A 57,671-nucleotide genomic window follows, 5' to 3' on the forward strand; every position below is an offset into this window, starting at 1 on the left:
ACCATTAACATCAGTAGTGCGTGTTAGTGACACCGCGCGACCAAACTTGTCTTTACCTGTCAGCGTAATTGTGATGTTTTCAAGCGCTTTATCTAGTTCAACTGCTTCTAGTTCACCATCTTGTAACGTGTCTAGGAATACGCGACCGGAAATACTGCGCGATTCAGGCTCTAACTGCTCTGTAAAGTCCACTGTTGCTGAGCGTGTATTAGCAGTTAAATCAACTACAACCGTATTGCTTGCCGTTTGCGATTCAGTGCGACTTGCACCTACAACCAAGTAGTCTTTACCGTCTAGGTGATTTGTCAGACCTGACTGTGTCGCTGTCACGCTGTAACCATCTTTGTTTGCTTCGGTTAAATCAGCAAACGTGTACTGACCATTGATATCTGTGATGCGTGTTAGTGACACCGCGCGACCGAACTTGTCTTTACCAGTTAAAGTTACTGTGATGTTTTCAAGTGCTTTATCTAACTCGGCAGCTTCAAGTTCACCATCTTGTAAGGTATCTAGAAATACGCGACCTGAAATCGAATAAGGAATTGTGCCTAGCTGCTCTGTGAAGTCCACCGTTGCTAAACGTGTATTCGCTGTTAAATCAACTACAACCGTATTGCTTGCAGTTTGCGATCCAGTGCGATTTGCACCAACAACCAAGTACTCTTTACCGTCTAGGTGATTTGTCAGACCTGACTGTGTCGCTGTCACGCTGTAACCATCAGCATTCGCTTCTGTTAAGTCTGCAAAAGTGTACTGACCATTGATATCTGTGGTGCGTGTTAGTGACACCGCTCGGCCGAACTTGTCTTTACCAGTTAGGGTTACTGAAATGTTTTCTAACGCTTTATCTAGCTCGGCAGCTTCAAGTTCACCATCTTGTAACGTGTCTAGGAAAACGCGACCGGATACCTGTCTATCACCAATTTTCGGTTTTTCAGTAAATAATACAGTCGGTGTTGAATTTAGTGTCGTGATCACAACTTTATCAACGCTATGATCAGCTACTTCGATGCTATTTAAATAATCTTTACCATCCGCATACTCAGCAACAACAGCTTGCGTTAGCGTGTATTGCGCAGCAACTTTTGCAGGGTGTAACTCAGTAAATTCAACAACACCATTTTGATCTGTTGCTCGGGTAATATTTAACTGCTGACCGAACACGTTTGTGCCAGTAAGCGTTACATTAACACCTTGTAGCCATGTATCTTCGACATTGAAAGTACCATCTTGATTAATATCAAGCAGCACTTTCGCCACGATCTTTTTATTGGTCGGTGGGATCAATTCAGCAAAATACAGATCTTCACGATTTTGTTTACGTGTTAATGTAATTTTCGTGATTTCATCTGTGCTGCGAGACCCTGCCACTTCTGTGCGATTAAAACGCTCAAGGCCATCTACATAGTGTTGCGGTGGTGTTTGTGTCACCTTGTAACCTTCTGAGTTACTAGGTTCAAGACCCGTGAATTCAAATCGACCTGAGGCATTACTCACAACCTGAACATTACTGATTGCTTTACCGCTGATGGTTATACCAGAAAGCGTAAACTGTACGTTTTCTAGTGCCTGCTCTTTGCTTGCTTTTATACCATCATCATTACTGTCGATATAAACGTAACCCGCGATAATGCCTTCTTTAGAAAGCGTTAATTCGGCAAAGTTATATTCAGATAGCGTCTGTCCTGAAGCAAGGTTAACACTCAAGCTGTCACCCGCACTTGGTTGCGCAACAACAGATGAAGCGATACTTTCTGCGCCATCTTCATAATTAGCGACCAAAATATCTTGTGATAGCTGCGTTAATGTATAACCACTGGCATTACTAGGCTGAATATCGCTAAATCTATAAGTGCCATCTGCGTCGGTTGTTTCACGCTTATCAACCGTGGCACCAGTATGATCAGTACCTGTTAATTGGATAACAATATTCTGAATGCCAGCTTCTGCTCCATCAAACATATTGTTTTCATTAGCATCTACAAATACACGACCCGATAAACTCGCAGGCTGCACTTTTAATAATTCAGCAAAATTTCGATTTTCTAACTTAGCTTTATTTGTAACCGTTCCTAACTGGATAACATCTGTGCCGCGCGTATTCTCGATAACAGCACCAGCCTCACTTTCTAAACCATCATTGTATTCGCTTGGTTGAGTTTGTGTCAGACGGTAATTACCGCCAGTAAAGCCATCAATAAGGTAAAAGCCTTGCGCATTGGTTTGAGTAGTTAAAGTCACACTTTTACTGTGTATGTCTGTACCAGTTAAAGTCAGGGTGACATTTTCGATACCGCTGGTTTCTGCAGCCTCTTTAAAGCCATTATCATTTTCATCAACCCAAACATAACCACTTACTGATGCAGCGCCACGCTCTGCAAATGTATGATTTAATGATGAGCTACCTGCTGTAAGGCGAATATTTGAGATTAGATCGCTATTCTCACTGTTCGCTAAAATTTCACCGCTACGGCTATCTTTACCATCTAGGTATTGATTTAAGGCTGATTGGGTAGGTTGCGTCAGTGTATAAGTGCCTGGAGCAAGATCAGTAAAAGAAAACTCACCAGATCCGTTCGTCATTACACTTTTTTGCGTGATACTGCCACCAGCATCTAGGTTACCATTCAATAAGATTTGAATATTTGCTAACCCATTGTCTGTTGTACTCGAAAATACGCCATCATTTTGTAAGTCGAAAAACACCTTACCTGAGATAATGCCTTTGACTACAGGCGTAGTCGCAGAGTTTCGATTATTCGTCTTATTGGTATCAAAGCCTTTTGTTTCAATCCATGCTTCATTCACGACTTGTTCACTACTCGGCATACTATTGAGCTTAACGGGAACACGAATTTCAATTGGCGTTTCATTCATCGCAATCAGATCAATATCACAACGAATAAAGTCAGTTACTTGGCTGCTGCTAGGTGCGGTAGCTCGACTTGCAGTACATACGCCTTTAGAAGTACTGACTGCACCATTTAAGCTCAAGTAAGTTGGCAGATAATCATAAACAACGTTGCCTGCGCTATCACCCGGGCCTGCATTACTTACTTTGATGATATATTCAAACTCACTCCCCACTGCAACTTGAGGCACAGATGCTTCTTTAGTGAGGGATAAGTCTACAGCCACTCGAATAGAGGTTTTCTCAGCTTCGCTATTATTAGCAGATACATTGTCTTTTTCATTTGAGAAAATAGTGGCCAACGTTTCTGCTACTTCACCGGTAGTCGAAGGGCGAGAGATCACTTCAAAAAACATATAGCGGGTATAAATTGCATTATTGCCAGCTGTATTTTCTCGAAGCTCATACTCTTCTAAGCTGCTATCACTGCTATTTTCTGGCCCTTTACAGTTAAACGTTGTTTGCCCTGTGAAACTTTGCCCAGTATTACTACAGCGTGCTTGAGAGACTGAGCAAGTATTATTGGCACCGCTATCACATAAAAATTTAAGGGTTTGATTGACACCCTTAGGGGTCACTTGAAAGTCATACCCTACGCCACTAGCAACAGATGTATTACCATCGTTATCAGTTAAGTATTCTAGGTCAACTTTATAGACCACAATGTTATCAAGAGAGCCTGGAAATCCTCTTGGGCTTGGGTACCAACCTAGCGGATCCTCAATATCATTATTTTCAATTTTTAGGTTTGCTGTACGTGTTTTTACCAGCAACGCCTGAGATTTGCTGTTGTTACTCGATAAATTATCAAACTGCATATTGTCAGCACTGATCACTGATGTCCCATCGAGTCGCCAATCCATTCGATTAGAAGCACTTTTTGGTAAAACTGTCACAACCACTGTTTGCGCCTCATTACTTGCCAACTCTCCGATATTACAAGTCAGCTTATTTACCGCCGAATTAAAACTACACGCATTGCTTTGTCCGCTTCTTGAAAAACGACTACTAACAAAAGTAAATGTATTCGCAGCCGGTTTGGTAAATGTATGAACTAGCTCAACACCTGACGCTTTGCTCGCCCCAAGGTTAGCCAACTCAATGGTCATGATGGCGTTATCACCTGTGCTAACAGGGTTTTGCGCATAGCTCACTTGAGTGACTGCAACATCAAATTTAGCTGCAACATTACTTGCAACTTGGGCCGTATTATTTGCCGTTTCAAGATCTAAATGAGTATTTGATGATACTGAGGCTTCATTGATAACCTGCCCATTAGTCAATACAAATGGACGCGCCACAGTAATTGGGACTTGAACTTGATCATCAACAGCAAACACTTCATTTTTGACTAGATGACATAAGATTTGTGTCTTGGTATTTTCAAAGCTACCAGTCTCCTTGCTTTGACAGCTAAATTGACTACCGCGTGAACTGGTTACTGTGCTAGGAAAGCGAATAGCGGTTGCTTGACTGTCGTATTTCGATTTAAACGTTGCGGTAAAGTCATCCGTTATCAAAACGGCTGCTTTGCCTGTATTGGAACTAATTTTTATATCGTTTCCAGTGATATTTGAACCTGAAAGATTACTCACTGTTAACGTATAATTCAGCTCACTCTCAGCTGCTGACAGTGATGTTTTATCTACTGTTTTTGATATTGCAAGGTCTGCAGTTTGCGAACTTGTTATTGATTTGGTTTTTTGTGCACTAACCTCTGAACCGCCCACATCTTTGGCTGTCGCAATGTTAGTTAATGTGCCTTCAGCCACAGCCCGAGTGGTAATGGTCACCTTGTTGGTTTGAGTACCTGCCTGTAATTTATTACTAAACACACAAGAAACAATGCCACCAGTCCCGTTCGCTAATGGATCTCGATGTGTACACGACCAATTACTACCACTGGCACTGACATACTGTTCCCCGTCTTTAAGCGCATCTTCGAGTGTTAATGAACCTTGTGTTGCACCTTCGCCGTTATTTTTTACTTTAATAATGCTCTCTATCAAAGCGCCTTTAGCGACTAACTTAGTATTCTTAGTATCTTTCGCACGCTTTGTTTTAGAAACACTTAATTTAACAGGGTTTATTGGTTGAAAGCCCCAACCCGTGTATGAAGTTTGGAAGTTATTACCGCCATACCCAACGGAAAAAGTATTTCGAGGAAGCTGATTGTTATAAGGCGCTCTTACCGTTAACACGACACGCGTCTTGGTATAAGCCGCAATAGAACTTGCAGTACAATTCAATGTTGGCGAAGCGATTGAACATAACCAATCACTGGATGTTTGCCATGTACCATTCACATTGCGTTGAGATATAAAGCTAACCGGGATATAACCGTCGCTTAGCGTATCTTGAAGCGCAACATTCGACGCTGCGCCAGCCCCCGTATTCTCAACTTGCAGATAATAGTTGAATGTTTGGCCCATGTAATTCTTATTATTCCAAGCCAAATTAGAGGTCTTTTGTAACACAAGTTTCGCTGCGCTTGAGGCGACATTAAAAGAAACACTGCCTGTTGCAGCATCTCCTGTCTTTGGTGTCACAGTAGCTGTATTAGTAATACTATTCCCAACTGAAACAGCCCTAACCGTTAATTGAACTTGTTTAGTTTGGTCTTTCGCTATTGATGCGACTTTTGGCAAACAAGTTACTTTTTGGCCAGACACAGAACAGTTAAAGTCATCAGAAGTAACGGCTGAACTTAGTGGAGAAATTAAAGCTACTTGGTTTGGTAACGTATCTTCTAAACTGACTAACTCTTTCGTATCTCCACTATTAGTCACAGCAATCTTAAAGGTAAATTGCTCACCACTTACAAAAGAGCTTCTACCCCCATCAATTGTTTTGCTGACACTGAGAGTCTGGGGAATAACAACATTAATCGTGCCATTCGCTGAATTATTACGGCTATTTAGGTCTACAGAGCCGCCATTGCTGTCAGTAGCAACCTTAGCAGTAGAGACATACTGACCTTTAACTTGAGAAGATAATGCACGCACAACCATGACATCGCTGTCATTTATATCTAAAGAAGTTGCACTACAAGAAACTTGTTGCCCACTCCGACTACAACTCCAACCTGTTGCAGGTGTGACACTTTGAAAGGTAACGCCATCTTTCAAAGTAAACGTCAAGATAGGCTTTAATGCTCTGCTTGGTCCTAAATTTCGAACTGTGATTTCATAACTATGAGCCGTATTTGGATCTATGCCCCAATAGCCAGGGATCTTTGTCGCCACAGATACAGCAAGATCTGCATGCTCTTTTAGCCTTGTATTCACTGTTTTACTGTTATTACTGCTATCAAGTTCGGCTGTATCACTTGAAATCGCGGAACTCGCCGTTACTACTCCACTCCCCAGTTGTGTCACACTTGATGCGAAGCTTAGTGAAGCACTCTGCCCAGATGACAAGGCACCTCTAGTACATGTGATCACTTGGTTAGCTCCACTACAGCTCCACCCTGAAGTCTGACTGCTTCCTGAGCTCCACTGTGCAAAGCTCGGTAAAGTATGCTTTAACACCACGTTAGCAGCGTCATTTGGCCCATTATTTTTAACTTGAACACGATATTGGTAAGTTTGATTGAGATATACATCCGATGGATCTGATGTCAATGTTGTGACAGCCAAATCAACACCTGCAACGATTGACGTATTTTGCGTTTCTTCGTTGTTTAGTAATTTAGAGGGATCTTCATTATCTGCAGAAATACGTACGCTAGGTTCAATAGTTAAGCCTGTTGCAGCTGTTGTAATTATGGTTATTTGCAAAGAGCCTGATGTTCGCCCTCGTATGCTTCCCATTTCACACCGTAATTTATTTCGTGATTTTCCCGCGTCAAGGTAGGCTTGCACTTGGCAGCTACTGGTACTCGAGACAAAATTGGTTGTTTCTGGAATGAAGAATTCGACCACAACATTTTCTGCTGTATCTTCTTCGCTGTTAGTAAACTCGATGTTATATCTAACTTCTCCGCCACGAGGTACTGTGGTATCTATGTCTTCAAACGTAGATATTTGAATATCTACTGCCCAAACCGAACTCGCAAAAAGCAAAAGCGGCAATAACATTAACTTTAATAGCTTACTGAACATCCCTAGAACCAAATTTACCTAAATTAAACACAACGAAATTCGAGCGGGAAAGTCTAATGATAAAGGAGGGTGTAATCCAGTGTAATATGCACAAAATTAAAACAATTTCAGTTAATTGTGGAAATAATATGTAGGAGTCGATTTTTATGTAATATTTAGAGGTGAGGAGTTAACTTTAAAAGCAATACTTTTAGGTAAATATGTAATACGCTGTAATATATGTAATTTAGCTATTATTTAACCGAAAAAAGCAGTGGACACTGCTCTATATACTTTCTAAAAAACAGGATATAGCAAAGTTTCTAACCTTAAAAGCCGACTTAATTCCCGATACCTGAAACAAACTTCTGTTGATAATTTTGCAATGCAAGCGCATTTTGTTTTGCGTAATGATGTAAAGCGCGCCAATCAATTACTTGCTTCGCCTTTACGGCCTGATTGGTTTCCTCAAGCGCTTGAGCGAGGGCTTTTAAACCCAACTCAACACATTCTTTTATTAAGGTCTGTAATTTTATTTCAAGCTGATCGATAGCTTGAATATCTGCTAAACCTTGCAGCTGAGCAAACTCGTAATCAAAAGTATCCGCTAAATACATTAATTTCGTATTTAAAAAGTTACTATCAAATTGCTGATTCAAGCGGTGTATTAATGCTTCGTCTAATAACTGCAAAGGGTTTATTTGTGTTGTATGTGCAGTACCTACATGCTCTAACACAGATAACAGCGTCGAGCCTGATACCGGCTTTTCTAAGCAGTAAGCAATACCTTGTTGTAAATATCTTTGTTGTGCTTGCTCATCAGCATCACCTGTCAGTGCTATCACAGTCGGAGCTTGCGCTGGTTCAAGCTGGCTTTGTAAACTTTGCCACCACTCAAGGCCGTGACCATCCGGTAAATGCATATCGAGTAAAATAACATCAAACTGATTATCACCCATGCTCTCACCCGCAGCTTTGAGCGTTCTCACGTACTCACACTGCATCTTGGTATCTTGTAAGTAGTGCTTAAGCACCTCTTGATTCAATAGATTATCTTCAACAATCAGAATGCGGTTGGATGCGAGCTGTGCAGGCGACTTTACGCTACTTTGCTCTACTCTTCGCTCTGGCTCCTCACAACAAGACAGAACTAAATCAAAAGTAAAAACAGTGCCTTTGCTTAGCTCACTTTTCACCGTTAATTCTCCACCTAAGTTCTCTACCAGCTGCTTACTTAAACTCAAGCCAAAGCCCGCACTATTACTAATATTTTGCTCCAATTGGCTACTCGCAAAAGGCTCGAAAATATAATCCAGTGCACTTTTACTTAAGCCTACGCCCGTATCTGAAACTGAGAATCTCACGACTTGCTGAGTGTCGCCCGCTTGCACTTTTTGCTCATGCATACTGACCGATAAAACGACCTCACCATAGTCTGTGTACTTAATCGCATTAGACACAAGATTCTTTAAGATCAGCGGAAGAGATTCTTTGTCTGTTAGAAAGTAAAGCTCACTCAAGCGTTCATCAACACGGAGTTTAAAGTTCAAGTCTTTGTTTTTAGCAAGTGGCAAAAGTAATTCATGCACAGTGTGTGCTTGCTCAGCTAGACTTGTGGGCTTTAATAAAGCTGTGACTTGCTCGCCTTTGGCTTGAAGTAACACTTGATTTGCCAGATCTGAGAGCGAAAGTGCAGCTTCGCTGATCACATCACACAATTGCGCATGCTTTTGCGGTTCACGCGGTATGCGTTTTAACATATCAGCGTGACCCACTATGGCATTCAAAGGCGTTCTGAGTTCATGGCTGAGCATAGTCAAGAAGCGCCCTTTTAATAAACTGGCTTGTTTATTCTTTTGCGCTAAAACAGCCATTTTCTCAAGTTGCTGTGCACCACATAAAAGGCTAAATGCCACACATAAAATAATCGGCAAACATACCGTTGCGGCAATCACTAACACCTGACTGGTATTTAAAGTCATTAATGCTGCTGTCGCAGGCTGCGCATCTAATGTTAATAAATGAATAGATAAAACGGCAAACACACACAAGCATGAAACCAAAAACCCCCAACGCGACAAATTAGTGCGCTGATGTTGGCTAGGCGAGCAAATCATCAATGAACGAATAGACAAGCCCATGGCTATTGATACCAGAGAATAGGAGGCGATATAACGCATTGCTCTGTTTGAATCTATAAAGCTAAACCAGATTGTTAATCCAAAATACACTAAGCCAATCGCAAGCCATAACTTTGGAGAGTGCGCCACTTTAAAGAATTTTTCGGTACCGGAAACAAAAAAGTAGAAGGTCGCAAAGAGACAAATAAGAGCTACAAAAGTAATCGTTTCTGGCTGGTAGCTAATTCCAATTAACAGCAAACAGGTCAGTGCCATCAACTGCATAGAGTACATCCATTGTTTAACGCCATCGGCACTCTGATACATGAACCAATTAAGGGTCATCACACCAGCAGAAATAATCGCCGTTAACGACATTATTGGCATCGCGAAATGTAGCTCTTGCATAATCCACTTATTTTAAACTAGGAAATTAGGATGAGTTTAATATTTAAAAATATGATTTTAAAGCAAATTAATAGAGTAAGTATATTACTCTACATTACAAACATTCAGTCTTTTGCAACAGTCTACATGGCAGGTTAAATTACAGCCAGCCTTTTTGTTTAGCTATTCGGGCCGCATCAACTCGATTTGTTGCGTTTAGTTTCGCAATCGATTCTGACAAATAATTTCTAATTGTGCCTTCACTCAAAAACAATTTCTGTGCAATTTCAGCAGTTTTTAACCCTTCACTCGCAAAACGTAACGCTCTACGCTCTTTTTCAGTGAGAGGATCATTGTCTTCTAACGCACTCATTGCCAGCTCAGGATCAATGACTTTTTGTCCTACCATGACTTTTTTCAGGGTATTGACTAAATACTCACTGGGCGCTTCTTTAAGTACAAACCCTTTCACCCCCATGGCCATGGCACGACGAATATATCCCGCCCTAGAAAAAGTCGTCATAATGACCACTTTACTATTCGGGTACTTTTCTATGACTTGCTCAGCAAGTTCAAGCCCTGTCATATTTGGCATTTCAATATCAGTGAGCACAATGTCGATATCATGCGCTTGAAGCGCATTTAACCCTTCTAATCCATCTTGAGCTTGTGCAATTACTTCTATTTGCACATCTAATCCTAACAAGGCGCTAATGGCCCCTCGTACTAACCCTTGATCTTCGACGACTAATACTTTGATCATGCAACGCGCTCCTTAAACTGAATGTTGATGACCATACCTGAATCTGTACTAATATCACATTGGCCTTGCAGTGTCGCTACTCTGTCTTTGATCCCTTCAACGCCATTACCACACTGATACTTTTTAACGATACCATCGTCTTTAATAAGCACCTCAACAACCCCATTTTGGGAACTTAATTGTAATTTAACATACTTTCCTTTGCTGTGGCGGATTATGTTGGTCACCGCTTCTTTAAAGATAAAACACAAATTAGATTCTTGTTCTGCACTTAACACGACCCGATCAATTGATTGCTCGACAATAAAGCCTGCATCTTGCAAACGTGCGACTAATACATCAATCTGCGCATATAGCCCCACTTGTTTTAAACCAGAAACGGCTTGTCGAACCTCGCTTAATAAGTCTCGGGCTAATTGCGCAACTTGCTCCGATTCTTGTGAAGCTTGTTCATTTGCTCCAGCCGCTGTGAGCTTACTCGCCAACTCTGCTTTTAGCGCAATTGACGATAAAGAATGACCAAGTAAATCATGTAAATCTCGAGCAATACGTTCTCGCTCAGCAATTGCTCCCAACTGCTCAATTTGTTGCTGGTCTTTTGCTTGTTGATCACGATAGAGTCGCTCTCTTTGCTCCATCATGCCAAAAATAAACAACCCAATACTGACAATCGCTGCAGGAGAAACAAAGTACAGTGATTTCACTGGCACAAATAAAAATGCACTAATAAAAATAACCACCAGCAATGCAGCCATCATCATAAAGCTTTGCTTTCTGCGATAATTAAAACCACAGAAAAAGCCAATAAAGCCAAATAAAGAGTGAGTGCCATAGGTCACATAAGTACCCAAACAACAGAGTAACGCCATGGCAGCTAGACTAGGAGTTACTGACTCACCTTTTTTATAAAGAGCAATACCATATAGAAAAACAAAAAATGCATAGATAGCCAGCTGCGCCGTAATATCACCCACTGATAACGACTGCCAATTAGTCAGTAAAGGAAAAAAGAAAAAGCTTGAGAAAAATAGTGGCCCCCAATTCCAAAACTTTTTATTGGGGTGGGCTAATGCCATATTGTGGGATTTGTTCAGCATGTTCATTCCAGTTCCGGTCAGTCTGTTATTGGAGTAGTCTCGAAAACATAATAGGTACTTATACTTACATAGACTAACTGCTATTCATAATTTGTTTAGTGACAAGTGTCATCAATGATAGACTCAAAAAAAAGACAACATCCAACGACCATGCGCTCAGAACAATCTGCACTTATTCAGCTCCATACCGCCGTCCTGCTGTTCGGTGGTACTGCACTATTTTCTAAACTCATTGCCTTATCCGCGCTTGATATTACGGTGTACCGTACAGCCATCGCCTTTATTGCCCTCGTTTGCTTACTCAAGTTTCAAGGCAAAGCCATCGCCCTTAATCACAAAAAAGATTACGGCATCGCCATAATTCTAGGCATTGTGGTTGGCTTACACTGGGTGACTTACTTTGCAGGTATGCAACTAGCAGGCATTGCGACTGGCATTATTGCTTTCTTTACTTACCCGGTGATCACCGTATTCTTAGAACCTTTTTTCAGTAAACAAAAGCTTAAAAGCAAAGATATCATCAGTGCAGTGACGGTTTTATTCGGAATTTACTTGCTCGTACCTGAGGCAAACTTGGGTAATGACGTTACATTAGGAATAGTCACAGGAATTTTCTCTGGGTTGTTATTTGCATTAAGAAACCTGCTGCAAAAGCAATGTTTTTCAAGTTATGGCGGCCCACAGACTATGCTTTATCAAACTATTGTGGCTAGTTTAATGCTGTGTGCTTTCGTTGATGTTGGGCCGACAGACTTACCAGAACAAGATTTTTGGTTGTTACTCTTGGCTGGTATTATTTTTACCGCAGCGCCGCATGCACTATTTGCCAGCAGTTTAAGGTTCTTATCTGCGACAACAGCCGGATTAATTTCTTGTTTACAGCCCTTGTACGGCACAGTATTGGCTTTTATGCTATTGTCAGAGCAGCCCAATATGATGACCTTAATCGGCGGTTTATTGGTTGTTAGTGCTGCTTGTTTTGAAACTTGGTCAATCACAAGGAAAAAAGCCTAATGCAGATTTTTGCGCACCGAGGTGCCAGTGGTAATTATCCAGAGAATACAACTTCAGCCATTACAGCGGCTTTGCAAGCCCAAGTTGATGGCATAGAGCTCGACGTACAAAGTTGCGCCGATGACTTTGTGATCATTCACGATTCTTGGTTAGACCGCACAACGAATGGTCAAGGGCGAGTCGTTGATACGCCATTTTCAGAAATCAGTAAACTTGATGCTGGAGATGGTCAGCAAGTCCTTAATTTGCAACAGGTACTCGAGCTAGTTGGCACACAAACTCAAATCAACCTAGAGCTTAAACACACCTTTGGCCTAGATAAACTGGTTCAAACCCTCGAACTAAATGTGGCTGAGGGCATTATTGAGCGTGAACAGTTGTTGATTTCGTCGTTCGATCACCATCAGCTAAAATGGCTTAAGCAAAATCTACCTTGGGTAAAAATTGGCGCTTTAACCGCCTCTATCCCGCTTAACTACGCTTACTTTGCTGAAAACCTACATGCCTACAGTGTGCATTTAGATAAGAACTTCATTAACCATGAGTTTGTTGCAGATGCCAAGCAAAGAGGTCTAAAGGTGATGGCCTACACGGTCGATAAACAACAAGAAATAGAAGAAATGCAGAACTTAGGCATAGATGGTATTTTTAGTAATTACCCCTGCTACGCAAAAATGATTTTGTCGCGATAATGCAAGAAATCTCGAGTATGTTCTAAAATTAAAAGAAATTGGCAAATCAAGAGCCAAAATATGAGTCTATACATGAGTTTATATAATAAAATTGAACAGAGTTTCTTTTTTACTCTGTCGAGAAAAATTTTCGGCAACTTGAGCTTTTTATTTGCTTTCCAGCTCATCACTTTATTTTGGCTGTATGCTGAATTAACTGAAGATAAACAAGGCACAGGACTATTTTGGTTAATGGCACTTGGCGCTATCGGTGGATTTATCTTCACACTATTTTACATGCGTTTTCTTATCGTGCGTCCAATCAAAGCCATGCGTGATACGTTAGAACAAATAAATAGAGATGATGGCAATCTAGAGGCTAAATTACCGCAGTTTACCTACGATGAATTTCGTGAAGTCAGTGAGCAATATAATCACTTTACCAGTCGCTTAAGTGAACTGCTCAACACCACCTATCATAGTGCTGAAGTCGCAGCTAACTCTAACCAAGAAGTCACTCGTTCTATGCAACAGACTTCTGAATTGGGTGCACAACAAATTTCGAGCAGTGACTCTATCATTGCCGCCAGCGACCAAGTGACCCATAGCTTACAAAGTATTGTGGGTAATACCGATCATGTATATCAAGCCAATACCGAAAGCCTGCACTTTGTGCGAGGCTCATCGCAGTCTTTGTCTACCTTAGTGGGTGAAATTCAGCACATCACGCAATTGCTTGGCAATTTTGCCAATACTGTCGCAGGGCTAAAAGAAAACAGCGACAATATACGCAGCATCCTCAAGATGGTTGAAGAGTTTTCAGACCAAACTAATTTGCTGGCGTTGAATGCTGCTATTGAAGCTGCACGTGCTGGTGAAGCTGGTCGAGGTTTTGCGGTGGTTGCCGATGAGGTTAGAAACCTATCAGTGAAAGTAAACGATGCGACGCGTCAGATCAGCGACTTCATCAACCAAATGGATGTGTTAGTCGGTGAGACACATCAAGAGTCACAACAGTTGATTAGTCATTCAAGCTCGGCTGAGAAAGCCATCAGTGAGACGTCGGGTGGGTTTGCTAGCATGTGTAGTGACTTTGAGCATAACCAAACACAGCTCGAAGCCATCGTCGGTGAAGTGCATCAACTTGAAACGACGCAAAACCACACCCATCAAACGGTACTAAATATTGTTGAACTTGCGCAACAAGCAAAACAGCAAATTGATGCGGCTTCGGAGCAGTGCCAGCAAGCTCAAAAACTCACACAAACGACGCAAGACGAATTACGCCGCTTTGTGAGATAATTAAAGTCAGATGTCACATGTGTTAGGCACGTGTGACATCGAAGGCTATCACCTCTTTAATTGACGACTTATCCGTCGCTAGCATCACTAACCTGTCAATGCCAAGCGCTACACCCGAACATTGTGGCAAACCATGTGCGAGCGCCGCTAAGAAGCGCTCATCTACCGCCACTTCTGACAAGCCCATTTGCACTCTGAACTGGTTATCTTGAGCAAAACGCGCTGCTTGCTCTTTGCTATCCGTGAGTTCATTAAAGCCATTGGCCAATTCCATGCCTTTAAAATACAACTCAAAGCGCCCTGCTACGCGAGTGTCATCAGGATTTAATTGCGCCAATGCCGCTTGCGAGGCAGGAAAGTGATACACAAAACAAGGTGCTTCAATGCCGATTTTAGGCTCGACTTCCATGCAAAATAGCAATTGTAAAAGCGTGTCTTTGTGAGTTTCGTTTGCGGCAATATCGCCATAGCCTTTTTCTGTGGCAAGTTGCTGCAGCTCTCTCACTGTTGCTTCAAGTGGGTCTAAACCTAATACATCAATAAAGACTTGTTGATAACTCACAGAGGTGGCTTTTTTACAGTTCAATATAAGCTGCATCAGCGCATCAATCTCGTTCATTAAATCAAATTCGTCAAACCCTGGGCGATACCATTCCAACATAGTAAATTCAGGGTTGTGATGACGACCCGATTCTTCGTTACGAAATGCTTTAGCTAATTGATAAATGGCGCCACTGCCCGCGGCAAGCAAGCGTTTCATAGCAAACTCAGGAGAGGTTTGCATGTACAAAGGCAGCCCTTCGGCATTGCCAGGGCCCACAAACTCAGTCGCAAAAGTCGCTAAATGAACATCTGTCACACTGGCAGCCGATAAGCTTGGTGTTTCTACTTCCATCACATCACGCTCGGCAAAAAACTGACGGATCTTCGCGATAATTACCGCACGCTGTTTGAGTGTTTGAATATCCGCACTCGGTGCCCAGTTAATTTCAGACATACTATCTAACTCTTTCAAAAATTTATTTTAACCATAAAAAATCCCAGCCTTAGCTGGGATTTTTTGGTCTCAGAAATAACTGAATGTTACTTCACACGACCTACGTATTCACCGCTACGCGTATCTACTTTCACTACTTCGCCGATTTGAACGAATAGTGGCACACGTACTACAGCACCTGTAGTGAGTGTTGCAGGCTTACCACCAGTTCCCGCTGTGTCACCTTTAAGACCTGGGTCAGTATCAGTGATCTCTAGCTCTACGAAGTTTGGTGGTGTTACCGCGATTGGGTTACCGTTCCAAAGTGTAATTGTACATACGTCGTTTTCAACTAACCATTTTACGTTGTCGCCCATTGCTTTTTCGTCAGCAGCGATCTGCTCAAATGTGTCGTTGTTCATGAAATGCCAGAACTCACCGTCTGTGTATAGGTAAGCTAGCTCAGTTTCCATTACGTCAGCACCTTCTACTGAATCACCAGACTTGAAAGTCTTCTCAAGTACTTTACCTGAGATCAATTTACGGATCTTAACGCGGTTGAACGCTTGGCCTTTACCCGGCTTAACCATTTCATTTTCTAAGATGGTGCACGGCTCGCCATCGATCATAATTTTTAGGCCGCCCTTGAACTCGTTGGTGCTATAATTCGCCATCGGTATCCTCTAATCTTCTTTTATCGAGTAATAAACCTGCTAATGATACAAACAAATGAAGTAAATTTGCATAGTAACTGGCAAAAAGAATTGGCAAATGTGGTCACTTGCCCAAAAACGTTAGTAAAAATGCTTGGCATCAACAGTCATTTCAGTGAAAAAGACCTAGAAGCGCGTCGTTTATTCCCGATGCGTGTGCCACTGCCGTTTATAAAGAAGATGCGTTTTGGCGATCCCAATGACCCATTATTACTTCAGGTGCTACCTCAGCACCAAGAATTTATTACTCAAATCGGCTACAACAAAGATCCTTTAGAAGAACAACAAAGTGCCATACCGGGCTTATTGCATAAATATCGCTCTCGCGTGCTAGTGATGTTTAAAACCGGCTGCGCGGTGAACTGTCGATACTGCTTTAGGCGTCACTTCCCGTATCAAGATAACCAGGTAAATAAGCAAGCTTTGCTCGAAGTGGTTGAGTACTTAAAAAATCACACGAATGTGAATGAGGTTATTTTAAGTGGCGGCGATCCTTTAATGGCCAAAGACAATGCCATTAGTTGGTTTTTAGAACAATTAGAGCAACTACCACAAATTAAACGCCTGCGTATTCATAGCCGTTTACCTGTGGTGATCCCTGCACGTATTACGTCTGAGTTATGCGAGCGCTTTAAAGCGAGCCCACTAAAAATCATCTTTGTGAATCATATTAATCACGCCAATGAAATTGACGATGACTTTGAAAGTGCCATGCAAATGCTAAAACAAGCGAATGTCACGTTACTTAATCAAGCGGTTTTATTAAAAGGGATTAACGACACAGTAGAAGCTCAGGTTGCGCTAAGTGAAAAGCTATTTGAAGTGGATATCTTACCCTACTACCTACACTTACTAGACAAAGTGGAAGGTGCCAGTCATTTTGATATGTCTGAAGAAGCAGCGCTTACTTTGATGGCGGGTATGCTAGCTGAACTACCTGGCTTTTTAGTACCCAAGTTAGTAAGAGAAATCGGCGGCAAAACAAGTAAGACACCGATTGATTTACAACTTGGCTAACATTACACGTAAATATTGACGTGATTACCTAATGTCGCAGTCGTTGTTGATTGTGCCGGACTCTGTGCTGCGGAGCCTGTGCTTGCAGCGTCAATCAGAGCAAGTGCTGCTTTACCTTCAACCTGTTGCTGTTTTTTGGCTAAAGCAGCACTAACTACTTGCCCACCTTCTCCAGCATCAGACATTACAGGTAAAGAACCTCCTGAAATATTCATAAGCATATACCTGACTTTTTAGTTGAATCCTCGTACACTATCGGCCGATTTACCGACAACTTTAGGAAAAACATGCAAGCTGTTATTGAAAAACTCAATGAAAATCTAAAAGTCGTTTACCGTCAGGCACTTGATGCAGATAAAAAATTAGATGAATTACAGCAACAAGGGCATGGAAAATTCACCGCACTATTCGATAAAAATTCGGGCTTTGATTTTGAAGCAAAACGCTTCAAGCCTTATGTGCTAGATACAGCCGCTGACGTTGAAGCGCTAAGCAAAATGGAAAATTTAGACGAAGAGAAATTAAAAGCCGTGGTGTTTAAAATCCAAAACTTACTGCAATTGCTGGCTACATTTAAATAAGTCGTGCTAATCTTTTCTCATAGTTACAAAAAAGCTGTCTTACGACAGCTTTTTTGATTATACCTGCTATTTAGGCTTGTTGGCTCTTTGCTTATTCGCTCCAACTTTCGGTTTGGTATTGGCCTTTTTAAACTGACTAAACCCAGTATGACGTGTCAGTGCAGGTTTGCCGCCCTTACGAACTTGTTGCCCATGACCTGTGCCTTTTTTGCCACGCTGTGCTTTTTCTTGTCTGGTTTCGTCTGGCACCAAACAATTTGGTCCACCACCAATCAGATTCGCTTTACCCATTTTACGTAAGGCTTCGCGGATCATCGGCCAACCAGCAGGATCGTGATAACGTAAAATGGCTTTGTGTAAGCGACGTTGTCTAGCCCCTTTCGGCACACTCACCACTTCTTTGTTGTTCTTTATATTACGCAGCGAGTTCATCTCTGTATGGTAAATCGTCGTCGCATTTGCCATTGGAGATGGATAGAAGTTTTGCACTTGGTCAAGCTTAAAGTCGTGGGCTTTTAGCCATAGCGCCATGTTCACCATATCTTCGTCGGTCGTGCCTGGGTGAGCCGAGATAAAGTACGGGATCAAATACTGCTTTTTACCCGCTTCTTTGGAGTACTTATCAAATAGTTCTTTGAACTTGTCGTATGCCCCCATCCCCGGCTTCATCATTTTTGAAAGCGGGCCCGATTCGGTATGTTCAGGCGCAATTTTCAAATAGCCGCCAACATGGTGTGATACCAACTCTTTTACATAGCGAGGATCTTCAATCGCTAAGTCGTAACGCACACCAGATGCAATGAGGATTTTCTTAATGCCCTTCACATCACGCGCTTTACGATACAAGTTAATCGTTGGTGTGTGATCGGTATCCATATGCTTACAAATATCAGGGAACACACACGATAAACGTCGACAGGTACTCTCAGCCTTTTTGCTCTTACAACGCAGCTTATACATGTTAGCTGTTGGGCCACCTAAGTCTGAGATAACGCCAGTAAAGCCCGGCACTTTGTCACGAATTTGTTCAATTTCATCTAAGATTGACTCTTCTGAACGACTTTGAATGATTCGCCCTTCATGCTCTGTGATAGAGCAGAAACTACAACCCCCAAAACACCCCCGCATGATGTTTACTGAAGTTTTGATCATGTCGTAAGCTGGGATCTTTTCATTGCCATATTTAGGGTGAGGCACACGTTGGTATGGCAAACCAAAGACCATGTCCATTTCTTCCGTTTCTAAAGGAAACGCAGGTGGGTTCACCCACACATAACGGTCGCCATGACGCTGATATAACGCACGAGCACAGCCTGGGTTGGTTTCTTGGTGCAAAATACGTGAAGCGTGGGCATAAAGCGGCTTATTCACACTTACTTGCTCAAAAGCAGGCAACTTTACGTAGGCTTTTTCCCATGGCTTTAATTTAGGTGGTTGAACCACGATAGGTTTGGCTTCTTCTGCTTTTAAGTCTATGCCTGCTTTGGCAAACTCAGATTTACTACAGCCAACATCATCGGCACCATATGGATTTGGAATTGGATCTATTTTACCCACTTTATCAATGGCTGTTGAATCACTACCGCGCCATCCATCTAACGGCTCTTTACGGATAACCGCAGTACCGCGAATATTCTGGATCTGACTAATGTCATCACCAGCTGCAATACGATGTGCCACTTCGACTAACGGGCGCTCAGCATTACCATAAATAAGAATGTCAGCCTTAGCATCAAAGATGATGCTGCGACGCACTTTTTCTTGCCAATAATCGTAGTGGGCAATACGACGTAAGCTGGCTTCAATACCGCCAATTACCAGAGGTACATCTTTATAAGCTTCGCGACAACGTTGGCTATATACTACAACCGCTCTGTCTGGACGTTTACCACCGACATTGCCCGGCGTGTAAGCATCATCGTGACGCATGCGTTTTTCAGCCGTATAACGGTTGATCATCGAGTCCATGTTGCCAGCGGTTACACCAAAGAATAAATTTGGTTTGCCCAGTGACATAAAGGCATCTTTATTTGACCAATCGGGCTGCGCAATAATGCCAACCCTAAAGCCTTGTGCTTCTAAAACACGGCCAATAACGGCCATGCCGAAGCTTGGGTGATCTACATACGCATCACCGGTTACTAACACAATGTCACAGCTATCCCAGCCTAGTTCGTCCATCTCTTGTCGAGTTGTCGGAAGAAAAGGTGCATTGCCATAACATTCCGCCCAATATTTGGGATAGGAAAACAGTGCTCGTTCCGCTTTTAACGCGTTCATGTAAATTGCCCCAATAGAAAAAAGGCGCCGATTATACCGCATATCGAACCATGCTGGAATCTGAAACAGTCGCAGTGAGCTCGCTACGTTTGTTAGTAACGGCTAGGGTGTTGAAAGTAGGAAAGATATTGAGAACAAATTTTAGACAAAAAAATGCCACCTTGCGGTGGCATTACACACGGGATTATTTCTACTTTTAGATAGAAATGCTTTACTTCCAACTTCTCATTTTATGACCCTTCAGGGCATAGAAGAGGATAAATAGGTAACATGGTAATAATACCAGGTATGCTGTCTGGCTAGATGCAACTGTTGCTTCAGAACCTTTTGCTAAACCTAGGAAAAGTGGACCAAAAGCACCACCAGCAATACCCATAACTAATAAACCAGAAGCTACACTAGTTAGCTTGCCAAGTCCAGACAAAGCTAGAGGCCAAATTGCTGGCCACATGATCGCATTGGCTAAACCACATAGTGCTAAAAAGAACACAGCAACTGGCATTTCACCGAACGTCGGGACGTTTAATGTTGCAGCACTATCTACAAATGCAATACCAAGCGTTAGAGCTAAGCCCAAAATGCCTGAAATTGTTAAAGCTGTTTGTTGCGAAATGACACGTGGGATTAAAATAATACCTAGCACGTAGCCTGTTACCATAAATGCCATAGTATATGAGGTCATCACACTATAGTTAGCAACACCCATTGACAGGGCAAATGAACCAACCGTATCACCTGCGATTACTTCAGCCGCTACGTATAAAAATAAAGCAACAACACCTAGCGCTAAGTTAGGGTGTGCTAAGGCTTCTTTCACTGTACCAGTCGACTTATCATTGTCATCTTCCTCTTCAATTTCAGGAAGTGGTGCAAATTTGATACCTACGGCGAATAAACCAATAAATACAGCAAGACCTAAGTATGGCATGACTAAGTTACCAGCCATGGCATCTTTTTCTACTTGTGTAAGTGGGCCAGTTGCTGCCGCTTCATTGAAGCCACCTAATACAAGCGCAGTGAACGCTAGAGGTGCAATAACACCTGCAAATTTATTAAGAATACCCATGATGCTTACACGCGCCGCTGCCGACTCTTCAGGGCCTAAACGGACTACGTAAGGGTTAACTGCGGTTTGTAGAATGGTTTGCGCGATACCCATAGTAAACTGCGCCACTAGGAACAACGCAAATACCTGAGTTTTAGCTGCAGGGATATATAACAAAGCCGTTACCATCATCATACCGATACTGATGGCCATACCGTTTTTGTATCCCACTTTCTTAACAAACTTCGCCGATGGGATAGCAGTAAATGTCACTGCAATATAAAAAGAGAATAAGATAAGAGACGCCTGAATAGGGCTCAAATCAAAAAGTTGCTGCAGATACGGCATTAATGAACCATTTAACCAGGTAACAAAACCCAGAATAAAGAACATCGCCGCAACGATAGCCAAAGGAATGGCATTGCTTTTAGTCGTCGTTGAATTTGACACAGTTGCTTCCATAAACTTCTACTCGTTGTGTGATTTTAATTATGTCAGATTGGCACAATGCCATAAAATCTTTTCAGCTTTTAACATCATGTAAACAAAAATGACAGCGCTGACATTTTACTTTACGTTAAAATTTGTTCTATTACTAGCCTTACCAGATATTAAAAAAGGGCCATTCGGCCCTTTGTTTGATGGGTAGACTCTTTACTAAAGTGTTAACTGCGTAACACGGCTAAACTTTTTGCCGTTTAACGTTGTGCGTAATTGCACCGCATTTTTACCACTTACAGAAACAGGCGAGGTGTACTCAGACCAAGATTGGCCGCCATCTGTACTATATTGAATCACTAAGTGTGGGAACGCAGAGTTAGCCACTAACTGACCATTTTCTACTTTTGCACCTGGTATAGGTAAATTGACATTCACACCATCACGCTCAAGTTTAGCGAGCTCTTTCACACTCAATGCAGCAGCATAAGTGTGCCAGTCTTTTGCAAATGCCTTTGCTTCAATCTTACTGCCTTCCCAGCTTGCTTTGTGCCAAGCGCGCTCAGCAACGGCAAGGATACGCGGGAATACCATGCGTAGAACTTGATCTTCAGTGCGAATTGTTTCACTCCACACCTGACCTTGAATGCCCAGAATGTTCTCAGGCTTTTCAAGTTTCGGTAGCTCACGACCGACTAATGCTTCTAAATTAACAATTGGCTCACGGCTGCGGGTATAGTCGGCATTAGCATAGACATCATCTGGCATATAGCTAAATGTTTTCTTGGTGTCTGTATAACGCGTCGCCCAGTAGTAGCCGCGTTCTTCAGGGTGCGCTTCATAAGGGTGGTCAAAGTATAAGTGCGTACCATGAGATAAAATAACCTGATAGCCATTGTTTGCTAGACGATGTGCTCTATCTGCTACCCCCCACTCCCAGATGTTATCCCATACGTTGGCAGTAAATACCTCATTAGGGAATTCATCACGCTTAAACGGGTTAATTTTGTCGTACATTAACCCATCTTCCCACGCACCTGGTGCAATGCCACGTTTAGCAAACATAGTCGCAACGCGCTGAGTGAAGTAAGGTTTTAAATCATTTGGACCCGCTACACCGTTATTCGGTTCAGCGAACATCGCCTGACATGCCGGAGAACCAACCCAAGAGCCTGCACCAACTTCGTCACCACCAAAGTGAAGATTAGTTAAACGCGTACCCGCTTCGCGATACATGTTTTGCAGCTCGTAGGTTACTTTTTCAATAAACGCGTAAGTCGAATCCATACACGCATTCATTGAGTTGTCGGTGTAGTTTTGAACCGTTAAGTACTGAGACGTGTCTTTAGGATCAGATAATAGATACGCTTTAGCCTCTTCAGGTTTACCTTCTGCCATTAAACGATCATAGCGTGCTTCCATCGCGATAATTGAGGCGCGAGCGTGACCAGGACCTTCAATTTCAGGAATGATGTCAATATGGCGCGCTTTAGCAAACTTCAGTAACTCAACGAAGTCCTCACGGCTTAAATAACCATTACCAGTGCCCGACTTAAATGGCCCAGTACCTAACTGAGTTAACAAGCAGCTACGCTCTTCTAAATCGAAACAACGATAACCACCTATGTCTGTTAGCTCTGGCAACCCTGGGATCTCTAAGCGCCAACCCTCATCTTCAGAGAAGTGCCAGTGAAACTTATTCATTTTGTAACGACCCATCTGTTCAACCATTTTGAACAGCGCATCTTTACCATGATAGTTTCGGCCATTGTCGTAATGCATACCACGCCAAGCAAAACGTGGCGTATCTTCTATCTCTACGTTTGGCACTGATACTGTATTTTTTGCATCTGCAGGGATTAGCGCTAAGAAGCTTTGAATACCGTAAAATACACCCGCATTGTCGCTACCTGTGATAACCACTTTGTCATCATCAATTTCTAGGTGATAACTCTCAGAAGCCACTTTACCATCGACTTTTAGTGCATCATTCACTTTCAAGAAAATAGTCGGCGTTTTGCCTGCTGAAATATGATCGGCTTCTGCCTTGAGTGTTAAACCATAGTCAGCAAGATCTTCTTGGAAAACGGCCACTTCTGACTTTAATCGTCCTGCGAAACGAATCTGCCACTTGCTATCAAGCTCTGCAGTCCCGCGGTTGAAATCAACCGAGTGAGGCTTTGGAATAATACGTTTTAGTGCGTCTTCTTTGCTTACTTCAATATTGCTTTGATTACGCTCAAAACGTAGCGCTGGAGTGGCAAGCTTTGTCTGATCTTTTGGCTCGTTGTAACGATATAGCTGATTATCACGTTCAAATGGCGCAATAAATGTAGTTAGGTCTTCGGTGTCAGTATTAGCAAAAATTGCTGGTTTTTGTTTGTTACTGACTAAGAAAGCACGTGGCATAAAGTCTGAATATGAGGCCACCCAAGCCCCCGCTTCAAACTCGACATTTAAACTTTCACCAGCCTTTAGGCCTTTAAACTCGTTTGTTGGTACAAAACGGTGTAAGTCACCATTGATGTGTTCAATAGCAATACCTTGGGTATTTACCTTTGAAATTTTACGCACTGAATGCACATAAATTTGCCAATCACTTTTGCCATTAGGCAAAGCAACCGACGAATTATTTTGCAAACGCATAGAGCCGATAAAGCTGGCTGCACCGTTATGAAAGTTGTCTTCAACTGCAAAAGTCAGTTCTGTACCTTTTGCGAAATTATCTACTTGTTGTTGAGATAAACCAGCTTGAGCAAATAATGGCATTGCAGCCATGATACCCGCTAGAGCAAATTTCTTGTTTATCATTTTAGCTCCTTAGTAAACGTAAAATACGGTCGACTCGCCACTACAGTTAGCTTAGGACGACATAGTGAGAACTGCACGCCCATGTTTAATGCGAGTGCGATTTTCAGTTCAATAATTTCATCATAGTAAATGCAAAATGACAGCGCTATCAAATATTTTCCATGAACAGCTCATAAAATAAAAAAACCCGTAATTTCGCGGGTTTAGATAAATTAAATTTTATTAAATTACGGTTATATCTGACTTTTTAGCTCTCATAGGCAGTATTATTTCATCACTTTTTATAAAAGCGCTTTCTTGCTACTGTCAATTCAAAACGCTGAAGACATCACTCTTTTATTAACTAGTTGCTGTTTTTTGTAACGCATCAATAATGGCAACATTTGCAGCAGGAAACGCCCAGTTGTTCAGCGCATTGATTGCAACCCACTGTGATGCCTGCCCTTCAAGTCCTGTTGCTTCGCCAGAGAAGTCTTCAACAATATGAATAAACAACTTCACACACTTGTCACCATAGTCATGTTCAATATCAAGCAAACTTTGTGAGCTATGCACGTCGATATTCACTTCTTCTTTTAATTCTCTCGCCAGCGCCTCTGTAACTGATTCGCCTGCTTCAATTTTACCGCCCGGGAATTCCCAAAGACCACCTTGATGTTGAGACTCATCACGTTTAGTAATAAATATGTGCTCATCACGCTTAATTACGCCAACCGCGACTTCGACTACTTTTTTTGCCATTTTCTTCTCCGATAAAAAAAGCGACTATAAAGTCGCTTTTTAATAATTTACGCGTGTGTGATTATTTTAACTTGCCACAACACTGCTTAAACTTTTTACCTGATCCACAAGGACAAGGCTCATTACGGCCAACTTTTGGCTCTGTGCGTGAAGCCACAACTGCACCTTCAGGTACGTCACCACCAACATGCTCAGCTTCAGCATGCTGATATTCACGCGGAGCTTGCTCTGCACGACGGTGTTGCTCTTCTACTTTCTCAACATCTTCTTCTGCACGAACTTGTACTTTCGCAAGAATTCCCACTACGTCAGTTTTAAGGTTTTCAAGCATTGCAGAGAATAGTTCGAAAGATTCACGCTTATATTCTTGCTTCGGATTCTTCTGAGCATAGCCACGTAAGTGGATACCTTGACGAAGATGGTCCATTGCAGCTAGGTGATCTTTCCAATGTTGATCTAGGCTTTGTAACATCACGGCTTTTTCGAAATGACGCAGTACATCTGGGCCTACCATCAATTCTTTTTGCTTGTATGCGCTGTCGATCTCTTCAGTGATACGCTCACGTAATGTCTCTTCATAAAGCTTGTCATCATCAGCTAGCCACTGAGAAATTGGCAGTTCAATTAAGAAGTCAGCTTTAATACGCTCTTCAAGTGCAGGAATATCCCACATTTCAGCTAGGCTTTGCGGCGGGATGTACTGATCAATCATGCCATTCACAACATCGCTGCGGATAGCTGTAATTGTTTCTGAAATATCGCCTTCTTCAAGAAGCTCGTTGCGCTGCTCGTACACAACACGACGCTGGTCGTTTGCAACATCATCATACTCAAGTAACTGCTTACGAATGTCGAAGTTACGTGCTTCTACTTTACGTTGTGCGTTTTCAATTGCACGGTTAACCCAAGGGTGCTCAATTGCTTCACCACGTTGCATACCTAGCTTACGCATCATGTTTGTCATGCGCTCACCTGCGAAGATACGCATTAGCGCGTCGTCCATCGATAGGTAGAAACGGCTTGAACCTGCATCACCTTGACGACCAGAACGACCACGTAGCTGGTTATCGATACGACGAGATTCGTGACGCTCAGTACCAATGATGTGAAGACCACCTGCCGCAATAACAGCATCATGAGTTTCTTGCCACTTCGCTTTAATTTCAGCGATTTGTTCTTCAGAAGGGTTTTCTAGCTTAGCCACTTCGCTCTGCCAGTTACCACCTAATACGATATCCGTACCACGACCAGCCATGTTAGTTGCAATGGTTACTTTACCCGGTAAACCTGCATCAGCAACGATGTCTGCTTCTTGGGCGTGGAATTTCGCATTCAGTACGTTGTGTTCAATTTTTTCTTTACGTAAGAACTGAGATAAATACTCTGAACTTTCGATTGAAATCGTACCCACTAGCACTGGCTGACCGCGTTCTTGACAGTCTTTGATATCTGCAAGAATGGCTTCAAACTTTTCATCTTGAGTTAGATAAACTAAATCAGCACGATCATCACGGATCATCGGGCGGTTAGTTGGAATAACAACAGTGTCTAGGCCATAAATTGACTGGAATTCGAACGCTTCAGTATCCGCAGTACCTGTCATACCAGATAATTTTTCGTAGATACGGAAGTAGTTCTGGAAAGTGATAGACGCAAGTGTTTGGTTTTCGTTTTGAATGCGCACACCTTCTTTCGCTTCAACAGCTTGGTGTAGACCTTCTGACCAACGACGACCTTCCATTGTACGGCCTGTGTGCTCGTCAACGATGATAATTTCGTTGTCTTTTACAACGTAGTCTACGTCTTTTTGATATAGTTTATGTGCACGAAGTGCTGCATACACATGGCTTAACAGCGAAATGTTACCTGCCGAATACAGTGAGTCACCTTCTTCAATCAGGCCATTTTCAGTAAGAAGCTCTTCAACTTTTAACTGGCCACGTTCTGTAAGGTGTACTTGCTTTGATTTTTCATCAAGGGTGTAATCACCGTCACCTTCAACGCCCTCTTCATCTTCTTTCTCTTGCAGAGTCAGTGATGGCACTATGGTGTTAATACGAGCGTAAAGTTCAGAACTATCTTCAGCAGGACCAGAGATGATAAGTGGCGTACGTGCTTCATCGATTAGGATTGAGTCAACCTCATCCACAACGGCAAAGTGCAGTGGACGTTGTACACGCTCTTCAATGCTAAATGCCATGTTGTCACGCAGGTAGTCGAAACCAAATTCGTTGTTCGTACCATATGTAATATCTGCAGCGTAAGCTTGCTTCTTAGCATCAGGCATCATACCAGGCACATTACAGCCAACAGTTAGACCTAGGAATTCAAATAGCGGGCGGTTTGTTTCGGCATCACGTTTTGCTAGGTAATCATTCACCGTAATAACGTGAACGCCTTTACCTGTTAAACCATTTAAGTAGGCAGGTAGAGTCGCTGTAAGGGTTTTACCTTCACCGGTACGCATTTCTGAAATGCGACCTTGGTGCAATACCATACCACCAATCATCTGTACATCGAAGTGACGCATGCCGTAGACACGTTTTGAAGCTTCACGTACCGTCGCAAAAGCTTCAGGTAATAAATCGTCAAGGCTAGTGCCTTGCTCATAACGCGCTCTGAAATCTGCTGTTTTTGCTTTTAGTTCTTCATCAGAAAGTGCGCTTAGTTGTTCTTCTAATGCATTAATTAATGCGACCGTCTTTCTTAGTTTTTTAATCGTTCGGTCGTTACGACTACCAAAAATTTTGGTAAAAATGTTCGCTATCATGTTTAAACCATTTCACTCTAGTGATGGCTGACCGCATATCCACTTTTAGCATTGGATATCAATGGCCACCCTGCGTCCTGTTGGCAGTAAAAGCAATCAAGCCCTACTGAATGCCGAATATAAAATTGCCCCTATCATACCAGACTCACGCTGTCTGCAAACCTTTGAAATGCAATCAGGCAAAAAAGCCTTGGCAATTCATTTGTTCCGCAAGATGGTCCAACTGGTAATTCTCTTTATATGGTGACGATAGGCATAAATTTCAAGCGTTTTCACTGACAAGAATCACTTCTAGTCTGTCGTTATGCTGGTATACTTGGGTAAGTTAATTTTGAAGTGGTATCTGCTGTATGGCTAAAAATCGCTATGATCCAAAATCCATAGATGAATTGATGGGCAAGTGGTCAAACAAGATCACCCAATTCGGTGCAAAAACCGATAGTCTGCAAGTTTTACAAACCGAGCTTGATAAAGCGCTGGGTCCTGTCTTGAGTAAAAAGTGTCGCGTGGCAAATTATCGAGAGGGTACTTTAGTGATTGAAGCCGTTTCTGCCACCTTGGCAACACGACTTAACTATCTGAAGCTAGATATTTTGTCTCATCTTAGACAAAATGGGTTTGCTGAATGCGGACAAGTGAAAGTCACTTCTAACCCCGACGCACAGTTAAGATTAAGTGAGCCCAAACCTAGTATCACACCACAAAAAAGTAGTCGAACCATGAGCGAAAGCACTGCTGAACAATTAACAGAACTTGCAGCGCATGCACCACCGAGTTTGCAAGCAAAGCTACTCAAGCTCGCTACCCACGCGGCAAAAAACAAGCAAAAAAAATGACGCTAAAAAGCGTCATTTTTTATAATTAATCTATATTAAGCTTTCGCAAGCTCCATACCTGGTGCAGGCATATGAATTGGCTCTTCAAATGTCGCCCATTCCCACGCTGATTCAGTCGCCATAATTTGACGTAACAGTTTGTTATTTAAACCGTGGCCTGACTTGTAACAGGTGATTTTACCTAGAATGTTATGGCCAGCCATAAACATATCACCCACACAATCTAAGATCTTGTGTTTTACAAACTCATCATCGTATCGTAAGCCGTTCGGGTTAAGTACTTTGTACTCATCTAAAACAACCGCGTTATCCATGCTACCACCTAGTGCTAGGTTGTTGGCATGCATATACTCGATGTCTTTCATAAAACCAAACGTACGTGCGCGACTGATTTCTTCAGTAAAGCTTTGTGCCGTAATATCAAGACCAATGCGCTGACGGCTGTCATTGATTGCAGGGTGATCAAAGTCAATCTCAAAATCAATGTGGAAACCATCATAAGGGGTAATTTCAGCCCACTTATCACCGTCTTCGACACGCACAGTTTCTTTAATACGAATAAAACGTTTAGCAACTTGTTGTTCTTTGATACCGCCTTTTTGTAATAAATAAATGAACGGTAATGCACTGCCGTCCATAATCGGTACTTCAGCACTATCTAATTCAACAACAAGGTTATCAATACCCAGTGCAGCAACAGCGGCAATTAGATGCTCAGTGGTCGATAAACGCACACCATCTTTGTTAGTCAAACATGTACATAACTGTGTGTCGCCAACAGCTTCTGGTGTGGTTTCAAAGTCAACAACAGGATCAAGGTCGACACGACGGAATACAACACCGGTATTCTCGCTCGCTGGTCGGAGAGTAATGGTAACCTTTTCACCTTTATGTAGACCGACACCTGTCGCTTTAACAACTTCAGCAATTGTACGTTGTCTAATCATAACTTCGCCTATTCATGTCACTTGGACCGCGGATTGTATCACAGATACGACCAGCTGCCAATCGTTTAATATGTAACCAGTTTATTAGTCAGACTGTTTACGTAAAAAGGCAGGAATATCAAAGTAATCGCCTTTTTCAGTCTCACCAGACGCTGCTGGTTTGCTTTCTGGAGCCGGAGTCTTAGGAGCTTGAGTACTTTGGCTCTGTGTTTGCTCCGGTGCACTTGTCGGCTGCTCAGTGCTAGTTTGCGTAAAGCTTGGTACAAACATACCGGGCTGGCTTGACGCCGGCGCAGCTGTTTGTGCATCACTACCCGAAACCTGCTGCATACCGTTATCAATAATGCCAAACTGCGGACGGCGATCGCCACCTAGACCAGTTGCAACAACGGTTACACGGAGTTCATCACTCATTTCTGGGTCGATCACCGCACCAACTACCACAGTCGCGTTTTCAGACGCTAAGGCCTTCACATGATTACCAACCACTTCAAACTCTTCGATGGTGATATCCATACCTGCTGTGATATTAACCAAAATACCTTTTGCACCGGTTAAATCGACGTCTTCTAATAGTGGGCTTGAGATAGCCGCTTCTGCAGCTTCTTGCGCACGATCTGGACCAGACGCTGACGCTGTACCCATCATTGCCGTGCCCATTGCCGACATAACTGTACGTACGTCTGCAAAGTCAACGTTGATAAGACCTGAACGGGTAATAAGTTCAGCGATACCTTGTACCGCACCGTATAGTACGTCGTTCGCTTTCGCGAATGCGTCTAACAGTGTAGTGCCTTTACCTAAAACCTTAAGTAATTTGTTGTTAGGAATTGTAATAAGTGAATCTACAATTTCTGACAACTCACCGATACCTTGATCAGCCGCAGCCATGCGCTTTTTACCTTCAAGGTCAAATGGGCGTGTTACCACTGCTACAGTCAAAATACCTAAATCTTTTGCTACGCGCGCAACAACAGGCGCTGCACCCGTGCCAGTACCACCGCCCATACCGGCTGCGATAAAGACCATGTCTGCGCCATCTAACGCTTCTTTGATCGTTTCAATATCTTCTTCAGCAGACTTACGGCCTACCTCAGGGTTTGCACCCGCACCTAAACCAGATGTAATTTGCGTACCTAATTGTACCGTTACATCTGCAGATGATTTACGTAGCGCTTGCGCATCTGTGTTAGCAGCAATAAATCGCACACCTTCGATTTCTTGTTTTACCATGTGCTCAACAGCGTTACCGCCGCCGCCACCAACACCAATCACTTTGATCACAGCTTCTTCGCTGTGTTGTTCCATAATATCAAACATCATTCACTCTCCGACTCGAGTTTAAAACTCACCTTGGAACCACTTTGAAACACGGCTCCACCAACTCACGTCCGCATCTACTCTCGACTTTTGTGCATTAACCGAATGTAGAGAACGACCGTATTGTAACAAACCTACGGCTGTTGCATATGCAGGATCGTCAACATAATCTGTTAAACCTGTGATATTTACAGGTTTACCTATTCTAACTGGCATTTGGCAGATATCTTCAGCCACTTCTAATGCGCCAGCCATTTTTGCAGTCCCGCCTGTTACGACTAAACCTGCAGCAATTTGATCTTCAAAACCAGAACGGCGAATTTCTTCTAACGCCAGTTCAAATAATTCTCTGAATCTTGGTTCAACCACTTCAGATAATGTATGTCGCGACATTAATCGCGCTGGACGCCCACCAACGCTTGGCACCTCAATGGTGTCTTCACTGCTGGCCATTTGGCTGCTTGCGCAAGCATATTGCACTTTTAGCGACTCAGCATGAGAAATGGGCGTTCTGAAAATCTTGGCTATGTCGCCCGTGACTTGGTTACCTGCCACTGGGATCACTGCGGTATGGCGCAATGCACCATTGACATAAATGGCCAAGTCCATGGTACCGCCTCCAATATCAAGTACTGCGACGCCCAACTCTTTTTCATCATCGGTTAAGACCGCATAGCTTGATGCCAGTGCGCCAAAGGTTAATTGGTCCACCTGAAGACCACAACGTTCAACACACTTCTCAATATTTTTAGCCATATCATTTGAGCAGGTGATGATATGGGCCTTCGCTTCCATACGCACACCACTCATGCCAAGTGGGTTTTTAATCCCCTCTTGCATATCAATACTATATTCTTGCGCCAATGAATGAAGCATTTTGCGCTCTGCAGAAATAGGCACTGAACGGGCAATATGCATTACATTGTCCATATCGTCTTCAGTTACTTCTGCGTTATTAATCGCAACAACACCACTCTCGTTTTGACACTGAATGTGCTTACCTGAAATACCAAGGTAAACTGAACCTATTCGGCAATCAGCCATTAATTCGGCTTCGTCGACTGCGCGGCGAATGGAATCAGAAACTAGGTTGAGATCGTTCACTCCCCCTTTATCCATTCCATGAGATTCCTGACACCCCACGCCAACGATACTGAGCTGATTGTCTGCTGTTATCTCACCTACTGTTGCTACCACTTTTGAAGTACCAACATCGAGGCCGATTACTAAGTTTCTTTCTACTGACTTAGTCATGCTTCACTCTTATTTTGTTGTTCTGTTTGTGCTGGAAACTTCCAGCTCACCGCAAGGCCGGTGTCATACCTTAAATCTACTGTATCAAGTACACCGCCCTCTGGGATTTGCATACTCGGATACACGTCTATAAATCTTTGTACTCGCTTGGCTTTTTCTTCACGCCCGAGGTTAAGTCGCACCCCATCTTCAAGCCATAATTGCCAAGCAAAACGCTCAGATAGCGCTAAACTCACCAAATCAAAATCGTTTACTGCCAGCATATCTTTAAACTGTAAGAATGCTTGCCAAGCCTCTAGCTCACTGCCTTCAGGCCCGTATAGTTGGGGCAAGTAAGCCTGTAAGGCTTCGTTGTCTGCCTGAAACACTTGGCCTTTGGCATTTAACAGCAAGTCGCTATTCCAAATGGCCACAGGTTTGTGCTCAACAATGTAAACCTGCAATTCGTCAGGCCATTGTTTTCTCACCGATACCGTTGCGACCCAAGGTAAATCCTGCACCGAACGCTGTACTGCTTTCACATTCAGTTGAAAGTAACTACTTAAATCAACCTGTTTAATAGCAGCGACGACCTCTTTGTCAGTGGTGTATTTTGGTTTGCCTAATACCACTATTTTCTTTATTTGTGCATCTTGGTTTTCAACCAACCAATCAGATACCCAGTAGCCACCGCGAACCAGTAAGCCTGCCACCAAGACGAAAAAGCCCACACTCAATATTTTTTGCCAATTGAGTTGTGAATTAACTACCTGAGCTTTCTCAAAAAGAGCACGCATATTAAAGCGTTTGCTCCAAAATGCGAACAACTAATTGCTCAAAAGTTACGCCAACTGCTTTGGCCGCCATAGGCACCAAAGATTTCTCTGTCATGCCTGGCACAGTATTCACTTCTAATAAGTAAAATTGACCATTTTCATCTTGCATTGCATCAACGCGACCCCAACCTTGCGCACCAACTAAAGCAAAAGCATGCGTTGCCATAATTTGTAATTGCTGCGTATGCGCGTCGCTCAAAGCCGCTGGGCAGTGGTATTCAGTACTATTTACTTTGTATTTGGCTTCATAGTCATAAAAACCACGCGGGGTTACCATTTCAATAACAGGCAATGCTTCGTTACCTAACATGGCAACAGTAAACTCACGGCCGGTGATCCATTGCTCAACTAACACTTGGTCGTCATACTTAAAGGCATTATTTAAGGCGTCGGTTAATTGCTCTGCAGTTTCGGCTTGAGCCATACCAATGCTTGAGCCTTCATGGCTTGGCTTCACCATGACCTTGCCAAACTCATTGATAATGTTGGCTGCATCAAAGCCCGCTTTCGCATCAACAACCGCAAATGCCGCAGTACTTAATTGTGCTGACTGGAACAACTGCTTACAGCGAATTTTATCCATAGCCAACGCACTGCCTAACACACCACTGCCAGTGTATGGGATACCCATAAATTCAAGCGCACCTTGAATGGTGCCGTCTTCGCCACCACGACCATGCAAAGCGATAAATACACGATCAACGTCTGCGTTTTGTAACTCTGAAAGCGCACGTTCTGCCGGGTCAAACGCAAACGCATCAACACCAGCTGCGATCAGTGCATTCAACACGGCATTGCCTGAGTTTAATGACACTTCACGTTCAGCAGACGTTCCGCCTAGTAATACTGCTACTTTACCAAACTGTTTCATGATTCACCTTTTAACGCAGCGAGTGACATTTCAGTTGCTGCCAACTTCTTAACGATTTGACCAATGTTGCCGGCACCTTGTGTGATCACAAGGTCGCTGTCTTGTAAAACATTCGAAAGGACTTTGCCCAACTCTTCATTGTCTGAAACATGAATTGGCTCTACACCTCTTTGACGTAAGCTTCTGCATAAGCTCTTGCTGTCAGCACCTACAATAGGTGCTTCGCCAGCACTGTATACATCTAACAAAATAAGTTGATCAACTTTAGAGAGTACTTTGACAAAATCTTCATATAAGTCACGAGTACGTGTAAAACGATGCGGCTGATAAATCATCACCAATCGACGCTCAGGCCAGCCTGCTTTTGCAGCCTCAATAGTGACATCAACTTCTGATGGGTGGTGACCATAATCATCAACCAGCATCACATTACCTTGTTCATTATCAAATGTGCCGTAATGTTGGAAACGACGACCAATACCTTCAAATTCTGTGAGTGCAGCTAAAATCGCAGCATTGCTGATATTGTGATCTTTCGCCACGGCAATTGCCGCAGTCGCATTCAGCGCATTGTGTTTGCCCGGCATGTTTAAATGCATCGCGATCTCTTCACCAGATTTGGTCACAACTTTAAATTCACTGCTGTTTACGGTTTGCTTGAAATCCACTAAACGATAATCTGCTGTTTCATGCTCACCATAAGTAATAGTCGGACGCGCAAAGCGAGGAATGAGTTCAGCGGCAACATCCGAATCGATACACACCACAGCCAAGCCATAAAACGGTAAGTTATGGATGAATTCTACATAGGTGTCTTTCATCTTTTCGAAGTCACCTTCGTAGGTATCCATATGATCTGCTTCGATATTGGTAACAACCGATACCATTGGCTGTAGATGCAAGAAAGAAGCATCACTTTCATCGGCTTCAGCAATTAGAAAATCACTACTCCCTAACTTAGCATTGGTACCCGCGCTATTGAGCAGGCCGCCGATGACAAACGTGGGGTCAAGTTCTGCTTTAGCAAAAATGCTAGCGATCAAACTGGTTGTCGTTGTTTTACCATGCGTTCCAGCAATGGCAATACCATGACGATAACGCATGAGCTCAGCCAACATTTCAGCACGACGAACAATTGGAATGCGTGCCGCTTTCGCTGCTTTTATCTCAGGGTTATTGACATCAATCGCTGTCGACACCACAACCACATTGGCATCTTTAATATTATTTTCGTGATGACCAATGAATACTTCTGCGCCCGCTTTAATCAAACGCTCTGTCATCGCATTTTGAGCAATGTCTGAGCCTGTAATACGATAACCTTCATAGGCTAGTACCTCGGCAATACCGCCCATACCAGCACCACCAATACCGATAAAATGTATGGTATTGATACGTCTCATTGCTCTTCGATTATTCGCTTCGTTCACTTGCGTCTCTTTCTCTAAATTCATCTACTTTGCCAACTCACCACACACCTTCGCGACGCGTTCGGTGGCATCAAATTTCGCCAACTGCTTTGCTTTATCTGCAATCTCAGACAATAAGCTTGGCTGTTCAAAATACGGTGTTAATAACTCAACTAATCGCTCAGTCGTAAAATCATGTTGCGGCATCAGTAATCCGCCTTGTTGATCCACCAAATAACGGGCATTCGCCGTTTGATGGTCGTCAACCGCATGTGGAAATGGTACAAACAAAGCTGCTTTTCCTGCTGCTGCTACTTCACTCACAGTTAGAGCTCCTGCGCGGCAGATCACTAAATCAGCCCATGTATAGGCAGCATCCATATCGTGAATAAACTCATCAACTTGTGCATCAAATTCGCGACCAACATAAGCTGTTTTGAGTTTATCTTGGTTATTTCGCCCACTTTGATGGCGTACACTCAACGAAAAGTCTTTTGCCAATGTCGAAAATACCTCAGGCAAACGTTCATTTAATACTTGCGCGCCTAACGAGCCGCCAACAACAAGCACATTCAATTGTTCTGTCTGTGGTTTTTTAGCAATCGAACTGACACTGGTTCGAACTGGATTGCCAACCACTTCAGCGTTATTTTCAAAGGTATTAGGAAAAGCTGCCAACACTTGATTAGCGACTTTTGCCAAAAGCTTATTGCTAAATCCAGCCACAGCATTTTGCTCGTGAATGATCAAAGGTACGCCAGATAATTTTGCTGCAATACCAACAGGGCCCGTGACGTATCCGCCCATGGCTAAGATCACCGCAGGTTTACGCTGTTTGATAATTTTCTTTGCCGCTAAAATTGCTTTTAGCACCATAAATGGCGCTTTGAGTAAACGAGTAATTCCGTTACCGCGCACGCCTTGGACTTCGACAAAATCAATCTCAAAATCGTGCTTCGGTACTAATTGCGCTTCCATTCTGTCGGCAGTGCCCACCCAAGACACTGTCCAACCTTGTTGCTGCATATGCTCTGCAACCGCAATGCCCGGAAAAATATGACCGCCCGTACCACCGGCGACCACCATTAAATGCTTACTTGTTGTCATCGTCGCCCACTCCTCGCCGTTGCTTGTCGGCTCGATAACTTGGTTTCAAAATCAATACGCTGCAGCACACCCGCCGCAATTACCATAATTAAGAAGCTCGAGCCACCGTAGGATATAAACGGCAAAGTTAAGCCCTTAGTCGGTAAAATACCTGCGCTGGCACCAATATTGACCATGGTTTGGAACGCAAACCAAATACCAATGGCCAGAGCAAAATAGCCTTCATATTCTTTACCATGCTTTAATGCTTTCTGGCCGATTAATAAGGCTCTAAATACCAAAACACCAAGCAAAAACAAAATACTGGTCACACCAACAAAACCTAGTTCTTCTGCGATAACCGCAAAAATAAAATCGTTATGCGCCTCAGGTAAATACTGTAGCTTCTGCACACTGTTACCTAGGCCTTGGCCAAACCAACCCCCTTGGCTGTATGCCATCAAAGACTGGACTAATTGATAACCAGCACCGAAGGGGTCATCCCAAGGATCTAAAAAGCCTGTAACACGTCGCCAGCGGTAGGGTTCAAAGACTATTAGCACCACTATCAAACCAATCCCCGTTAAGATCAGCATAAAAAACTGCCATAACTTTGCGCCAGCTAAAAACAACAACCCCACGGTCGTTACAAACATGACCACTACGGTGCCTAAATCTGGCTGCTTTAAAATCAGTAATGCATACACGGCAAATACCGCAATGGGCTTAGCAAAGCCTTTTAAGTTTTCTTGAACTTCTTCACGCTTACGAACCAAATAACCTGCGATATAACTAAAGAAAAACAGTTTGGCTGCCTCAGCAACCTGAAAACCAATCGGGCCGATGGGGATCCAACGTTTTGAACCGTTCACCTCTCGGCCAATGACTAATACCAAACACAATAAAAATAAGCCGAAGAATAGTAGATACGGATTACATTTCTTCCACCAATCCATGGGCACGCTGGTGCTAAACCAAAAACAAATAAAACCTAATGCTAAGAACACCCCATGGCGCATCGCTATGCCGTAAGGGTTGTTATAAAGTCGCTCAGCCACTGGCATAGAAGCACTGGTCACCATCACAAAACCAATGCCGATTAAACACAGCATGGCGTACAGCAAAGGCACATCAAAAAGTGCATTTGACTGTTTTGGCGTAAGTTGCATTCTTAGCTCAGCGAAGGTCATCATGGTGCAAGCTCCGCTACGGCTTTACAAAACGCTTCGCCGCGCACCATATAATTCGGGAACATATCTATGCTGGCACAGGCCGGCGCTAATAACACTGCATCGCCGTTTTGTGCCAGTGACTGCGCCTTTACAATGGCTTGTTGTAAATCTGTAACGAGGTGGCTTTGTTCGTGTAATGGTAAAAACTTGGCTCCATCTTGACCAAAACAAATCACGGCTCGACAAGCTGCTTGCAATGGCTCTCGTAAAGGCGATAAATCAGCCCCTTTGGCATCACCACCTGCGATAAGCACGATTTTGTTTACATCATCTTTTAAGCTTTCTAGTGCAGCGACCGTCGCACCGACATTAGTCGCTTTAGAATCATTGAAGTATTTAACTCCCGCTACATCAGCCACTAATTGGCAACGATGTGCCAGGCCTATGAAGTTTTTAAATGCTGCTGCAAATGCCGCTTTATCAATGTTAAAAGGCTCAAGTAACGCCATCACAGCCAACGCATTAAACTGGTTGTGTTTACCCACCATAGTCAAACTTGAGACAGGCAAAACAGGTTGTTGATTTGCAGCAAAATACAAATCACCATCGTGTGTCTGTAGGCAATAATCGGCTTGCGCTAATGCCACACTCACACCAACACCGGCATTGGCCAGTGTATTGTTATCTATGGCGTTAAAAACTACATGCTTGGCATGTTGATAAATACGCTGTTTCGCCTGGCAATAGGCGGCGAAATCGGGGTAACGATCCATATGATCTTCAGTGACATTTAAGATCATGGCACTGGTACACACTAGACTTTGCGTGGTTTCAAGCTGGAAGCTCGATAACTCTAAGACAAACACATCAAAATCTTGCTCAAGAAGATCGAGTGCTGCAGTGCCAATATTACCGCCCAGCCCTACTTTATAACCGGCTTCTTTAAGCACTGCAGTGGCAAGACTCACCACCGTCGATTTACCATTTGAACCAGTTACCGCGATGACAGGTTTTGTGTTCAAGCGAGCAAACAGCTCAATGTCACCAATCACTTCAACGCCTTGTGCTATCGCTTCAGCAACACTTTGCTCAAATAACGCAATACCAGGGCTGATAATGATTAAATCCGCACTCGGTAAACTCGCCTGTGCCAACGAGCCAAAAACCGCTTCGCAGTCAGGCGCATTATCAGCAAGCCACTGCGAGCCCGGCGGTACAGCACGGCTGTCGACTACACGTGGCGTAATACCGTGAGACAGTAAAAAACGCACAATGCCCAGACCGGTAATTCCCAGCCCGAGCACAGTGATGTTTTTATTTTTTAACTCGTTTAAATACTGCATTTATCTGATCTTCAGCGTTGCCAATCCAGCGAGTACTAATACAATCGAAATGATCCAAAAGCGCACGATCACGCGCGGCTCAGGCCAACCTTTTAATTCATAATGATGGTGGATCGGTGCCATTCTAAAAATACGCTGGCCGCGCAACTTGTATGAGCCCACTTGTAAGATTACTGACAAGGCCTCCATCACAAACACACCACCCATAATCAACAGCACAAGCTCTTGACGTACTAAAATCGCGATAATACCCAACGCACCACCTAGCGCTAATGAACCTACATCACCCATAAAGACTTGTGCAGGATAGGTGTTAAACCATAAGAACCCTAGACCCGCACCAACAATGGCGGTACACACTACGACCAGCTCACTGGCCAGTGGTAAATGCGGTAAATGTAAGTACTCCGAGAAATTTGCGTTACCAGTTAAATAGGCAATAATCGCAAGGGCTGATGCCACTAAAATAGTCGGAACAATCGCCAAGCCATCAAGGCCATCGGTCAGGTTTACCGCATTAGATGTACCGACAATCACAAAATAGCTCATGACCAAATAGAAAATACCAAGCTGCGGCATCACTTCTTTTAAGAAAGGCACAACTAGCACAGTTTCATTTGGATTTAGTGAAGTAAAATATAAGAAGCTCCCCACACTCATGGCGATCACCGACTGCCAGAAATATTTCCAACGAGCGATTAGGCCTTTTGAATCTTTTCGGATCACTTTGCGATAGTCATCGACAAAACCGACAACGCCCAAGCTACCTAAAACAAAGAGTGTCACCCACACATATTTATTGCTTAAGTCGCCCCACATTAATGTACTGGTAAAAATGGCACCTAAGATCAACACACCACCCATGGTCGGCGTACCAGACTTAGATAAATGTGACTCTGGACCGTCATCACGCACCGTTTGACCAATTTGCATACGCTGTAGTGCGCGGATCAAAATAGGACCGAAATAAAGCGATAACAATAATGCCGTTAAAATACCTAAAATCGCACGCAGCGTTAGGTAAGAAAAGACGTTAAAGCCACTGTAATACTGGGTTAAATATTCAGCCAACCACACTAACATGCTGATACTCCATTTGTGGCTGCTTGTTCACCACTTGTTGTTATTAATTCTTCTACTAGTAATTCCATACGCGCACTGCGAGAGCCTTTTACAATCACAGTACATGGACCATTTTGCGCCGCTAAAGTTTGATTAATTGCGGCCAATAAGTGCGGACGTGTCGAAAAGTGCCTGTCGGCAATTTCAAAAACATCACTGCTATAACGACTCAATACCCCTAGGGTAAATAACGCATCAATGCCTTGCTGTTTGGCATATTCGCCGACTTCTTGATGATACTCTCGAGCATGTTCACCAAGCTCGCCCATATCGCCTAATGCAAACACCTTATGACCTGGCATTTTAGTCAATAAATCGATTGCCGCTTTGACCGAGCGCACATTGGCATTATAGGTATCGTCAATGACGGTCAAGTTATCGTTGACCTTAATAAGGTTCACTCGGCCTTTAACTGCACTCATACTTTCAAGCGCCGCAGCCACTTCATTTAAGCTCGCGCCCAGCTCAGTGGTGAGAGCCGCTGCAATTAAAGCATTGGTGACATTGTGCTCACCCGGTAATGCTAGCGTCACAGGTACTTTTTGTTCACCATCGCAAAGTAAGAAGCTGGCGTGAGCGGTGTCGTTTAGCGTTACTTGCTCTGCCCAGATATCAAATTGCTCATGGGTGGCAATCCGTTTGATACGCTTATCAAACATGCTGCTATCCCACATCTGACGAAATTCTGGGTTAATATCGCAGTTAAATACAGCACAGCCATTTGCTTTTAAGCCAGAGAAAATCTCACCTTTGGCCTGCGCCACGCCTTCAATGGAGCCAAAGCCTTCAATGTGTGCTGGTGCAACATTACAAATGGCAGCAACATCTGGCTTGGTCATTTGCGTGGTATAAGCAATCTCGCCTATATGGTTGGCACCAAGTTCAATCACAGCATACTCGTCGTCTTCTGACAAACGAATTAACGTCAGCGGTACACCGATGTCATTGTTAAAATTGCCATTAGTTGCCAGCACTTTGCCTTTTTGCGACAAAATCGCCGCGCACATTTCTTTCACTGTGGTTTTACCCACACTGCCCGTAATGGCAATGGTTTTTGGCGCTACTTGTGCCATTACGGCTGCACCGATATGTCCTAAAGCTAAACGAGTATCGGCCACCACAAACTGAGGAATATCGCATTCCACGGGTTTATCGACAATCGCCGCTATGGCGCCTTTTTCATACGCTTGCTGGACGAATTTATGACCATCAAAATTTGGTCCTTTCAGCGCTAAAAACACCTCATCATTTTTTATTGTTCTGGTGTCGGTATTGATATTGCTGACAGATAAATTCTCGCCACAGCTTACTGGGGTGTTTAATACGGCTGTAAGCCAAGCAAAATCCATTGTGATCATGCTTTATCCCCTTTTAAAATTTTCATTACCCATGCTCTGTCACAGAAGGTGATCGTTTGATCACCGATAATTTGATAATCTTCGTGTCCCTTGCCAGCTACCAGCACCACGCCTGAAGCAGATGTTTGCTCAACCGCATAGGCAATGGCCTTAGCTCGGTCAAGTTGGCAGTAAGCATACTCAGGTTGACTGAGCCCAGCCTTAACGTCTGCGATAATATCGTCGGGATTTTCACTGCGCGGGTTGTCGCTGGTGATCACCAGCTTATCAGCGTTTTGCTCAGCCGCTTGCGCCATCATGGGACGCTTGCCTTTATCGCGATCGCCCCCGCAGCCAAATACACAAGTCACTTGCCCGGGTACATGTTGCTGAAGTGCTTGTAACGCCAAAGCCAGCGCATCAGGGGTGTGCGCATAATCAACCACGCACGTCGGCTTGCCTTCAACCGAAAATGCCTGCATACGACCCGCAACTGGTTTTAGTGAAGAAACCGCATTACACAATGCCCCAAAGTCATACCCTTCAACCAAGAGTGCCGCCATCGCAGCCGCTAGGTTATAAAGATTAAATTGACCAAATAGCGGTACATTAATGGTCGCTTCCCCCCAAGAAGTGGAGAGCGTTGCACGAATGCCAGTTTGATGGCATTCAACCTCATCAAACCAAACAAACTGAGAAAAATTGTGTGCCGTTGGTTTTTTGCCATATACCACTAGATTGCTAAAACTAGATTGTGCGATCCAACTTTGTGCTACAGCATCGTCATGATTTAAAATACAATGTTTTGGCATACAATCAGTAAACAGCAAGCGCTTTGCTTCAGCATAACTGTGCATGTCACCATGATAATCTAAATGATCACGAGACAGATTGGTAAAAACTGCCGTACTGAATTGTGTTTCTTTTACACGGCCTTGAACTAAACCATGAGATGAGACTTCGATGGCCGCAAGTTGATTACGTTCTGCAAGGGTTGCAAAAATACGTTGTAAATCCACAGCCGACGGCGTGGTATTCTGCAGTGGCGTTAACTCATCTACTTTGCCATAACCTAAAGTACCTACAACCGCAGCCGGCACATCAATGGCATCTGCAAGCGCAGCTATCATGGCTGTCGTCGTTGACTTACCATTGGTACCTGTTACACCAATTACTTTTAAACGTTCGGTTGGACTCTGATAATAAATTTTGGCAATTTCAGCAATACACTCAGTCAAATTCTCAACCGGGATCAACAAACCTAAACTGTGATCCAGCGCCGCAAAACTCCTAGCGTCAACCAAGGCACAGCTCGCACCATTGTTAAAAGCCGCCGCAATAAAGTTTTCGCCATTACTTATATGGCCTTTAATAGCAATAAATACATCACCGGTTTTCACTGCTCGGCTATCAAGTTGTAAGTCAGCAGTTTGTTTAGGGAGTTCAACTCCTGAATACTCAATATTTAACGCTGCTAATGTGTGAGATAAATTAAAGCGCATCTTTTTTCTCCGACAAATAAGCAACGCGGCCTTTATCTGGTGCCACATTCAAAATACGTAATGCGTTCGACATGATTTCTGCAAATGCAGGGCCTGCCGTTTGGCCTCCGTAATAAACATCACCGCCAGGTTCATTGATCATCACCACCACAGCTAAACGTGGGTTCGTAACTGGGGCAACACCAGCAAAATAACCGACATATTCATCACCATATCCACCGGCGACTGCTTTCTCAGAAGTACCGGTTTTACCCGCTGCACGGTAGCCATCGACTTTGACGTTTGCCGCAGTACCGCCTTTTTCAAATACGGACTCCATCATATCCACAACCGCTTTGACATCTTCTTCTTTGAATAGACGCTCACCTTCTGGCGGCGTATCTTGTTTTAGGATGGTTAAAGGGCGAGAAATTCCGCCTGCGCCAAATGTGGCATACAAACGCGCTACTTGCGCTGTACTCACTGAGACCGCATAGCCGTATGATAAAGTTGCAATTTCAAAATCTGACCAACGACGGTTTGGGTAAAAAAGACCACTACTCTCACCCACCATCATGGTGCCTGTATCTTCACCAAAGCCTACTTTTTGATATAAACCAACGAGATATTCTTTTGGCAGCATTTGACTAATTTTGGCCACGCCCATGTTCGACGATACTTTAAGAATTTCTCTGAGTGTCATTTCACCGTGATTACGCTCGTCTTTAACTAAGCTGCCACCTAGGCGCATCCAGCCCGGAAAGGTATTGATGGTGTCATTGGCTTCAATCACATCATGATCAAGCCCAGCTAACACAGCCAGCGGTTTAAGTGTTGAGCCGGGCTCAAATAAATCAGTAATGGCGCGATTTCGGCGTTTGTAAGGGTGTGCATCGCGCATATCATTCGGGTTGAAGCTTGGACTGTTTACCATAGCAAGTACTTCACCGGTTTTTACATCTACCACCATGGCAGAGCCTGAAGTCGCTTGATAGCTCAGTACCGCACTTTTTAAGGCCTTATAAGCAATCGCTTGAATACGTAAATCAATGCTGAGTTGAATATCTTCAGGTTCAACACGTTGTTCCTCCGATAACACTTGTATCTCACGACCACGTGCGTCTTTACGAATGGTTCTTTTACCTTCTGCACCTGTAAGGGCATTCTCAAATAGCTTTTCGATGCCTTCGATGCCTTTACCATCAATATTGGTGAAGCCCAACACATGTGCGGTGACTTCGCCACTCGGATAGTAACGTTTTGATTCGTCTAGTAAGTGAATACCGGGCAATTTTAATTGACTGATATAGCTTGCAACTGCGGGCGTGACTTGACGCTTTAAGTAAACAAATCGGCGTGCAGGGCTGTCACGTAAACGTTCATCCACTTCTTCATGATCAATTTGTAATACGTCTGCAAGCTCGCGCCAACGAATATCATTGTCATACCGTACTTGTTTGCGGTATGTCATTTCTTGTTCATTTTCGGCCAGCGCTTTGTGATCTTCTTTGTTTTTTCGCGCGGCACGAATGACCCTTTTGCCAAGCGCTTTATCGAGTGCAAGCGGGTCAGCATACACACTCACAACGGGCACACTGACAGCAAGCTCTTTACCATTTCTGTCAAAAATCATACCGCGTTGCACTTTTAACGTTTCAACACGCACAGTTCGCTTTGCACTTTCTTCACGGGCATGATCGGGCTCAATCACTTGTAAATAGGCAGCACGGGCCATCAGCGTTAAAAAGACCATGACTAACACAGTACACACCAGTGCAAAGCGCCAAGTTATGAGTGTTTTTGAGCTATTGGCTTTTGCTTTTTTCATGGCAACACCACCACTTGCTCATCTTTACTGGTTGGGCGCTTCATTTCTAGCTGCGTGGTTGCCACTTCTTCGATGCGCGCATGTTGCGAATAGAATTCTTCTTCAACCAGTAAGTAACGCCATTGCAAGTCCAATTCGTCACGCTCTTGTAAGAGTTGGTCCTGCTGGATCACTTGCTGACGAGATAGATAAGTGACTTGTACAACCCCCAAAGCCGAAGCAAAGATACAAATAAGCAAAAAGCCCGTTAGCTTATTCGCTAAAAGGCCTGCAAATATCTCGTTAAACAGCTTAGGCTGTCGGCTTTGTGGTTTATTCATTATAGTTTTTGCGCTACTCGCAATACTGAGCTACGTGATCTTGGGTTAGCAGCTATTTCCTCAGCGGTTGGTTTTATGGCTTTACCCAACGCCTTCAGTGTCAGGTTTTTATTCAACTGTGCTTCCGTTAATGGCAAGCCACGCGGGACAGCCTCACCTTTGCTTTGTTTCTTGATGAACTGCTTAACGATGCGATCTTCCAAAGAGTGAAATGAGATCACCACCAAACGACCGCCCGGCTTTAATACCGATAATGACGCTTGCAGTGCAGTTTGAATTTCTTCTAACTCACTGTTGATGTAAATGCGAATAGCTTGGAAAGTGCGTGTTGCTGGGTGCTTGTGCTTATCTTTCACAGGTACCGCTTCATCAACTAGATCAGCCAGCTGCTTCGTAGTGGTGATAGGTGTTTCATCACGCGTTTCAACTATTTTGTGTGCAATACGGCGGCCAAACTTTTCTTCACCGTACTTTTTAATCACAAACGCGATGTCTTCAAGTTCAGCTTCGGCTAACCACTGCGCGGCACTGCGGCCAGACGTGGGATCCATACGCATATCAAGTGGACCATCTTTCATAAAGCTGAAACCGCGATCAGCATCATCCAATTGCGGTGAAGAAACGCCAATATCTAATAAAATGCCATCAACTTGGCCAAGAATGCCGACTTCTGTGGCGACTTGTTCAATGTTTGAAAAGCGCGTATGTGCGATATTAAAACGGGTATCGTCAGCAAATTTCTTAGAGGCTTCGATCGCCTGCGGATCTTGATCAATAGCCTGTAAACGACCTTGTTCGCCCAAACGACTTAGAATTTGACCCGAATGGCCGCCTCGGCCAAATGTGCCATCGATATAGGTACCATCGGCTTTGATATCTAACGCGTCTAACGTTTCATTCATCAAAACTGATACATGGGTAAATTGCGCAGTCATGCGTTATGTAAGCCTTTTTGTTTGCTAAAGCGAAAAGTTTTCAAATTCAGGCGTCATCTCAAAGTCACCTGCACGCTCAATTTCGGTATCAAGCTGCATTTGCTGGTGCCATTTCGACTCATCCCAAATTTCAAATTTATTTAATAGCCCTATGAGCATGATCTTTTTCCCCAAACCTGCGTAGTTACGTAATGCCGGAGAAAGCAAAATGCGGCCATTCTTATCTAACTGGTACTCAGTGGCGTGCCCGACCAGCATGCGCTGCAATCGACGCGCTCTTGGATTCATACTGGAGAGCTTTACAAGTCGAGCGGCAATTTCATCCCACTCGTTGCGAGGGTATAACCAAAGGCATGGTTCGTTAATCGCAATAGTGCAAATCAGCGAGCCCTGCTCTTCAGACAAAAGCGGTTGCCGATACTTAGTTGGTATCGCAAATCGACCTTTATCATCCAAATTTAGCGCACTTGCACCTGAAAACATGGAGCAACCAACCTTATCGTATTTTTAACCCTTTAGATCCAATCTGATCCACAAAAAACCACTTTTTCCCACAACTGCACAGTCTATGACTTGACGAGTATTTTTGTCAAGCCGAAAACTAAGCCGAAAATATCAAAAAACCCAGATAAAATGCGGCTTTGCTGAAAGCCTATGAAATGCTTGAGAAAACCCGAAAAGGCAGGAATAAAACTTTTTTATAACAAAAAATTCATCTATTTTTCGCGCTGCGAGGATTTTACAAGCATGACTTTTCGACTGGTTGTAACGTGCAAAATGTGTTTCATCTTCTTGTATAAGGAGTAATCAGTTAAATTCGTCGCCAAACTTGGCGCTAGACTGGATTTTTTATACAATTAAGAGTCTTGCTGTTGTAAATCACCGAGCGTTATTATTTTAAATTTATCAATACCACGTCGCTTTAATCGCTTACTCTTTTTGCTTTGCCTGCCAGGCTTAGCCGTGATCCTCTTTCAGTTACTTGAAGAGCGTACGGATATTTTAAAAGAGCATGAACAACAAGCGCGTGCGCTCGCATTACAGATCTCACAGCTGCAACGTGCCGATCTCAACGCAACTAGAAGATTACTTTCCCAATTAGCGAAACATGATGAACTGCTGAAAGCCAATAATGGCCAATGTAGTAGCCTGCTTACTCATGCCAGTTTGATCACCCCTAACATTGCCAATATTGGTTTGATAGATCTGAATGGTGATGTTTTATGTACCGTAAAAAACACCAATAAAAGCATAAGCATAAAAGACAGGCGTTATTTTCAAAGCGCTTTAGAAACACAACAGTTCGCGATTGGTCAGTTTCAGGTTGATCGTTCTATTAACCGTTTAACCGTCAATTTTGCGATGCCTGTTTTTGATCATCACGGTAACTTAACTCATATACTTGCTGTGGCTAAATTACTTGAGCAATGGAGTCAAAGCCTAAATCAGTTGACATTACCAGCTAATTCTCAAGCCATTATTACCGATGTAGATCACAATATCGTTGCCAATTATCCGTTTGATTATGAACAACTCGGCCAGCCTGCCAATGAGCATTGGCCCAATATGCACTTTCAAGGGGTATTACAATTTGAAGCCCCGACTGGTGAGCGCAGAATTTACCTACGACAACATATCGTCGAAAGCAATTCAAACAGTCAGCTTACGCTACATTTATCTATTCCATTTGAGCATGCTATTGCCGCCGCAAATCGTAAAGTTAGCCTGATCTTTACTTTATTTATTGCCGCGCTGTTACTTATGTTTTGGCAAGCACGTAAACAGCTCAATAAGGTGCTCCTGCAACCCTTAAAATCACTCCAAGATGCACTAGATGCTTTTGCGAAAGGAAACAAAACTCGCCTTCAACAAGGTGGCTTATCTCCTGAATTTAAAAGTATCGCGAGCAATTTTGAAAATATGGCAACCAAAAGGCTCACCGCTGAGAATGCGCTCGCACATAAACATGCCGAATTAGCTAGTCTGATCCAGGCGCTACCCGATACCTATTTGCGTATTGATAACGAAGGCAAAGTATTGGCGTCGAATGTCACCTTTTCGAGCCCGCCCAAGCATATACTCGATCTACTGCCTCAGCATAGCTGTGATCAATTACTTAAAACACTGCAAAACCATTCTCTTAGTGACACAAATCAATTTGAATTTTCTGCGCAGGTCGATGGCAATCTTCATACCTTTGAAGCACGAACCAACCTCTTAGATACCCACCAGCAAGGCATTATTGTGCTGCGTGATATTACAGCGCGTAAGCAACAAGAAGAAGCGATGAAGTTAGCAGCCATGGTGTATAAGAACTCGAGTGAGGGAATGACCATCACCGACGCTAACGGTATTATTTTGGATGTAAACCCCTCTTTCGAAAAAGTCACCGGCTACTCAAAAGCTGAAGTCTTGGGTAAAAATACCGCATTACTGGGCTCAGGCAAGCACACAAAGCAGTTTTATGACGACATGTGGCAGCAGATCCAATCTAAAGGTGCGTGGCAAGGTGAAATCATTAATAAACGCAAAAATGGCGAGCTATTTACCGAATGGCTTACCATTAACTCCGTTTATGATGATTCAGGCAACCCTTACCGAAGGGTCGCTATTTTCACTGATATTAGTGAGAAAAAGCGCCAAGATGAGTTGATTTGGCGTCGTACTCATTTCGACCAACTCACTGAACTAGCGAACCGCTTAGAGCTGAAACGTCATTTAAAGCAGCAACTCAGTGAAGGGGTTTCATTGGCCATTCTGCTGCTCGACCTCGACCACTTCAAAGATATTAACGACAGCTTAGGTCATTATCATGGCGACAAACTGCTCAGGGAAGTTGCCAATCGACTCAACCAGCTTGCTGGCAAATGTAGCTTAATTTCTCGTATTGGTGGCGATGAATTTGTATTAGTGATTTCTGAAAGTACTCAGCATGAGCACCTGATGCAAATAGCTGAGCAAGTGCTTACATCGCTAAAGCCAGCTATTTATCTTGACAGTGAAGCTTGCCATATTAGTGCTAGTGTCGGCATTGCAACCGCACCTAAAGATGGTAATAGCAGTGGCTTACTGCTAAAAGCAGCAGATCAAGCTATGTATTTGGCTAAGCAACAAGGGCGTAACGGCTTTGCCTTTTTTGACGCTCAGATGCGTCAGGCCACGGAACAACGCATGCAACTACTTAAAGATTTACGTATTGCGATACAAAAGCAGCAATTTGAGTTGTATTTTCAACCTATCGTTGAGATGTCATCACGTAAGGCAGTCAAAGCCGAAGCCCTGATCAGGTGGCAGCACCCAAATAAGGGCATTATAAGTCCAGCGATGTTTATTCCGCTTGCTGAAGAAACACAACTTATATTAGAAATTGGCGAATTTATTTTTGCATCAGCTTGCCGTACTCAAAAGAAACTCATATCTGCAGCACAGCAAGTTCAACTGAGTATTAACGTTTCTCCGATACAGTTTTCTTCTAAACATAGCCGTTTAGTTGATTGGAAAACACACCTTGATGAGCTGTCTTTAAATGCTGAGCAATTTGTCATTGAGATCACTGAAGGGTTAATGATGAACGCCCAGCAGCGTACCCAGTCGCGTTTAAATCAATTATCAAAGCAAGGTTTTGCTTTAGCACTCGATGACTTTGGGACTGGTTATTCATCATTGGCTTATTTAAAGCAAATGGATACCGACTTTATTAAAATTGATAAGCGCTTTGTGGATGGCATCGCGGAAAGCCCTGATGATCTCGCACTATGCGAAGCCATGATCATGATGGCACATCAACTGGGCTTAAAGGTGATTGCTGAAGGCATTGAAACCGAAGCGCAGCACCTGCAATTGCTGGCTGCAGGCTGCGATTATGGCCAGGGCTATTATTACGCTAAACCTATGCCTGAGAAGGCTTATTTAGACTTTATGAAAGGTACTTAAAACAACTTCAGTAAAGAACTTAATACAAATATGATTAAGAGTCTAAAAGTCGCTTTAGCAAGCTCATCAAGCCGTCTATCTCTATTGGCTTACCTAAATGTGCGGTGAAACCTGAGCTCAGATACGTTTTAACATCTTGCTCCATTACATTGGCTGTCAAAGCAACGATAGGCAATTTAGGGAGTTTCTCTTTAATTATCTGGCAGGCCTGCACACCATCCATTTCAGGCATTTGAATGTCCATCAGGACTAAATCATAATGCTGGCTTGTCGCCATCTGAGTTGCTTGCAAGCCATTTTCAGCAAAGTCTATGCTTGCTTGTGTTGGTGCCAGCATTGCATTAATGACTAAACGATTTACTTGATTATCTTCAGCGACCAAGATCTTATACTCTTGCAGATCAGGAAGATCCGCATGTACTTCTTCTGTTTCTCTGACTTCTTCAGCAGGTATTTTTGTTAGCGGTAAAACAACCTCAAAGCTGCTGCCATGTTGAAGCTGGCTCAATACAGAGATTTCTCCCCCCATTAAACCTACAAGCTGTTTAGAAATAGATAAACCGAGCCCTGTACCGCCATACTTTCTTGTTGTCGACGCATCGGCTTGCTCAAAACGATTAAAAAGACGTGCTATTTGCTCATCACTAAGCCCTATTCCAGTGTCTGTTACTGTAATGACAACCTGATCATCACCCATCTCTGAGACAGTAACTTTGACTTCTCCATCTGAAGTAAACTTAATGGCATTTGAAATGATATTCTCAAGCACCTGCTTAATACGTGTGCTATCGCCTTGTCTGAATAACCAAACTTCGGATGCTATCTCTACACTTAACTGTAAATCTTTTGCTTTTGCTGCTCGAGATTGGTTTCTGATCACTTGATCAATTAAATTTTTTATCGACAGTGGTCCACTCTCTATGGCGACCTTACCTGCTTCTAGCTTAGAAAAATCAAGAATGTCATTTAATATCGCTAATAATGATCGGCTTGAGCTCAGTGCACTGGCCACCAGTTCATGGTGTTTTTCACTCAATGCCGTTTTTAGTAATAGTTGCAAAGTACCCAAGATCCCATTCATCGGCGTACGAATTTCATGGCTCATATTTGCTAAAAACTCACTCTTCACCTTGTCAGCTTGTTTTAGTTCAACCACCAGCTCTTCTAATTGCGCTGTTTGCTTGTCGACACGCACTCTTAACTGCTCATTAAACCCAGCTAAAATCATAGTAAATGACATGCCCAATGCGGCAACTATCAACCCTATTGTTAGAGTTAACCAACTTAACCAGTCCTTATTGTTGTTCTCAAAGGCCTCGGTACTTTCAAAACTCAACTTCCAACTGCGACCAAACCAATCTATTTGATACTCTGTGGTAAAGTGTAAATCATGTACTTCATGTTTAACTTCAGGCGTATAGCTATACCAAGTGTCCTGCTTCGATAAATCACTCAAAGTGTAACTGAAGCTATGTTTATAACGACTGGTTGATAAAATCCGTTCAACGATTACATCTATTTCCAGTACCACTTCACTCAACCCCAATAACTTATCTGGGTCATTTTTATCAAACACAGGAAAGTACACTACATTCCCTGTCGCCTTGTTCGTTTGTTGCGCCAGTACTAATGGCGCAGTTGCAATGGGAATCTTTTGCTTAATCGCTTTTGAGGCAGCCGCTCCAGCGATGGGATGACTCATGACATCTAAACCTACTGCAAGCGCATTGGCTTTATAGGGTGCTATTAAGCTAATAGGCAATAAAATATCTTCAATCTCATTGCTGCCTGGGGCTTGTTTGATTTTTGCATCTGCAATGCCTGACTGCGCCAGAGACTTTTGCCAAGCAGCAAGGTTTTCGGTTTGAACAAAATCAATCCAGCCTAAGGCGCGATATAACTCAAAATCGTCACTTAAAAAGTGGCTGTAATGCTCAAACTCATCAATGCTCATCGCATGACCTGTTTGCATTAATACCCCGAGCGCTTTAAGGTCATTCTCGACTGAGTTTTTTAATAACTGCATCGATACCAGCTTTTGCTCAGTAATATTCGCAAAACGCCCATATAAATTGTCATGGTAGACACTACGAGAATAGTTAAAGGTCCAACATACTGTAATGAACAGCAGACATGATGACGCTAAAATCCATGATTTATGACTGACTTCTGTATAGCGACGGCTTTTAAACAAAAAAGTACATAGCGGTAGGAAAAATAACACACCAACTGTGTCGCCTACCCACCAGGTAAACCATACAAACAACAGACTATCAGAATGGATAAAGCCTTGTTGCAATAAGCTCCAAGCACCGAATGAAGACGATACAATACTGGCGATAGGCCCAGCTAATAAGAGCGATTTAATAAGTGTTTCTGCATTTTGAAAATTTAGTGGAAAACGGCAAAAGCGCTTCATTAATGAATAAGCAAAAATACACTGCAGTACGGCCGCGGCACTGCGTAGAACATTCCAAAGGGCATTTGAGAAATCAAAGGGGAAACCAAAAAAACCTGAGTTATATAAGTTTGCTAAAAGTGTTCCGAAGAATAATGGCAGGAGTGAAAACCGCCCAAACGCCATCAGGCAGGCAACAGACCAGCCCGCTGCGGGCCAGATCGCACTTGCAAAACCGGGCTCTATATTGAACAGTGTGCCAAACAGACCCAATACAAAGCAGCTAATGGTAATACCTAAAAAATACCCACTTTTGACTGTAAAAGAAGCTTCTTGTATACCCTCAGCTTTCAGCATAACCATAAATACATAATTTCAAATATGTTAAAAACATAGCATAAGTTATCAGACTAAGCCGTGTTTTACATCAAAGTCCCAAAACTCAAATTGTATACAATATTTATTTCAGCTATGATCCGCATTCCATTTAACCAAGCAGAGCTCCATCATGCGTATCACACTCGTTATTCTTTGTTTGTTAGCCACACTTATGGGCTGCCAGTCAAACATCTTAAACACCGAAGAGGACACTCCCATGACCCTAGATAATTTAGCAGAACATTATGTCAAATTAGCTTTGGCTGTGGGTGAACACCACCCTTATTACATCGATGCTTATTATGGCCCTAGCGAATGGCGAACGGGTGAAAAGCGACCTTTAAATGATTTAAAAACTGATATTTCAACGCTGCTTGCGCAATTAGAGCAAGTGCAAAGCTCAGAGGCGCAATTACAGCGTAAGGCTTTTCTTCAAGTACAAACCAAGTCAATGCTGACCTTCATCCAAGTTATCAACAACGAAAAAGTCAGCTTTGATGATGAGTCTTTGCGTTTATACGACGCTGTTTCTCCAAACATTACCGAAGCCGAGTTAGATAAAGCACTGAATGAGTTAGACATAATGCTGCCAGGTACAGGTACAGTGAGTGAGCGTATGAATGACTTTATTGAGCAGTTTGTGATCCCTAAAGACAAACTAGATAGTGTGTTTAAAGCGGCTGTTGTTGAATCTCGTAAAAGAACTAAGCAATACATAGAGCTTGAAGAGCAAGAGAGCTTCACCATCGAATATGTTCAAGATAAAGTGTGGAGCGGCTATAACTGGTACCAAGGAAACAGCTATAGTCTAATTCAAGTGAATACTGACTTCCCTATTTATATTGCCCGCGCCATAGATTTAGCCAGTCACGAAGGCTATCCGGGGCACCATGTGTTTAATTCCCTCATGGAAAAACACTTAGTGAACGGTAAAGGCTGGATTGAATACTCGGTTTATCCGCTATTCTCGCCAATGTCATTGCTTGCAGAAGGCAGCGCCAATTACGGCGTAGATGTGGTTTTCCCACATGCTGAACGTATTCAATTTGAAAAAGACGTTTTATTCCCATTGGCAGGGCTAGATGCCAGCAAGGTCGAGTTGTACTACCAAGTGCAAGCTGTGAAGCAGCAACTATCATATGCCGATAACATGGTCGCAAAGCGTTATTTGGATGGTGAGATTGACGCTCAAAAAGCCATCGAGTTACTTGTAAAATATACCTTAGTCACAAAGAAAAAAGCGCAGCAACGCCTGGGCTTTATAAACGCTAACCGTGCATATGTTATCAATTACAATCTTGGCCAAGATATCGTTAAGGACTACATTGAAAAACAAACAAAAACAGGCACGCAAGCAGAGATTTGGGCATTATTTAGCGAGCTACTTGCCAACCCAAAAACAGCAAGCATGATGCAATAGCGGTGCTTTTATTTTGATTTTTTTAAAGGCTGCCTATGGCAGCTTTTTTTCTGTCTATTTTTTTACTCCCCTCACTTCTCCCAATAATAGCTAACCACCGACCATCAAAATAACCACTTTACAAAATAGTACAGTTGAACTATTTTAAAATGTAACACTTGTACTATTTTGGTTTTAAACATGAAATTCAACTATTTTCACGACAAGCAGAACCGTTTTGGCGTTCAAAATGTCACGCGCGCTTTATCTGGTGGGCTAATAAAAATAGCACCAAAGCTCAGCCTTACTGTTGGAAAAAAACTGCTACTTAATCCATTTGGTAAACGTCATTACGCCTTTAATGAAGTTGAAGCTGATGATGTTATTAATCTAGATACTTCTTTGGGCAAAGCACATATCAGCCTGTTTGGAAAAGGCCAAAATCTGGTAATTGTCAGTCATGGCTGGGCAGATAACAGCTCGGGGTTTGAGGCTATGATTATCAATTTGTTATCGCAAGGATTTAAAGTCGCAGCCATCGATCACATTGCCCATGGCAAGTCCGCAGGTAAACAAACTCATTTATTGAATTTTATTGAGACTTTAAACGCCACCATCGATTATTTTGAGCAAAGAGAGCATCACATACACGCCATTGTGGCGCACTCAATGGGCGCGGTTGCAACACTGAATTTACCTGAAGACAAACTAGCCAATAAAAAACTGATCTTAATTGCTACGCCAATTCACTTCTTTGAACTCATGTTCGAAAAAGTCAGTAAAGCGGGAATTTCTACCAAGTTACTCACACATGTACTAGAAAATATTGGCTCTGAGTTTAATCGGCAGTGGCAAAGTCTATGTCTCAACCAGCATACAAGTAAACTCTCTGAGCACATCCACTTTATTCATGATGAGCAAGATAGATACGCCAGTTACCAAAGCCTCACTGATTATCTGCAAACACACAAATCACCACTGTTTACTACTCAAGGACTTGGTCATCGAAGGCTTTTAGGAGATACTAAAGTAATACAACATATAACTCAGGTGATAACTACTTGATAAGTAAAGGCGAGCGCACTCGTAACGAGATCCTCAAACAAAGTATTAGATACAGTAGCCAATACGGTCTTGCTGATGTCACCATCGGCAGTGTTGCTAAACTCTGTGGTTTATCTCGAACGGGTGTTATTTCTCATTTTAAAAATAAAGAAGACATGCAAGTTGCTATCCTACAATATGGTGAAGCTTTATTTATTGACCGAGTGATCACCCCTGCTCGCTGTGAAAACCCTTTATATCACCTGATCAACTTACTAAACTGCTGGAGCACCTGGATCAATGACATGTTCAACGATCCAAAAATGAGCTGCCCGTTTATCAAGGCTGTGGTTGAATTTCAAAACCGACCTGACTCGCAGGTGCGCAGCTTTGTTATCGACCAACAAGAGCGCCTATTGGGTTACCTAACGCATCGTATTGAGCGCTGTATTGAACAAAAACACTTCTCACCTGACATCCCAAGTCACGTCATCGCCTATGAGCTTTATAGTTTATATTTAGGCCATGCCATTACCAAATATACTCTTTCCCAAAGTAAAGCTGGTGAGCTATTCAAGCAAAGCGTCTTAAGGTTAATAGCGCAATATAAAGCTTAACTATTAAAACCTTAAAGTCACCATTGCTCATGAGAGAAACAAATAAATTACTGCAACTCAGCACATCTGTTGTGATAGTTTATACTCATAGTTATTGATGCATTACCGATTACTCTCAGAGCAAGTAATTCTAAGAAAATAAAAACCACAAGGGCGTGCTTTATATGATCAGTACCGAGTCATTTATTGCGACTTTTTCAAGGCGCTACAAACTAGCTCTTTTAGTTATCGTACTGGCTATTACCACCTCATTTGTCACTTTAAACGAACAGCAAGTAAAGCAGCGAGATAACGCTAAAATTATCAATATTGCGGGCGAGCAACGTATGTTATCACAGCGTTTAGCCTTATTTACGCACCGTTTAGAGGCACCAGAAAGAGCGCAGAAAATTCAGCGCATTGCAACTAAACTGTTAGACAATCAGCAATTCTTAATAGAAAAACTCACAACAAAAAGTGCCGAAACACAAGCTAAGTTGACTCAACATTTCAAGACCACGCAACTCACCTCACGTTTAGAGCGTTACACCCACCTAGCGATTGAAGCGTCTAAAAAAAACTCAATGACAGACCTGAGGCAATTCGAGCAGTTTAATAGCGAGCAGCTTTTACTTGATTTAAACCATACCGTTACCTTGTTTGAACAAGCCAGTCTTGCACAACAATTAACATTACAAAGAATAAACCTAACCCTTTGGGGTCTTTCTCTACTGGTGATTTTATTCTTGGTGTTTGCGATTTTTAAACCAATGCAACGCTGGTTATCTGAGACCTATCAAAAACTATTGCTAGAAAAAAATCGCGTAAAAGACGTGCAATTTGCAATCAATCAGCATGCGGTTGTAATGCGTGTTGATAGCCAAGCGAATCTGCTTTTTTATAACAACAAATTCATCGAACAATATGGCTTCAACAAAAAAGAGCTACTCGGTCAAAATGTTAAAAGCTTACATAGCGGCATTCATAGCAAGGCCTTTTATCAAGAGGTAGACAATGCCATTAAGAATCGAAACGTTTGGCAAGGAGAGATTTGCAACCAAGCCAAAGATGGCCGACTTTATTGGTTTGATACCAGCATTGTGCCTATCAAACACATTGAGAATGAAGTAGATAGCTCTATCATCATTCAACACGATATCACTGAAAAGAAACGAACTTTAGAGACACTCACACAAATTCATAAGATCACCAGTGATCCGGCGCAGTCTTTAGACGAAAAAATAGAACGCTTACTGTTGCTAGGTAGAGAGGTGTTTAATTTACCTTTAGCGATTGTCAGTAACATAGACGAAGCTAAGAACACTTATTTAGTCAAATATGCCTCAACCCCTAATGGGGCTATAACTCCAGGCACAGTCTTCGAATACCAACACTCTTACTGTCTCCATACGCTTAAAGCAAATCATGCCATTGCCTATCATCATGTTGGGCAAAGTGATATTGCTACGCACCCATGTTATGAAAACTTTTCTTTAGAAAGCTATATAGGCTGTCCACTCGTTGTATCAGGCAAGCGCATTGGCACACTGAACTTTTCGAGTCCTGAAGTCACCCCACATGCTTTTACACAATCAGACCTCGAAATCGTGCAATTACTCGCCCACTGGATCAGCCATGAGTTTATGCGTGAAGAACAAGAAAACAAATTGCTTTCACAGCAACAGCTCATGACACAAATGAGTGAACAGGCCAATATAGGGGCTTGGGAAGTCGATTTAGTTGCAGAAAAAGTATATTGGTCAGACATGACCAAACAAATACACGAGGTAGAAGCTGATTTTGAACCACAGCTCAGCACGGCAATTAACTTTTATAAGCCAGGGTTCAATCAAGAGCGTATTTCAGAGCTGGTTGCCCAATCAATGCAAACCGGCGAGCCCTATCAAGAAGAACTGCAAATAATCACAGCCAAGGGCAATGAAGTCTGGGTTGAGGCCAAAGGGCAAACGGAATTTAGAGACGGGCAGTGTATTCGTATGTTTGGTTCATTCCAAGATATTACCGAGCGGGTCGAAGCGCAAAACAAACTGAAGTTCAGTAATCAAAGGCTCGAATTTGTCTTAGATTCAACTGGTGTCGGTATTTGGGATTGGGAAATTGACTCAGG

At 43.0% G+C, this 57,671-nt stretch carries 40 protein-coding genes (1 of these 40 running past the window's edge); 11 read left to right on the forward strand and 29 right to left on the reverse strand.

The window, feature by feature from the left end; genetic code table 11:
• The 4 genes from C1E24_RS11030 to C1E24_RS11045 all read right to left on the reverse strand — a co-directional run.
• On the reverse strand, positions 1–7,014 hold a 7,014-nt coding region (locus C1E24_RS11030; RefSeq protein ID WP_138481419.1), incomplete at its 3' end, for an SdrD B-like domain-containing protein.
• A 320-nt stretch (positions 7,015–7,334) separates the two neighbouring features.
• Complete coding sequence (locus C1E24_RS11035; RefSeq protein ID WP_138481421.1) at positions 7,335–9,521, reverse strand: ATP-binding protein; 2,187 nt, start codon at positions 9,519–9,521, stop codon at positions 7,335–7,337.
• A 139-nt stretch (positions 9,522–9,660) separates the two neighbouring features.
• The gene (locus C1E24_RS11040) at positions 9,661–10,263 is read right to left on the reverse strand and encodes a response regulator transcription factor (protein ID WP_138481423.1); all 603 of its coding nucleotides are present in this window, start codon (positions 10,261–10,263) and stop codon (positions 9,661–9,663) included.
• Positions 10,260–11,360, reverse strand: coding sequence for a sensor histidine kinase (locus C1E24_RS11045; protein WP_171040873.1), 1,101 nt, complete (start codon positions 11,358–11,360; stop codon positions 10,260–10,262). The genes C1E24_RS11040 and C1E24_RS11045 overlap by 4 nt, the downstream gene beginning before the upstream one ends.
• Positions 11,361–11,510: 150 nt before the next feature.
• Here C1E24_RS11045 and C1E24_RS11050 point away from each other — a divergent pair, with 150 nt between their 5' ends.
• The 3 genes from C1E24_RS11050 (at position 11,511) to C1E24_RS11060 (ending at position 14,347) form a co-directional block, all read left to right on the forward strand.
• Positions 11,511–12,374, forward strand: a complete 864-nt coding sequence (locus tag C1E24_RS11050) for a DMT family transporter (RefSeq protein ID WP_138481684.1) — start codon at positions 11,511–11,513, stop codon at positions 12,372–12,374.
• Positions 12,374–13,066, forward strand: a complete 693-nt coding sequence (locus tag C1E24_RS11055; RefSeq protein WP_138481427.1) for a glycerophosphodiester phosphodiesterase — start codon at positions 12,374–12,376, stop codon at positions 13,064–13,066. Before C1E24_RS11050 ends, C1E24_RS11055 begins: the two co-directional genes overlap by 1 nt.
• 72 nt (positions 13,067–13,138) lie before the next feature.
• Positions 13,139–14,347, forward strand: coding sequence for a methyl-accepting chemotaxis protein (locus tag C1E24_RS11060; RefSeq protein ID WP_138481429.1), 1,209 nt, complete (start codon positions 13,139–13,141; stop codon positions 14,345–14,347).
• A 22-nt stretch (positions 14,348–14,369) separates the two neighbouring features.
• On the opposite strand, the gene epmA is transcribed toward C1E24_RS11060, so the two are convergent.
• Positions 14,370–15,344, reverse strand: coding sequence for an elongation factor P--(R)-beta-lysine ligase (gene epmA / locus C1E24_RS11065; protein WP_138481431.1), 975 nt, complete (start codon positions 15,342–15,344; stop codon positions 14,370–14,372).
• An 86-nt stretch (positions 15,345–15,430) separates the two neighbouring features.
• Entirely contained in the window at positions 15,431–15,997 is a 567-nt protein-coding gene (gene efp, locus C1E24_RS11070) for an elongation factor P (RefSeq protein WP_058028675.1), read from the reverse strand.
• Between the two features lie 42 nt (positions 15,998–16,039).
• Between efp and epmB the strand changes: the two genes are divergently transcribed.
• On the forward strand, positions 16,040–17,053 hold the full coding sequence (gene epmB / locus C1E24_RS11075) for an EF-P beta-lysylation protein EpmB (RefSeq protein WP_138481433.1): 1,014 nt from the start codon (positions 16,040–16,042) through the stop codon (positions 17,051–17,053).
• A 2-nt stretch (positions 17,054–17,055) separates the two neighbouring features.
• Here the strand turns inward: epmB and C1E24_RS11080 are convergent, their stop codons facing one another.
• On the reverse strand, positions 17,056–17,268 hold the full coding sequence (locus C1E24_RS11080; protein WP_138481435.1) for a hypothetical protein: 213 nt from the start codon (positions 17,266–17,268) through the stop codon (positions 17,056–17,058).
• Between the two features lie 72 nt (positions 17,269–17,340).
• Between C1E24_RS11080 and C1E24_RS11085 the strand changes: the two genes are divergently transcribed.
• Entirely contained in the window at positions 17,341–17,634 is a 294-nt protein-coding gene (locus C1E24_RS11085; RefSeq protein ID WP_138481437.1) for a prephenate dehydrogenase, read from the forward strand.
• 66 nt (positions 17,635–17,700) lie between these two features.
• On the opposite strand, the gene C1E24_RS11090 is transcribed toward C1E24_RS11085, so the two are convergent.
• From C1E24_RS11090 to secA, 5 genes are all read right to left on the reverse strand, one after another.
• Positions 17,701–19,914 carry a YgiQ family radical SAM protein gene (locus tag C1E24_RS11090; protein WP_138481439.1) on the reverse strand — a complete coding sequence of 738 codons (2,214 nt, stop codon included), beginning with the start codon at positions 19,912–19,914 and terminating at the stop codon, positions 17,701–17,703.
• A 211-nt stretch (positions 19,915–20,125) separates the two neighbouring features.
• Positions 20,126–21,421 carry an N-acetylglucosamine MFS transporter NagP gene (nagP, locus tag C1E24_RS11095; protein WP_240721999.1) on the reverse strand — a complete coding sequence of 432 codons (1,296 nt, stop codon included), beginning with the start codon at positions 21,419–21,421 and terminating at the stop codon, positions 20,126–20,128.
• A 195-nt stretch (positions 21,422–21,616) separates the two neighbouring features.
• A complete protein-coding gene (locus tag C1E24_RS11100; protein WP_138481441.1) occupies positions 21,617–24,208 on the reverse strand; it encodes a family 20 glycosylhydrolase in 2,592 nt (863 codons plus the stop codon).
• 339 nt (positions 24,209–24,547) lie between these two features.
• Positions 24,548–24,949 carry an 8-oxo-dGTP diphosphatase MutT gene (gene mutT / locus C1E24_RS11105; RefSeq protein WP_138481443.1) on the reverse strand — a complete coding sequence of 134 codons (402 nt, stop codon included), beginning with the start codon at positions 24,947–24,949 and terminating at the stop codon, positions 24,548–24,550.
• Positions 24,950–25,010: 61 nt separating this feature from the next.
• A complete protein-coding gene (gene secA, locus C1E24_RS11110) occupies positions 25,011–27,719 on the reverse strand; it encodes a preprotein translocase subunit SecA (protein WP_138481445.1) in 2,709 nt (902 codons plus the stop codon).
• Positions 27,720–28,069: 350 nt separating this feature from the next.
• Here secA and C1E24_RS11115 point away from each other — a divergent pair, with 350 nt between their 5' ends.
• Entirely contained in the window at positions 28,070–28,555 is a 486-nt protein-coding gene (locus C1E24_RS11115; protein ID WP_138481447.1) for a DUF721 domain-containing protein, read from the forward strand.
• Between the two features lie 35 nt (positions 28,556–28,590).
• Here C1E24_RS11115 and lpxC read toward each other — a convergent pair whose 3' ends face one another.
• From lpxC to mraZ, 16 genes are all read right to left on the reverse strand, one after another.
• Positions 28,591–29,502, reverse strand: a complete 912-nt coding sequence (lpxC, locus tag C1E24_RS11120) for a UDP-3-O-acyl-N-acetylglucosamine deacetylase (RefSeq protein ID WP_058028665.1) — start codon at positions 29,500–29,502, stop codon at positions 28,591–28,593.
• 84 nt (positions 29,503–29,586) lie between these two features.
• Entirely contained in the window at positions 29,587–30,822 is a 1,236-nt protein-coding gene (gene ftsZ, locus C1E24_RS11125; protein WP_138481688.1) for a cell division protein FtsZ, read from the reverse strand.
• A 21-nt stretch (positions 30,823–30,843) separates the two neighbouring features.
• On the reverse strand, positions 30,844–32,076 hold the full coding sequence (gene ftsA, locus C1E24_RS11130) for a cell division protein FtsA (RefSeq protein WP_138481449.1): 1,233 nt from the start codon (positions 32,074–32,076) through the stop codon (positions 30,844–30,846).
• Positions 32,073–32,852: a cell division protein FtsQ/DivIB gene (locus tag C1E24_RS11135; protein WP_138481451.1), complete on the reverse strand. Its 780-nt coding sequence runs from the start codon at positions 32,850–32,852 to the stop codon at positions 32,073–32,075. Before C1E24_RS11135 ends, ftsA begins: the two co-directional genes overlap by 4 nt.
• Before the next feature lies 1 nt (position 32,853).
• Positions 32,854–33,762 (reverse strand): D-alanine--D-alanine ligase, encoded by a 909-nt coding sequence (locus tag C1E24_RS11140; RefSeq protein WP_138481453.1) that lies wholly within the window; start codon positions 33,760–33,762, stop codon positions 32,854–32,856.
• Positions 33,759–35,216: a UDP-N-acetylmuramate--L-alanine ligase gene (murC, locus tag C1E24_RS11145; protein ID WP_138481455.1), complete on the reverse strand. Its 1,458-nt coding sequence runs from the start codon at positions 35,214–35,216 to the stop codon at positions 33,759–33,761. Before murC ends, C1E24_RS11140 begins: the two co-directional genes overlap by 4 nt.
• Positions 35,217–36,278, reverse strand: coding sequence for an undecaprenyldiphospho-muramoylpentapeptide beta-N-acetylglucosaminyltransferase (gene murG / locus C1E24_RS11150; RefSeq protein WP_138481457.1), 1,062 nt, complete (start codon positions 36,276–36,278; stop codon positions 35,217–35,219).
• Positions 36,275–37,447, reverse strand: a complete 1,173-nt coding sequence (gene ftsW / locus C1E24_RS11155) for a cell division protein FtsW (protein WP_431188323.1) — start codon at positions 37,445–37,447, stop codon at positions 36,275–36,277. Before ftsW ends, murG begins: the two co-directional genes overlap by 4 nt.
• Entirely contained in the window at positions 37,447–38,772 is a 1,326-nt protein-coding gene (gene murD, locus C1E24_RS11160) for a UDP-N-acetylmuramoyl-L-alanine--D-glutamate ligase (protein ID WP_138481460.1), read from the reverse strand. The genes ftsW and murD overlap by 1 nt, the downstream gene beginning before the upstream one ends.
• The gene (gene mraY / locus C1E24_RS11165; RefSeq protein WP_138481462.1) at positions 38,773–39,855 is read right to left on the reverse strand and encodes a phospho-N-acetylmuramoyl-pentapeptide-transferase; all 1,083 of its coding nucleotides are present in this window, start codon (positions 39,853–39,855) and stop codon (positions 38,773–38,775) included.
• On the reverse strand, positions 39,849–41,252 hold the full coding sequence (locus C1E24_RS11170) for a UDP-N-acetylmuramoyl-tripeptide--D-alanyl-D-alanine ligase (RefSeq protein ID WP_138481464.1): 1,404 nt from the start codon (positions 41,250–41,252) through the stop codon (positions 39,849–39,851). The genes mraY and C1E24_RS11170 overlap by 7 nt, the downstream gene beginning before the upstream one ends.
• The gene (locus C1E24_RS11175) at positions 41,249–42,733 is read right to left on the reverse strand and encodes a UDP-N-acetylmuramoyl-L-alanyl-D-glutamate--2,6-diaminopimelate ligase (RefSeq protein ID WP_138481466.1); all 1,485 of its coding nucleotides are present in this window, start codon (positions 42,731–42,733) and stop codon (positions 41,249–41,251) included. Before C1E24_RS11175 ends, C1E24_RS11170 begins: the two co-directional genes overlap by 4 nt.
• Positions 42,723–44,540 (reverse strand): peptidoglycan D,D-transpeptidase FtsI family protein, encoded by a 1,818-nt coding sequence (locus C1E24_RS11180; protein ID WP_138481468.1) that lies wholly within the window; start codon positions 44,538–44,540, stop codon positions 42,723–42,725. The genes C1E24_RS11175 and C1E24_RS11180 overlap by 11 nt, the downstream gene beginning before the upstream one ends.
• Positions 44,537–44,860: a cell division protein FtsL gene (gene ftsL, locus C1E24_RS11185; protein WP_138481470.1), complete on the reverse strand. Its 324-nt coding sequence runs from the start codon at positions 44,858–44,860 to the stop codon at positions 44,537–44,539. The genes C1E24_RS11180 and ftsL overlap by 4 nt, the downstream gene beginning before the upstream one ends.
• A complete protein-coding gene (rsmH, locus tag C1E24_RS11190) occupies positions 44,860–45,795 on the reverse strand; it encodes a 16S rRNA (cytosine(1402)-N(4))-methyltransferase RsmH (RefSeq protein WP_138481472.1) in 936 nt (311 codons plus the stop codon). The genes ftsL and rsmH overlap by 1 nt, the downstream gene beginning before the upstream one ends.
• Before the next feature lie 24 nt (positions 45,796–45,819).
• Entirely contained in the window at positions 45,820–46,278 is a 459-nt protein-coding gene (gene mraZ, locus C1E24_RS11195; protein WP_138481474.1) for a division/cell wall cluster transcriptional repressor MraZ, read from the reverse strand.
• A gap of 480 nt (positions 46,279–46,758) precedes the next feature.
• Here mraZ and C1E24_RS11200 point away from each other — a divergent pair, with 480 nt between their 5' ends.
• The gene (locus tag C1E24_RS11200; RefSeq protein WP_240722000.1) at positions 46,759–49,728 is read left to right on the forward strand and encodes a bifunctional diguanylate cyclase/phosphodiesterase; all 2,970 of its coding nucleotides are present in this window, start codon (positions 46,759–46,761) and stop codon (positions 49,726–49,728) included.
• Between the two features lie 34 nt (positions 49,729–49,762).
• On the opposite strand, the gene C1E24_RS11205 is transcribed toward C1E24_RS11200, so the two are convergent.
• Positions 49,763–52,483 carry an ATP-binding protein gene (locus tag C1E24_RS11205; protein ID WP_171040876.1) on the reverse strand — a complete coding sequence of 907 codons (2,721 nt, stop codon included), beginning with the start codon at positions 52,481–52,483 and terminating at the stop codon, positions 49,763–49,765.
• Between the two features lie 151 nt (positions 52,484–52,634).
• On the opposite strand from C1E24_RS11205, the gene C1E24_RS11210 reads away from it, so the two are divergent.
• From C1E24_RS11210 to C1E24_RS11225, 4 genes are all read left to right on the forward strand, one after another.
• Entirely contained in the window at positions 52,635–53,924 is a 1,290-nt protein-coding gene (locus tag C1E24_RS11210; RefSeq protein WP_240722001.1) for a hypothetical protein, read from the forward strand.
• Between the two features lie 180 nt (positions 53,925–54,104).
• Positions 54,105–54,968 (forward strand): alpha/beta hydrolase, encoded by an 864-nt coding sequence (locus C1E24_RS11215; RefSeq protein ID WP_138481480.1) that lies wholly within the window; start codon positions 54,105–54,107, stop codon positions 54,966–54,968.
• Positions 54,965–55,564: a TetR/AcrR family transcriptional regulator gene (locus C1E24_RS11220; protein WP_240722002.1), complete on the forward strand. Its 600-nt coding sequence runs from the start codon at positions 54,965–54,967 to the stop codon at positions 55,562–55,564. Before C1E24_RS11215 ends, C1E24_RS11220 begins: the two co-directional genes overlap by 4 nt.
• A gap of 164 nt (positions 55,565–55,728) precedes the next feature.
• A protein-coding gene (locus tag C1E24_RS11225; RefSeq protein ID WP_138481482.1) for a PAS domain-containing protein crosses the window boundary here: on the forward strand, positions 55,729–57,671 show its 5' end (the start). Its footprint extends 2,323 nt past the window's final position; the window shows 1,943 of its 4,266 coding nt (coding positions 1–1,943); it begins with the start codon at positions 55,729–55,731; its stop codon lies off the right edge, out of view.

Origin of the sequence: Pseudoalteromonas phenolica (genome assembly GCF_005876835.1) — a bacterium.
GTDB lineage: Bacteria > Pseudomonadota > Gammaproteobacteria > Enterobacterales > Alteromonadaceae > Pseudoalteromonas > Pseudoalteromonas phenolica_B.

Bases quoted from the DNA above. Each gene is read 5' to 3' on its own strand.
- C1E24_RS11035 (WP_138481421.1), bottom strand. From the start codon at position 9,521: ATGCAAGAGCTACATTTCGCGATGCCAATAATGTCGTTAACGGCGATT.
- C1E24_RS11040 (WP_138481423.1), bottom strand. From the start codon at position 10,263: ATGATCAAAGTATTAGTCGTCGAAGATCAAGGGTTAGTACGAGGGGCC.
- C1E24_RS11045 (WP_171040873.1), bottom strand. From the start codon at position 11,360: ATGCTGAACAAATCCCACAATATGGCATTAGCCCACCCCAATAAAAAG.
- C1E24_RS11050 (WP_138481684.1), top strand. From the start codon at position 11,511: ATGCGCTCAGAACAATCTGCACTTATTCAGCTCCATACCGCCGTCCTG.
- C1E24_RS11055 (WP_138481427.1), top strand. From the start codon at position 12,374: ATGCAGATTTTTGCGCACCGAGGTGCCAGTGGTAATTATCCAGAGAAT.
- C1E24_RS11060 (WP_138481429.1), top strand. From the start codon at position 13,139: ATGAGTTTATATAATAAAATTGAACAGAGTTTCTTTTTTACTCTGTCG.
- epmA (WP_138481431.1), bottom strand. From the start codon at position 15,344: ATGTCTGAAATTAACTGGGCACCGAGTGCGGATATTCAAACACTCAAA.
- efp (WP_058028675.1), bottom strand. From the start codon at position 15,997: ATGGCGAATTATAGCACCAACGAGTTCAAGGGCGGCCTAAAAATTATG.
- epmB (WP_138481433.1), top strand. From the start codon at position 16,040: ATGATACAAACAAATGAAGTAAATTTGCATAGTAACTGGCAAAAAGAA.
- C1E24_RS11080 (WP_138481435.1), bottom strand. From the start codon at position 17,268: ATGAATATTTCAGGAGGTTCTTTACCTGTAATGTCTGATGCTGGAGAA.
- C1E24_RS11085 (WP_138481437.1), top strand. From the start codon at position 17,341: ATGCAAGCTGTTATTGAAAAACTCAATGAAAATCTAAAAGTCGTTTAC.
- C1E24_RS11090 (WP_138481439.1), bottom strand. From the start codon at position 19,914: ATGAACGCGTTAAAAGCGGAACGAGCACTGTTTTCCTATCCCAAATAT.
- nagP (WP_240721999.1), bottom strand. From the start codon at position 21,421: ATGGAAGCAACTGTGTCAAATTCAACGACGACTAAAAGCAATGCCATT.
- C1E24_RS11100 (WP_138481441.1), bottom strand. From the start codon at position 24,208: ATGATAAACAAGAAATTTGCTCTAGCGGGTATCATGGCTGCAATGCCA.
- mutT (WP_138481443.1), bottom strand. From the start codon at position 24,949: ATGGCAAAAAAAGTAGTCGAAGTCGCGGTTGGCGTAATTAAGCGTGAT.
- secA (WP_138481445.1), bottom strand. From the start codon at position 27,719: ATGATAGCGAACATTTTTACCAAAATTTTTGGTAGTCGTAACGACCGA.
- C1E24_RS11115 (WP_138481447.1), top strand. From the start codon at position 28,070: ATGGCTAAAAATCGCTATGATCCAAAATCCATAGATGAATTGATGGGC.
- lpxC (WP_058028665.1), bottom strand. From the start codon at position 29,502: ATGATTAGACAACGTACAATTGCTGAAGTTGTTAAAGCGACAGGTGTC.
- ftsZ (WP_138481688.1), bottom strand. From the start codon at position 30,822: ATGTTTGATATTATGGAACAACACAGCGAAGAAGCTGTGATCAAAGTG.
- ftsA (WP_138481449.1), bottom strand. From the start codon at position 32,076: ATGACTAAGTCAGTAGAAAGAAACTTAGTAATCGGCCTCGATGTTGGT.
- C1E24_RS11135 (WP_138481451.1), bottom strand. From the start codon at position 32,852: ATGCGTGCTCTTTTTGAGAAAGCTCAGGTAGTTAATTCACAACTCAAT.
- C1E24_RS11140 (WP_138481453.1), bottom strand. From the start codon at position 33,762: ATGAAACAGTTTGGTAAAGTAGCAGTATTACTAGGCGGAACGTCTGCT.
- murC (WP_138481455.1), bottom strand. From the start codon at position 35,216: ATGAATTTAGAGAAAGAGACGCAAGTGAACGAAGCGAATAATCGAAGA.
- murG (WP_138481457.1), bottom strand. From the start codon at position 36,278: ATGACAACAAGTAAGCATTTAATGGTGGTCGCCGGTGGTACGGGCGGT.
- ftsW (WP_431188323.1), bottom strand. From the start codon at position 37,447: ATGACCTTCGCTGAGCTAAGAATGCAACTTACGCCAAAACAGTCAAAT.
- murD (WP_138481460.1), bottom strand. From the start codon at position 38,772: ATGCAGTATTTAAACGAGTTAAAAAATAAAAACATCACTGTGCTCGGG.
- mraY (WP_138481462.1), bottom strand. From the start codon at position 39,855: ATGTTAGTGTGGTTGGCTGAATATTTAACCCAGTATTACAGTGGCTTT.
- C1E24_RS11170 (WP_138481464.1), bottom strand. From the start codon at position 41,252: ATGATCACAATGGATTTTGCTTGGCTTACAGCCGTATTAAACACCCCA.
- C1E24_RS11175 (WP_138481466.1), bottom strand. From the start codon at position 42,733: ATGCGCTTTAATTTATCTCACACATTAGCAGCGTTAAATATTGAGTAT.
- C1E24_RS11180 (WP_138481468.1), bottom strand. From the start codon at position 44,540: ATGAAAAAAGCAAAAGCCAATAGCTCAAAAACACTCATAACTTGGCGC.
- ftsL (WP_138481470.1), bottom strand. From the start codon at position 44,860: ATGAATAAACCACAAAGCCGACAGCCTAAGCTGTTTAACGAGATATTT.
- rsmH (WP_138481472.1), bottom strand. From the start codon at position 45,795: ATGACTGCGCAATTTACCCATGTATCAGTTTTGATGAATGAAACGTTA.
- mraZ (WP_138481474.1), bottom strand. From the start codon at position 46,278: ATGTTTTCAGGTGCAAGTGCGCTAAATTTGGATGATAAAGGTCGATTT.
- C1E24_RS11205 (WP_171040876.1), bottom strand. From the start codon at position 52,483: ATGCTGAAAGCTGAGGGTATACAAGAAGCTTCTTTTACAGTCAAAAGT.
- C1E24_RS11210 (WP_240722001.1), top strand. From the start codon at position 52,635: ATGCGTATCACACTCGTTATTCTTTGTTTGTTAGCCACACTTATGGGC.
- C1E24_RS11215 (WP_138481480.1), top strand. From the start codon at position 54,105: ATGAAATTCAACTATTTTCACGACAAGCAGAACCGTTTTGGCGTTCAA.